Annotated in this window: 49 protein-coding genes and 2 pseudogenes (2 of these 51 running past the window's edge); 26 read left to right on the top strand and 25 right to left on the bottom strand. The window is 70.9% G+C overall.

What is annotated here, in order from left to right:
- Together ACWIHT_RS01845 and ACWIHT_RS01840 are read right to left on the bottom strand one after the other, a co-directional pair.
- Positions 1 to 356: the 5' portion of a L,D-transpeptidase family protein gene (locus tag ACWIHT_RS01845; protein ID WP_456163319.1), read on the bottom strand. It extends 394 nt beyond the left edge of the window; only the first 356 of its 750 coding nucleotides appear in the window; its start codon is at positions 354 to 356; its stop codon lies off the left edge, out of view.
- 41 nt (positions 357 to 397) lie between these two features.
- A complete protein-coding gene (locus ACWIHT_RS01840; RefSeq protein WP_456163317.1) occupies positions 398 to 1,816 on the bottom strand; it encodes a M1 family metallopeptidase in 1,419 nt (472 codons plus the stop codon).
- A gap of 167 nt (positions 1,817 to 1,983) precedes the next feature.
- On the opposite strand from ACWIHT_RS01840, the gene ACWIHT_RS01835 reads away from it, so the two are divergent.
- Positions 1,984 to 2,334 carry a DUF488 domain-containing protein gene (locus ACWIHT_RS01835; RefSeq protein WP_456163315.1) on the top strand — a complete coding sequence of 117 codons (351 nt, stop codon included), beginning with the start codon at positions 1,984 to 1,986 and terminating at the stop codon, positions 2,332 to 2,334.
- 30 nt (positions 2,335 to 2,364) lie between these two features.
- On the opposite strand, the gene ACWIHT_RS01830 is transcribed toward ACWIHT_RS01835, so the two are convergent.
- Positions 2,365 to 4,038, bottom strand: a complete 1,674-nt coding sequence (locus ACWIHT_RS01830; RefSeq protein WP_456163313.1) for an FAD-binding dehydrogenase — start codon at positions 4,036 to 4,038, stop codon at positions 2,365 to 2,367.
- Positions 4,039 to 4,055: 17 nt separating this feature from the next.
- Complete coding sequence (locus ACWIHT_RS01825) at positions 4,056 to 4,682, bottom strand: TetR/AcrR family transcriptional regulator (protein ID WP_456163311.1); 627 nt, start codon at positions 4,680 to 4,682, stop codon at positions 4,056 to 4,058.
- Between the two features lie 126 nt (positions 4,683 to 4,808).
- Here ACWIHT_RS01825 and ACWIHT_RS01820 point away from each other — a divergent pair, with 126 nt between their 5' ends.
- From ACWIHT_RS01820 to ACWIHT_RS01810, 3 genes are all read left to right on the top strand, one after another.
- Entirely contained in the window at positions 4,809 to 5,441 is a 633-nt protein-coding gene (locus ACWIHT_RS01820; RefSeq protein WP_456163309.1) for an alpha-ketoglutarate-dependent dioxygenase AlkB, read from the top strand.
- Between the two features lie 141 nt (positions 5,442 to 5,582).
- Complete coding sequence (locus tag ACWIHT_RS01815; protein WP_456163307.1) at positions 5,583 to 6,332, top strand: MBL fold metallo-hydrolase; 750 nt, start codon at positions 5,583 to 5,585, stop codon at positions 6,330 to 6,332.
- 9 nt (positions 6,333 to 6,341) lie between these two features.
- Positions 6,342 to 7,577, top strand: a complete 1,236-nt coding sequence (locus ACWIHT_RS01810) for a DUF4032 domain-containing protein (RefSeq protein ID WP_456163305.1) — start codon at positions 6,342 to 6,344, stop codon at positions 7,575 to 7,577.
- Positions 7,578 to 7,583: 6 nt separating this feature from the next.
- On the opposite strand, the gene ACWIHT_RS01805 is transcribed toward ACWIHT_RS01810, so the two are convergent.
- On the bottom strand, positions 7,584 to 8,615 hold the full coding sequence (locus ACWIHT_RS01805; RefSeq protein ID WP_456163303.1) for a LacI family DNA-binding transcriptional regulator: 1,032 nt from the start codon (positions 8,613 to 8,615) through the stop codon (positions 7,584 to 7,586).
- A 176-nt stretch (positions 8,616 to 8,791) separates the two neighbouring features.
- Here ACWIHT_RS01805 and ACWIHT_RS01800 point away from each other — a divergent pair, with 176 nt between their 5' ends.
- Positions 8,792 to 9,577 (top strand): TIM barrel protein, encoded by a 786-nt coding sequence (locus ACWIHT_RS01800; RefSeq protein WP_456163301.1) that lies wholly within the window; start codon positions 8,792 to 8,794, stop codon positions 9,575 to 9,577.
- A gap of 13 nt (positions 9,578 to 9,590) precedes the next feature.
- Positions 9,591 to 10,607, top strand: coding sequence for a Gfo/Idh/MocA family oxidoreductase (locus ACWIHT_RS01795; protein WP_456163299.1), 1,017 nt, complete (start codon positions 9,591 to 9,593; stop codon positions 10,605 to 10,607).
- Between the two features lie 2 nt (positions 10,608 to 10,609).
- Here the strand turns inward: ACWIHT_RS01795 and ACWIHT_RS01790 are convergent, their stop codons facing one another.
- Positions 10,610 to 11,482: a universal stress protein gene (locus tag ACWIHT_RS01790; RefSeq protein WP_456163297.1), complete on the bottom strand. Its 873-nt coding sequence runs from the start codon at positions 11,480 to 11,482 to the stop codon at positions 10,610 to 10,612.
- 61 nt (positions 11,483 to 11,543) lie between these two features.
- Between ACWIHT_RS01790 and ACWIHT_RS01785 the strand changes: the two genes are divergently transcribed.
- The 5 genes from ACWIHT_RS01785 to ACWIHT_RS01765 all read left to right on the top strand — a co-directional run bounded on the left by ACWIHT_RS01785 (position 11,544) and on the right by ACWIHT_RS01765 (position 18,730).
- Complete coding sequence (locus tag ACWIHT_RS01785; protein ID WP_456163295.1) at positions 11,544 to 11,897, top strand: VOC family protein; 354 nt, start codon at positions 11,544 to 11,546, stop codon at positions 11,895 to 11,897.
- A gap of 120 nt (positions 11,898 to 12,017) precedes the next feature.
- Positions 12,018 to 13,694 (top strand): FAD-dependent oxidoreductase, encoded by a 1,677-nt coding sequence (locus ACWIHT_RS01780; RefSeq protein ID WP_456163293.1) that lies wholly within the window; start codon positions 12,018 to 12,020, stop codon positions 13,692 to 13,694.
- Positions 13,691 to 15,148: an ATP-binding protein gene (locus ACWIHT_RS01775; RefSeq protein WP_456163291.1), complete on the top strand. Its 1,458-nt coding sequence runs from the start codon at positions 13,691 to 13,693 to the stop codon at positions 15,146 to 15,148. Before ACWIHT_RS01780 ends, ACWIHT_RS01775 begins: the two co-directional genes overlap by 4 nt.
- Positions 15,145 to 15,495: a UBP-type zinc finger domain-containing protein gene (locus ACWIHT_RS01770; protein WP_200709027.1), complete on the top strand. Its 351-nt coding sequence runs from the start codon at positions 15,145 to 15,147 to the stop codon at positions 15,493 to 15,495. Before ACWIHT_RS01775 ends, ACWIHT_RS01770 begins: the two co-directional genes overlap by 4 nt.
- A 262-nt stretch (positions 15,496 to 15,757) precedes the next feature.
- Entirely contained in the window at positions 15,758 to 18,730 is a 2,973-nt protein-coding gene (locus ACWIHT_RS01765; protein ID WP_456163289.1) for a helix-turn-helix transcriptional regulator, read from the top strand.
- Between the two features lie 3 nt (positions 18,731 to 18,733).
- Here the strand turns inward: ACWIHT_RS01765 and ACWIHT_RS01760 are convergent, their stop codons facing one another.
- From ACWIHT_RS01760 to ACWIHT_RS01745, 4 genes are read right to left on the bottom strand one after another with little or no spacing between them, the layout of a single operon-like run.
- Positions 18,734 to 19,921, bottom strand: coding sequence for an SGNH/GDSL hydrolase family protein (locus ACWIHT_RS01760; RefSeq protein WP_456163287.1), 1,188 nt, complete (start codon positions 19,919 to 19,921; stop codon positions 18,734 to 18,736).
- Positions 19,922 to 19,962: 41 nt separating this feature from the next.
- Positions 19,963 to 22,329 carry a glycosyl hydrolase family 95 catalytic domain-containing protein gene (locus ACWIHT_RS01755; protein ID WP_456163285.1) on the bottom strand — a complete coding sequence of 789 codons (2,367 nt, stop codon included), beginning with the start codon at positions 22,327 to 22,329 and terminating at the stop codon, positions 19,963 to 19,965.
- Positions 22,330 to 22,352: 23 nt separating this feature from the next.
- A complete protein-coding gene (locus ACWIHT_RS01750; protein ID WP_456163283.1) occupies positions 22,353 to 24,137 on the bottom strand; it encodes an alpha-galactosidase D in 1,785 nt (594 codons plus the stop codon).
- A gap of 40 nt (positions 24,138 to 24,177) precedes the next feature.
- The gene (locus tag ACWIHT_RS01745) at positions 24,178 to 25,350 is read right to left on the bottom strand and encodes an ROK family transcriptional regulator (protein ID WP_456163281.1); all 1,173 of its coding nucleotides are present in this window, start codon (positions 25,348 to 25,350) and stop codon (positions 24,178 to 24,180) included.
- 135 nt (positions 25,351 to 25,485) lie between these two features.
- On the opposite strand from ACWIHT_RS01745, the gene ACWIHT_RS01740 reads away from it, so the two are divergent.
- Positions 25,486 to 26,229: a hypothetical protein gene (locus ACWIHT_RS01740; RefSeq protein WP_456163279.1), complete on the top strand. Its 744-nt coding sequence runs from the start codon at positions 25,486 to 25,488 to the stop codon at positions 26,227 to 26,229.
- A gap of 51 nt (positions 26,230 to 26,280) precedes the next feature.
- Here ACWIHT_RS01740 and ACWIHT_RS01735 read toward each other — a convergent pair whose 3' ends face one another.
- Entirely contained in the window at positions 26,281 to 28,077 is a 1,797-nt protein-coding gene (locus tag ACWIHT_RS01735; RefSeq protein ID WP_456163277.1) for a M4 family metallopeptidase, read from the bottom strand.
- A 301-nt stretch (positions 28,078 to 28,378) separates the two neighbouring features.
- Here ACWIHT_RS01735 and ACWIHT_RS01730 point away from each other — a divergent pair, with 301 nt between their 5' ends.
- The 5 genes from ACWIHT_RS01730 to ACWIHT_RS01710 all read left to right on the top strand — a co-directional run bounded on the left by ACWIHT_RS01730 (position 28,379) and on the right by ACWIHT_RS01710 (position 34,797).
- Positions 28,379 to 29,644 carry a serine hydrolase domain-containing protein gene (locus ACWIHT_RS01730; protein WP_456163275.1) on the top strand — a complete coding sequence of 422 codons (1,266 nt, stop codon included), beginning with the start codon at positions 28,379 to 28,381 and terminating at the stop codon, positions 29,642 to 29,644.
- Positions 29,645 to 29,785: 141 nt separating this feature from the next.
- Entirely contained in the window at positions 29,786 to 31,105 is a 1,320-nt protein-coding gene (locus ACWIHT_RS01725) for a CAP domain-containing protein (protein WP_456163273.1), read from the top strand.
- 66 nt (positions 31,106 to 31,171) lie between these two features.
- Entirely contained in the window at positions 31,172 to 31,849 is a 678-nt protein-coding gene (locus ACWIHT_RS01720; protein ID WP_456163271.1) for an AIM24 family protein, read from the top strand.
- 108 nt (positions 31,850 to 31,957) lie between these two features.
- Positions 31,958 to 32,917, top strand: a complete 960-nt coding sequence (locus ACWIHT_RS01715; protein ID WP_456163269.1) for a threonine/serine dehydratase — start codon at positions 31,958 to 31,960, stop codon at positions 32,915 to 32,917.
- 182 nt (positions 32,918 to 33,099) lie between these two features.
- Positions 33,100 to 34,797 carry an MFS transporter gene (locus tag ACWIHT_RS01710; RefSeq protein WP_456163267.1) on the top strand — a complete coding sequence of 566 codons (1,698 nt, stop codon included), beginning with the start codon at positions 33,100 to 33,102 and terminating at the stop codon, positions 34,795 to 34,797.
- A 77-nt stretch (positions 34,798 to 34,874) separates the two neighbouring features.
- Here ACWIHT_RS01710 and ACWIHT_RS01705 read toward each other — a convergent pair.
- The 5 genes and pseudogenes from ACWIHT_RS01705 to ACWIHT_RS01685 form a co-directional block, all read right to left on the bottom strand.
- A pseudogene (locus ACWIHT_RS01705) lies at positions 34,875 to 35,591 on the bottom strand (ABC transporter substrate-binding protein); the annotation flags it as partial.
- A pseudogene (locus ACWIHT_RS01700) lies at positions 35,586 to 36,261 on the bottom strand (FecCD family ABC transporter permease); the annotation flags it as partial. The pseudogenes ACWIHT_RS01700 and ACWIHT_RS01705, both read right to left, overlap by 6 nt.
- A 36-nt stretch (positions 36,262 to 36,297) precedes the next feature.
- Positions 36,298 to 36,897 (bottom strand): DinB family protein, encoded by a 600-nt coding sequence (locus ACWIHT_RS01695; protein ID WP_456163265.1) that lies wholly within the window; start codon positions 36,895 to 36,897, stop codon positions 36,298 to 36,300.
- Between the two features lie 153 nt (positions 36,898 to 37,050).
- Positions 37,051 to 38,085, bottom strand: coding sequence for a hypothetical protein (locus ACWIHT_RS01690; RefSeq protein WP_456163263.1), 1,035 nt, complete (start codon positions 38,083 to 38,085; stop codon positions 37,051 to 37,053).
- 42 nt (positions 38,086 to 38,127) lie between these two features.
- Entirely contained in the window at positions 38,128 to 38,964 is an 837-nt protein-coding gene (locus ACWIHT_RS01685; RefSeq protein WP_456163261.1) for an oxidoreductase, read from the bottom strand.
- 170 nt (positions 38,965 to 39,134) lie between these two features.
- Between ACWIHT_RS01685 and ACWIHT_RS01680 the strand changes: the two genes are divergently transcribed.
- From ACWIHT_RS01680 to ACWIHT_RS01665, 4 genes are all read left to right on the top strand, one after another.
- The gene (locus tag ACWIHT_RS01680; protein ID WP_456163259.1) at positions 39,135 to 39,812 is read left to right on the top strand and encodes a TetR family transcriptional regulator; all 678 of its coding nucleotides are present in this window, start codon (positions 39,135 to 39,137) and stop codon (positions 39,810 to 39,812) included.
- Positions 39,813 to 40,101: 289 nt separating this feature from the next.
- Positions 40,102 to 41,748, top strand: a complete 1,647-nt coding sequence (locus ACWIHT_RS01675; protein ID WP_456163257.1) for a protein kinase domain-containing protein — start codon at positions 40,102 to 40,104, stop codon at positions 41,746 to 41,748.
- A 106-nt stretch (positions 41,749 to 41,854) separates the two neighbouring features.
- Positions 41,855 to 42,877 carry a hypothetical protein gene (locus tag ACWIHT_RS01670; protein ID WP_456164558.1) on the top strand — a complete coding sequence of 341 codons (1,023 nt, stop codon included), beginning with the start codon at positions 41,855 to 41,857 and terminating at the stop codon, positions 42,875 to 42,877.
- Positions 42,878 to 42,988: 111 nt separating this feature from the next.
- Positions 42,989 to 43,657: a DUF2238 domain-containing protein gene (locus tag ACWIHT_RS01665; RefSeq protein ID WP_456164556.1), complete on the top strand. Its 669-nt coding sequence runs from the start codon at positions 42,989 to 42,991 to the stop codon at positions 43,655 to 43,657.
- Here the strand turns inward: ACWIHT_RS01665 and ACWIHT_RS01660 are convergent.
- Positions 43,615 to 44,598, bottom strand: coding sequence for an aldo/keto reductase (locus ACWIHT_RS01660; RefSeq protein WP_456163255.1), 984 nt, complete (start codon positions 44,596 to 44,598; stop codon positions 43,615 to 43,617). The two genes, ACWIHT_RS01665 and ACWIHT_RS01660, sit on opposite strands and share 43 nt — an antisense overlap.
- 136 nt (positions 44,599 to 44,734) lie before the next feature.
- Here ACWIHT_RS01660 and ACWIHT_RS01655 point away from each other — a divergent pair, with 136 nt between their 5' ends.
- Both ACWIHT_RS01655 and ACWIHT_RS01650 read left to right on the top strand, forming a co-directional pair.
- Positions 44,735 to 46,456 (top strand): cholesterol oxidase substrate-binding domain-containing protein, encoded by a 1,722-nt coding sequence (locus tag ACWIHT_RS01655; protein WP_456163253.1) that lies wholly within the window; start codon positions 44,735 to 44,737, stop codon positions 46,454 to 46,456.
- A 42-nt stretch (positions 46,457 to 46,498) separates the two neighbouring features.
- The gene (locus ACWIHT_RS01650) at positions 46,499 to 47,422 is read left to right on the top strand and encodes a phytoene/squalene synthase family protein (RefSeq protein ID WP_456163251.1); all 924 of its coding nucleotides are present in this window, start codon (positions 46,499 to 46,501) and stop codon (positions 47,420 to 47,422) included.
- On the opposite strand, the gene ACWIHT_RS01645 is transcribed toward ACWIHT_RS01650, so the two are convergent.
- The 6 genes from ACWIHT_RS01645 to ACWIHT_RS01620 all read right to left on the bottom strand — a co-directional run bounded on the left by ACWIHT_RS01645 (position 47,419) and on the right by ACWIHT_RS01620 (position 52,601).
- Positions 47,419 to 48,003 (bottom strand): TetR/AcrR family transcriptional regulator, encoded by a 585-nt coding sequence (locus ACWIHT_RS01645; protein ID WP_456163249.1) that lies wholly within the window; start codon positions 48,001 to 48,003, stop codon positions 47,419 to 47,421. The two genes, ACWIHT_RS01650 and ACWIHT_RS01645, sit on opposite strands and share 4 nt — an antisense overlap.
- Complete coding sequence (locus ACWIHT_RS01640; RefSeq protein ID WP_456164554.1) at positions 48,000 to 49,490, bottom strand: MFS transporter; 1,491 nt, start codon at positions 49,488 to 49,490, stop codon at positions 48,000 to 48,002. The genes ACWIHT_RS01645 and ACWIHT_RS01640 overlap by 4 nt, the downstream gene beginning before the upstream one ends.
- A gap of 93 nt (positions 49,491 to 49,583) precedes the next feature.
- Positions 49,584 to 50,795, bottom strand: coding sequence for an FAD-dependent monooxygenase (locus tag ACWIHT_RS01635; protein ID WP_456163247.1), 1,212 nt, complete (start codon positions 50,793 to 50,795; stop codon positions 49,584 to 49,586).
- 131 nt (positions 50,796 to 50,926) lie between these two features.
- Positions 50,927 to 51,295 carry a roadblock/LC7 domain-containing protein gene (locus tag ACWIHT_RS01630; RefSeq protein WP_456163245.1) on the bottom strand — a complete coding sequence of 123 codons (369 nt, stop codon included), beginning with the start codon at positions 51,293 to 51,295 and terminating at the stop codon, positions 50,927 to 50,929.
- A 107-nt stretch (positions 51,296 to 51,402) separates the two neighbouring features.
- Positions 51,403 to 52,254, bottom strand: a complete 852-nt coding sequence (locus ACWIHT_RS01625) for a hypothetical protein (protein WP_456163243.1) — start codon at positions 52,252 to 52,254, stop codon at positions 51,403 to 51,405.
- Entirely contained in the window at positions 52,251 to 52,601 is a 351-nt protein-coding gene (locus ACWIHT_RS01620; RefSeq protein WP_456163241.1) for a hypothetical protein, read from the bottom strand. The genes ACWIHT_RS01625 and ACWIHT_RS01620 overlap by 4 nt, the downstream gene beginning before the upstream one ends.
- Before the next feature lie 164 nt (positions 52,602 to 52,765).
- Between ACWIHT_RS01620 and ACWIHT_RS01615 the strand changes: the two genes are divergently transcribed.
- Complete coding sequence (locus ACWIHT_RS01615; RefSeq protein ID WP_200712417.1) at positions 52,766 to 53,131, top strand: hypothetical protein; 366 nt, start codon at positions 52,766 to 52,768, stop codon at positions 53,129 to 53,131.
- A 154-nt stretch (positions 53,132 to 53,285) separates the two neighbouring features.
- Here ACWIHT_RS01615 and ACWIHT_RS01610 read toward each other — a convergent pair whose 3' ends face one another.
- The gene (locus tag ACWIHT_RS01610; RefSeq protein ID WP_456163239.1) at positions 53,286 to 53,984 is read right to left on the bottom strand and encodes a ribonuclease H family protein; all 699 of its coding nucleotides are present in this window, start codon (positions 53,982 to 53,984) and stop codon (positions 53,286 to 53,288) included.
- Positions 53,985 to 54,104: 120 nt separating this feature from the next.
- On the opposite strand from ACWIHT_RS01610, the gene ACWIHT_RS01605 reads away from it, so the two are divergent.
- Complete coding sequence (locus ACWIHT_RS01605; protein ID WP_456163237.1) at positions 54,105 to 55,316, top strand: low temperature requirement protein A; 1,212 nt, start codon at positions 54,105 to 54,107, stop codon at positions 55,314 to 55,316.
- Positions 55,317 to 55,328: 12 nt separating this feature from the next.
- Here ACWIHT_RS01605 and ACWIHT_RS01600 read toward each other — a convergent pair whose 3' ends face one another.
- The gene (locus ACWIHT_RS01600; RefSeq protein WP_456163235.1) at positions 55,329 to 55,796 is read right to left on the bottom strand and encodes a nuclear transport factor 2 family protein; all 468 of its coding nucleotides are present in this window, start codon (positions 55,794 to 55,796) and stop codon (positions 55,329 to 55,331) included.
- Positions 55,797 to 55,853: 57 nt separating this feature from the next.
- Between ACWIHT_RS01600 and ACWIHT_RS01595 the strand changes: the two genes are divergently transcribed.
- Positions 55,854 to 56,190, top strand: partial view of a TetR/AcrR family transcriptional regulator gene (locus tag ACWIHT_RS01595; protein WP_456163233.1) — the 5' portion only. It continues 278 nt past the right edge of the window; 337 of the gene's 615 nt are visible here — the first part of the coding sequence; its start codon is at positions 55,854 to 55,856; the stop codon falls past the right edge of the window.

Below are 56,190 nucleotides of genomic sequence, written 5' to 3'. Positions count from 1 at the left end.
TGGTTCGACCAGCCCCTGAGCGCGTTGTGCGCGGCCCAGCTCACGGTCCGCTGCCAGCCGTCGTCGGTGCGCTCGTAGAGGGCGAGGGCGGAGACGGAGGAGTTCGCGCCGCGGCCGGTCACCAGCACTAGCTGCTCGGTGCCGACGGGTATCCGGGCGAGCATCTTGGGCCCCACGCCCGGGAGTTGGCGGGGTGCGGCCTCGGCGGATATCGCCGAGGAGGGCGAGGCCGGGGGTGTGGAGGCGGGCGCGGGGATGGCGGACGGGCGGTCCGTCGCCGCCACCGCACCGCCGCCGCATCCCGTGAGAAGCAGGGACACGGCGACGAGTGCGACCGGGGACATACGAGTGATCATGAGTCGACGATGACCGACACATGTGAGGAACTCGTCAGCTCCTACGGCTGGGCCGGCTTGCCTTTCGTGTAGAGCCAGGTGTGGAACAGAACGTCCAGCTTCTTCCCCGACTTCTGTTCCGCAAGGCTGATGAACTGTGCGGTCGTGCCGTGCCCGTAGCGGTGTCCGCTCGCCCACGCGCGCAGGATCGCGAGGAAGGTCTTGTCGCCGACGGCCAGGCGCAGTTCGTGCAGTGTCATGGCCCCGCGGGCGTACACGGGGGTGTCGAAGATGTTGGCGCCGCTACCCGGGTCGCCGGGCGGGAACGCCCACAGGCCGTCGGTCGCCTTGCGGGCGTACAGCGCGTCGAAGGTCTGCTGGGCGGTCTTGCCGCCGTGCTGCTCGCTGTAGAGCCACTCCGCGTAGGTGGCGAAGCCCTCGTTGAGCCAGATGTCCTTCCAGGAGGTCAGCGAGACGGAGTCCCCGAACCACTGGTGGGCGTTCTCGTGCACGAGGGTGCTGAGGTCCGGCGCCGAGTCGTAGACGGGCCGCCCCTGCGTCTCCAGGGCGTAGCCGACGTCCGGGGCGTGGTCGACGATCGACCCGGCCGAGCGGAACGGGTAGGGGCCGAACAGCTTGCTCTCCCACTCCAGGACGGAGGGCAGCTTCTTCAGCACGGGCGCGGCGGCGGTGGCCTCGCGGGGGTCGACGGCGTTGTACACCTTGACCCCGTCCCGGGTGGTGTACTGCTCGACCTTGAACTTCCCGACCGTCGCGGTGGCGAGGTAGGCGGCCATCGGCTCGGGCGCGTGCCAGCGGAACGTGGTCTTCCCGTGAGCCGTCTTCCGGCTCTGGAGAACGCCGTTGGCGACCGCGGTGCGCCCCTGCGGGACGGTGATGGTGAAGTCGTACGACGACTTGTCCTTGGGGTGGCTGTTCGCCGGGAACCAGGTCATCGCGCCCTGCGGTTCGCCCGCCACGAAGGCGCCGTCGTCGGTGGCGATCCAGCCGTCCGCCGAGCCGTCCGGGTCGGTGACCTGCTTGGGGACGCCGTTGTAGGTGACGGCGATCTGGAACTCCTGCCCCTTGCGCAGTGCCTTGCGCGGGGTGACGACGAGTTCCTGTCCGTCGCGGCGGAAGCGGGCCTTGACGTGGTCGACCGTCAGACCCGTGATCGTCAGGCCCTTGAAGTCGAGGTCGAAGCGGGTGAGCTTCTCGGTGGCGCGGGCGGTGAGGACCGCCTTGCCGTCGAGATGGCGGCTCGCCGGGTCGTAGCTGAGTGTCAGGCCGTAGTGGGCGACGTGGTAGCCGCCGTTGCCGGAGAGCGGGAAGTACGGGTCGCCCACGCCGGACGAGCCGATCGTGGTGGCTCCGGCCGGTGCCGCGGCGGCGAGCAGGGCCGCGACGGGGACGGTGGCCACGACGGCGCTGCGGCGAAGGACGGCGGTGCGTCTTGTGGACGGCTGCCGGAGGTGCGTCACATGCGCTCCTACAGAGTGAGGGGGGTGATCATTCGTCTCAGGGACTAGGCCGACAGCTCCCTCGGAATCCCTCATGTGCGGGTCAAGTTACGCCGCGTCGCCCCCGCCCCGGGTATGTCCCCGGACGTAGGCTCGCGGGCACCACCGCCACCCGAGGGAGCCCGCCCGTGACCGTCCGCGTGCGCCGTGTCTACGATCCGCCCGAGCCGGAGGACGGTGTCCGCGTCCTGGTCGACCGGCTGTGGCCGCGCGGCCTGTCCAAGGACGCGGCCCGCGTCGACGAGTGGCCCAAGGCCCTCACCCCGTCGAACGAACTGCGCCGCTGGTACCACGCGGCCGAGGGGTCCTACGAGAAGTTCACCGGTCGCTACGAGGCGGAGCTCGCCGAGCCGGAGGCGGCTCAACTCCTGCACACCTTGCGGAACTTGGTCCGTATGGGCCCGGTGACCCTGTTGACGGCGGTGAAGTCGCCGCAGGAGAGTCACGCGGCGGTGCTGGCCCGTCTCCTCGACAGTTGATCGGCTGAGGAGACGGGCCGTGGCGTCCGGTCAGGCCGTCTGCTTGGCCGCCGCGCGGCCCGCCGCGCGCCCGGAGAAGAGGCAGCCGCCGAGGAAGGTGCCTTCGAGGGCGTTGTAGCCGTGCACGCCACCGCCGCCGAAGCCGGCCACCTCGCCCGCCGCGTACAGTCCGCCGATCGGCTTTCCGTCGGCGGCCAGCGCGCGTGAGTCCAGGTCCGTCTGGATGCCGCCGAGGGTCTTGCGGGTCAGGACATGCAGCTTGACGCCGATGAGAGGGCCGGCGGCCGGGTCGAGGATACGGTGCGGGGTGGCGACGCGGCCGAGGCGGTCGCCGATGTAGCGGCGGGCGTTGCGGATGCCCTGGATCTGGGAGTCCTTGCTGTACGGGTTGGCCATCTGGAGGTCGCGGGCTTCGATCTGGCGGCGCACCACGGCCGCGTCGAGGAGCGGTTTGTCGGTCAACTGGTTCATTTTCTCGACCAGTTGCTCAAGGTTTCCGGCGGTCACGAAGTCCGCGCCCTTGCGCAGGAAGGCGTCCACCGGGCCGGGCGCGCCCTTGCCCAGCAGCCGGTCACGCAGGACCGCCTTCTTGTCCTTGGCGGTGATGTCGGGGTTCTGCTCGGAGCCCGAGAGCGCGAACTCCTTCTCGATGATCTTCTGGGTGAGGATGAACCAGGAGTGGTCGTGGTCCGCCAAGTCCGCTGTCGTACGCAGGTACTTGAGGGTGTTGAGGGTGTCGTAGCCCGGCAGGCACGGGTCGGGCAGGCGGCGGCCGAGGGCGTCGAACCACAGGGAGGACGGGCCGGGCAGGATGCGGATGCCGTGGCCGGGCCAGACCGGGTTCCAGTTCTGCAAGCCCTCGGTGTAGTGCCACATGCGGTCGCGGTTGACGAGCCGTACGCCCGCCTCGGCGCTGATGTCGAGCATCCGGCCGTCGACGTAGGCGGGGACGCCGGTGATCATCTCGGCGGGCGGGGTGCCGAGGCGCTCGGGCCAGTAGCGGCGGACGATGTCGTGGTTGGCGCCGATGCCGCCGCTGGTGACGACGATGGCCTGGGCGGTGAGTTCGAACTCGCCGATGGCCTCGCGGCTGGAGGAGACTCCGCGCGGCGAGTCGTCCTCGGCGAGCACGGTGCCGCGTACCCCACGCGCCTCGCCCTCCGCGACGACCAACTCGTCCACCTGGTGGCGGTAGTAGAAGGTGAGGAGCCCGTCGCGGGCGGCCTGCTTCGCGTAGTTCACGAAGGGTTCGACCACTCCGGTGCCGGTGCCCCAGGTGACGTGGAAGCGCGGGACGGAGTTGCCGTGTCCGTGGGCGCGCAGGTCGCCGCGTTCCGCCCAGCCGACGGTGGGCAGCAGCTTGATGCCGTGGCCGTCGAGCCAGGTCCGCTTCTCGCCGGCCGCGAACTCGACGTAGGCGCGCGCCCAGCGCACCGCCCAGGAGTCCTCGTCGTCGACGCGGTCGAAGCCGGCGCTGCCCTGCCAGTCGCTCCAGGCGAGGTCGAAGGAGTCCTTGATGCCGAGGCGGCGCTGTTCCGGGGAGTCCACGAGGAACAGCCCGCCGAAGGACCAGAACGCCTGCCCGCCGAGGTTGGCGGCGTTCTCCTGGTCGACGAGCGCGACCCGGCGTCCCTGGCTGGTGAGTTCATGGGCCGCGACCAGACCGGCCAGACCGGCTCCGACGACGATGACGTCCGCATCCATGGCGACCGTTGCCTTTCTCATTCGGGGGCGCGGCTGCCGTCGGTCAGCAGCGCGGTGAGCAGTTGCTTGAGCCAGACGCGGGCGTGCTCCACGTCCTTGTCCAGCAGGAGTTGGGTGGTGACGCCGTCGTACGCGGCGACCACGGCGTACGCGGCCGCGTCCAAGTCGCCGAGCACGGCGGGGAGTTCGGCGAGGCCCCGGGCGCGGGCGAGCCGGTGCGCGATCGCGCCGCGCAGTCGGGCCCGGTGTCCCAGCAGGGTCCCCGCCACGGCGGGGTCCCGGGCCGCGTGCACCAGGAAGTCGGTCTTGACCAGGAGCCAGTCCAGGTCGAGGAGCAGCACGTCGGTGACGCGGTCGACGGCGGCGGGCACGTCGAGGTCGGGGCCGTCGAGGGCGAGCGCACCGGCCACCTGCTCGGCGATCAGGTCGGCGCGTTCCTGGTAGAGCGCGAAGAACAGGCCGTCCAGGCTGTCGAAGTTCGAGTAGAAGGCGCCCCTGCTGTAGCCGGCGGCCTCGCAGACCTCCTCGATGGAGACCCGCCCAAAGCCCTTCGCGGCGAACACGGCGAACGCGGCGTCCAGCAGATTGGCCCGCGTGCGCACCCGGCGCCTGGTCACCCGCTTGGCCGTCGCCTCCGCCACCATGCCCGGACCTCCGCGTCCCGATGTTCGATACGCGAATGTATCCGATACACCGATGTATCGAAAGAGTCGAACACGAAGCCGAACGCGAATGGGAACAGATATTCGAATAAGGAGTACGCTGGCCCCATGACCGCGCACCACCACCTCCAGGGCTCGCTCTTCGACCAGGCCGACCGACTCCGCCTCGGCCCCCTCCACGGGATCCGTCGCACCACGCTGGGTCTCGGCGCCTGGATCGACGTGCTGCCCGGGTGGCTGACCGGCGCCGACGCCCTGTTCGAGGAACTGGCCGCCGGGGTGCCGTGGCGCGCCGAGCGCCGTCAGATGTACGACCAGGTCGTGGCCGTACCCCGGCTGCTGGCCTACTACGGCGCGGACGACGCGCTGCCGCATCCGGTGCTGGCGGAGGCGCGGGACGCGCTCTCGGCGTACTACGCGCGGGAGTTGGGAGAGCCCTTCACCACGTCCGGGCTGTGCTACTACCGGGACGGCCGGGACAGTGTCGCCTGGCACGGTGACCGGATCGGGCGGGGCGCCCGCGTCGACACGATGGTGGCGATCCTCTCCGTCGGCACGCCCCGCGATCTGCTGCTGCGTCCGCTGCGCGGCGGCGCGGCCGTGCGGCACGCTTTGGGGCACGGCGATCTGATCGTGATGGGCGGCTCCTGTCAGCGGACCTGGGAGCACTGCGTCCCCAAGACCACCCGAGCCGCGGGACCGCGCATCAGCGTGCAGTTCCGCCCGCACGGCGTGCACTGAGGCGGAGAGGCGGCCGCTTCGGAACGCACGCGGGGACCGCCCCCGGCGGACGGCGCCGGGGGCGGCTTCCCCCGCCCGTGCCAGGACCGTACGCGTCTGGTTGGCTGGACCCCGAACTGCACCACCAGGCAAGGAACGATCATGCGGGCAGAAGTACGCCAAGTCGCCGACCACACCTATCTGGTGCACGGCAACAACACCAACTGGGTGATCCTCACCGACGGCGACAGCGCCACCCTGGTGGACACCGGATACCCAGGGGACCGCCAGCTCCTGCTCGACTCCCTTGAGCAGGTGGGGAGTTCTCCCAAAGCGGTCACGGCGGTGCTGATCACCCACGCCCACAACGACCACCTCGGCTCGGCCGCGTACCTGCGCGACGCCCACGGCACGCCCGTGTACACGCACGAGGCCGAAGTGCCGCACGCCCGCCGGCAGTTCCTCCAGCAGGTGACCGTCGGGAACGTCCTCGGGAACATCTGGCGTCCGGGTGTCCTGCCGTGGCTGGTGCACACGATCCGCGTCGGCGGCACCGAGCAGCATCCCGTCGCCGCGGCCGAGGCGTTCCCGGGCGCGGGCGGCCCGCTCGACCTGCCCGGCCGGCCCGTCCCCGTGCACACCCCCGGCCACACCAGCGGGCACTGCGTCTTCCACCTCCCCGACAGCGGGATCGTGATCTCCGGGGACGCCCTGGTGAGCGGCCACCCCACCTCACGGATCAAGGGGCCGCAGCTGCTGCCCGACATGTTCCACCACGAGCGCGACCGTGCCGTGGCCTCCCTCGACATCCTCGAAGGACTGGACGCCGACACCCTGCTCCCGGGCCACGGCCCGCTGCACACCGGTCCGGTCCGTGAGGCGGCACAGCGCGCCCGCGAACACGCGATCTAAGGTCACCCCATGGCACTGCAGATCAACGCGACCAACCCCGAGCATCCGGTGCTCCTGCTGGAGCTGCCCTGGGACGTTCCGCTGGAGGAGTGGCCCGACGAGTACCTGGTGCCGCTGCCGCGCGGCATCTCCCGGCACGTCGTGCGCTACGCCCGCGCCGGCAGCGAGGTCATAGCCGTCAAGGAGTTGGCCGAGCGGCCCGCGCTGCGCGAGTACGAGCTGCTGCGCGACCTGGACCGGCTCGGGATCCCCGCCGTCGACCCCCTCGCCGTGGTCACCGGACGCGCCGACACCGCGGGCGAGCCGCTCGAACCGGTGCTGATCACCCGGCACTTGGGCGGCTCGATGCCGTACCGCTCGATGTTCGAGACGACGCTGCGGCCGGCCACCATGCACCGGCTGATGGACGCGCTCGCGGTGCTGCTGGTGCGGCTGCACCTGGCCGGGTTCGCGTGGGGCGACTGCTCGCTGTCCAACACCCTGTTCCGGCGGGACGCGGGCGCCTACGCCGCGTATCTCGTGGACGCGGAGACCGGCGACCTGCACGCCCGGCTCAGCGACGGGCAGCGGGAGTACGACCTCGATCTCGCCCGCGTCAACATCAGCGGGGAGCTGCTCGACCTGGAGGCGTCCGGGGCGCTGCACCCGTCCGTCGACCCGATCGAGTTCGGCATGGAGATCTGCGCCCGCTACCAGGGTCTGTGGGAGGAGCTGACCCGGGTCTCGGTGTACCCGGCGGGCAAGTACCACTTCATCGAACGCCGGATCCGGCGCCTCAACGAACTCGGCTTCGACGTGGCCGAGATGCAGATCGAGCACTCCTCGAACGGCGACACCGTCACCTTCGTGCCGAAGGTCGTCGACGCGGGCCACCACCAGCGCCAACTGCTGCGCCTGACCGGCCTGGACGCCGAGGAGAACCAGGCGCGGCGGCTGCTCAACGACCTGGAGAGCTGGATGGCCACCCAGGACGACTACGCCCCGGGCGACCCCCTCGCCGCCCGGCCCGAGGTGCTCGCGCACCGGTGGGTGCGGGACGTGTTCCGGCCCACCGTGCGGGCCGTACCGCTGGAGCTGCGCGGGTCGATGGACTCGGCCGAGATCTACCACGAGCTGCTCGAACACCGCTGGTACCTGGCCGAGCGGGCGCAGCACGACATCGATCTGGACACGGTGGTCGAGGACTACGTCACGAACATCCTGCCGAAGGTGCGCGAAAGCCTGGAGCCGGCCGCGCCGGAGTGACTCGGCTCAGTCCGTGGCGGGCGCGGCCGTGGTGCCGCGAACCACGAGACGCGGTGCGACGACCTGCTCGCCGTCCGGTACGGCCTCGCCGTCGAGGCGGGCGATGGCGCGGCCGACGGCGAGTTCCGCGAGGCGGGGGACGTCCTGGGCGACGGTGGTGAGGTCGATGTGGGCGAGCCGCGACAGGCTGGTGTCGTCGAAGCCGACCACGGAGATCTCGCCGGGGACGGCGACACCGGCCCGCAGGAAGGTGTCGAGGACACCGGTGGCACAGCGGTCGTTGAAGGCGAGGACCGCGCTGGGCCGGGGGTGCTCCGCGAGCAGGGTGCGGGCGGCCCGGGCGCCGTCGTCCTCGGTGAGCCCCCCGGGCAGGACCCGGATGCGCTCGTCGAGGCCGTGGCGGTGCATCGCGGTGCGGTAGCCGCGGCGGCGGTCGGCGGCACCCGGCGCCCGGCCGCCGTCGATGTGGGCGACGGCACGGTGTCCGAGTGCGACGAGGTGGTCGACGGCCTGGCGGGCGCCCTCGTCGTCGGCGGTGCGGACGACGTCCACGGCGGGTGGGGCGGGCCGCAGCCGCCGGGCCACCGAGACGACCGGGACCTGCGTGGCGAGGTGCGCGAGGCGGGTGGCCGGAACCTCGGGGCCGAGCAGCACCAGCGCCTCGCAGCGGTCGGCGAGCAGCGCCTCCACGGCCTGCCGCTCACCGCGCGTGGGCGCCACCGCGCTGAGCGCCACCTGATAGCCGGCGGGCTCGGCGGCGGCGTAGATGCCCTCGACCAGGTCGGTGTGGAAGGGATGGCGCAGCCCGAACTGCACGCCGAGCAGGCGTGAGCGGTTGCTGCGCAGCACTCTGGCCCGGGTGTCGGGCCGGTAGCCGATCTCCTCGGCGGCCTTGAGGACCCGCTCGCGGGAGGCGGCGCTCGCGCCGTAGGCCCCGCGCATCACGATCGAGACCAGCGCGACGGAGACGCCCGCCCGGGCCGCGACATGGGCCAGGGTGGGCCGCTTGCCGTCGGGGACCGCGGGGGTGGCCGGCACGGATGTCCTTTCCGGAGGAGCGCGACGGGCTGTTCGTTCCGTGCATCGTAGCTGTTCCGGAGGTTCCTGCAACGTTCTAGAAACATGCCACGCGAACTCTTGACACACGGATCCGGCGGTGGCGTACTACTGAAATCTAGAACGTTCTAGATGCGCGGCTGGAAGGGCGAGCGATCATGTACACGTTGGCGGTCTGTGCCGAGATGGTCTTCCGGGACCTGCCGATCCACGAGCGGGCGCGGCGCATCCACGAAGCCGGTTTCCAGGTCGAGATCTGGGACTGGACCCGGCACGACCTGGACGCGCTCACGCGCACCCCGGCCGAGTTCTCGTCGATGACGGGCTACATCCGGGGCAGCCTCACCGACGAGGCGGGCGCCGCCGAACTCCTGCGCACCGCCGAGGAGTCGGTCAAGGCCGCCGATCAACTGGGCTGCCCGCGCCTCAACTTGCACGGCACGGGCCTGAACTCCGAGGGCCTGCCGGTGGTTCCGGTGCGCGGCGAGCCCACGGGCCCGATGTGGATCGCCGCCCACCGCACCCTGACCCGCCTCGCCGAACTGGGCGAGAGCGCCGGGGTCACCTTCACGCTGGAGAACCTCAACTCCGCGGTGGACCACCCGGGCGTCCCGTTCGCGACGGCCGCCGACACCCTGGCCCTGGTCAAGGCGGTGGACCACCCCGGCCTGCGGATGAACCTGGACCTATACCACGCGCAGATCGGCGAGGGGAACCTCATCGAACTCGTCCGCAAGGCACACCTGTTGGGCCTGATCGGCGAGATCCAGGTGGCGGACGTACCCGGCCGCCAGGAGCCCGGCACCGGCGAGATCAACTACCCGGCGATCGCCCGCGCCCTCGCCGACATCGGCTACGACGGCACGGTCGCGATGGAGGCCTGGGCCTCGGAGGACTACGGCGAACGCGCCCTGGACCGCTTCCGCACCGCGTTCACGATCTGACCGGAGAACCCCTATGAGCACCCAACTCCCCCTCTCCATCGGCCTGGTGGGCGCGGGCCGCATGGGTTCCTTCCATGCCGAGACCCTCGCCCGCCGCCTCCCCGGCGTCCGCCTCGCCGCCGTCGCGGACCCGGCCCCCGGCGCGGCACGCGGCCTCGCCGACCGGCTCGACTGCGTGACGGCGTACACCGAGATCGCCGACCTCTTCGCGGATCCGGCGGTCGACGCGGTGGTGATCGCGACACCGGCCCGCACCCACGCCGACCTGGTCGTGGCGGCGGCGCGTGCGGGCAAGGCCGTCTACTGCGAGAAGCCGATGGCGACCACCCTCGCGGACGCCGACCGCGCCATCGCTGCCGCCGCCGAGGCGGGCGTACCGCTCCAGGTCGGCTTCAACCGCCGCTACGACGCCGGGTTCCGGGCCGCGCACGACAAGGTGGCCGCGGGCGCCATCGGCACCCCGCAACTGCTGCGCTCCCTCACCCGCGACCCGAAACTGGCCGACCCCTCGCCCATCCCGCCGTGGACGATCTTCCTGGAAACCCTCATCCACGACTTCGACACCCTGCGCTACCTCAACCCCGGCTCCGAACCGGTCGAGGTCTTCGCCATGGCCGACGCCCTGGTCCGCCCCGACTTCAAGGACCGCGGCCTCCTCGACACGGCCGTCGTCACGATCCGCTTCGACAACGGCGCCCTCGCCACCGCCGAGGCCAACTTCCAGGCGGTGTACGGCTATGACGTACGCGGCGAGGTCTTCGGCTCGGCGGGCATGCTCACGATGGGCGACATCCGGCGCACCCATCTGACGTCCTACGGCGCCGACGGCATCGCGGCCGAGACGATCGCGTACGACCAGGACCTGTTCCACGAGGCGTACGTCGCCGAACTGGCCGACTTCGCCGACAGCGTCCGAACCGCCCGCACCCCGTCGGCCACCGGCGCGGACGCCCGCGCCGCGCTGACGATCGCGCTGGCGGCCATCAGGTCGGTGGAGAAGGGCGTCCCGGTGCGCGTCGAGGACGTCTGAGGTCAGAGAGCGGGTACGACCGCCACCGGGCACTCCGCGTGATGCAGCACCCCGTGCGCGACCGATCCGATCCGCGCGCCCACCGCCGTACGGTGGGCGCGCCGCCCCACGACCATCAACTGCGCCCGCCCCGCCACCGACAGCAGCACCTGCCCGGCGCTCCCCATCTCGATGTGCTCGACGACGGGCACATCGGGGAACCGCTCCCGCCACGGCTCCAGCGCCTCGGCGAGGGCCTTCTTCTCGTACGGTTCCAGGCCGCCGGCCTCGTCGAGGAGTTTCATGGACCCCGGGCTGTAGGCGAACACGGGCGGCAGGGTCCACGCCCGCACGGCCCGTACGCTGGCGCCACGCGCCGCCGCCGTCCCGAAGGCGAAGCCGAGTGCGGCGGCACTGTCCTCCGGGTCACCGTGCTGCCCCACGACGATCTCCCGCCCGGCGGCCTCCCCGGACGCCTCGTCCCCGGCGCGCACGAGCACGACGGGCCGTACGGCGTCGGCGATCACCTGCTGCCCGACGGACCCGAGCAGAAAGCCGACGACAGGCCCGTGCCCGCGCGACCCGAGGACCAGCAGCTCGGACTCGGCAGCCGCGGCCGTCAGGATGTCGACGGGATCGCCCTCCAGGACGTCCGTGGTCACATCCAGGCCGGGGTGGCGTTCGGCGAGCGCCCGGGCGGCCTCGGCAGCCGCGTCCCGCACCCAGCGGTCCTGGGTGTCCCGGTCCCCGCTGTCGAGGGCGTGGTGCTCCTCGTACCGCCACACATGCGTCACGCGCAGCGCCAGCCCCCGCCGTACGGCCTCCCGGCCCGCCCAGGCGAGTGCGGCGAGACTCTCCGCCGATCCGTCGACCCCTGCCGTGATCGGGCGTGTCATTCCGTGGCCTCCCTGTGGTGCGGTCACCTGTGTCGGGCCCAGTCTTCACTACCCTGCGCGCATGACCTTGGAGTGGGAGCAAGTGGTCGTGGACGCGGCCGAGCCCGTCGCGCTGGGACGCTGGTGGGCGGAGGCGCTCGGCTGGGTGGTGGTGGGCGAGGCACCGGACGAGTTCGAGATCCGCCCGGCGCCGGATCGCCTGCCCGGGCTGCTGTTCGTGCCGGTGCCCGAGCGCAAGACCATCAAGAACCGGCTGCACCTGGACTTCCGGCCCGACGACCAGGAGGCCGAGGTGATCCGGCTGCTGGCCCTGGGGGCGCGGACCGCGGATGTCGGGCAGGGCGAGCAGTCGTGGGTGGTGCTGGCGGATCCGGAGGGGAACGAGTTCTGCGTGTTGCGCTCCCGGAGCCGCTGAGCCCCTCGTCTCGGGCGTAGCGGAGCGCACCGGGGCGATCGACCATACGATGGTGGGGAGCCGGCGCGGTGACAACGGCGCCGCCGTGCCGTGAAGCCGACCACTCGGGGTGGGAGACGTATGGCACAGGCCGCCGAATCCGCGCGGACCGTCATCATGACCGTGGACGACGATCCGGGAGTTTCCCGTGCCGTCGCCCGTGACCTGCGGCGGCGCTACGGCGAGTCGTACCGGATCGTGCGGGCGGAGTCCGGCGAGTCCGCGCTGGACGCGCTGCGTGAGCTGAAGCTGCGCGGGGATCTCGTCGCCGTGATCCTGGCGGACTACCGCATGCCGCAGATGAACGGCATCGAGTTCCTGGAGCAGGCCCTCGACGTCTATCCGGGCGCTCGCCGGGTGCTGCTGACCGCGTACGCGGACACGGACGCGGCGATCGACGCGATCAACGTCGTGGACCTCGACCACTATCTGCTGAAGCCCTGGGACCCGCCCGAGGAGAAGCTGTACCCGGTCCTCGACGACCTCCTGGATGCGTGGCGGAACAGCGACTACCGGCCCGTGCCCGCCACGAAGGTGGTCGGGCACCGCTGGTCGGCGCGCTCCTCGGACGTGCGGGAGTTCCTGGCCCGCAACCAGGTGCCGTACCGCTGGTACTCGGCGGACAGCCCGGAGGGGCTGCGGCTGCTGTCGGCCGCCGGGGAGGACGGGCAGCGGCTGCCGCTCGTCATCACCGCGGACGGGTCGGTGCTGGTCGAGCCGGAGGCGCCCGAGCTGGCCGCGGAGGTGGGACTCGCGACCACGCCGACGGCCGACTTCTACGACCTCGTCGTCATCGGCGGCGGTCCGGCCGGGCTGGGCGCGGCCGTGTACGGGGCCTCCGAAGGGCTGCGGACCGTCCTTGTGGAGCGGTCGGCGACCGGTGGGCAGGCCGGGCAGAGTTCGCGGATCGAGAACTACCTCGGCTTCCCGGACGGGGTGTCCGGGGCTCAACTCACCGACCGGGCAAGGCGGCAGGCCACCAAGTTCGGCGCCGAGATCCTCACCGCGCGCGAGGTCACGGGGCTGGAGGCCAACGGGTCGGCCCGGGTGGTGCACTTCGCGGACGGTTCGGCCGTCGCCGCGCACGCCGTGATCCTCGCGACCGGGGTGTCGTACCGGCAGCTGGAGGCGCCCGGCACGCCCGATCTGACGGGCTGCGGGGTCTACTACGGCTCGGCGCTGACCGAGGCCGCCGCCTGCCAGGGGCACGACGTGTACATCGTCGGCGGCGCCAACTCGGCGGGCCAGGCGGCGATGTACCTCGCCAAGGGCGCCAAGTCGGTGACGCTGCTGGTGCGCGGGCCCTCGCTCGCCGCGTCGATGTCGTACTACCTGATCCAGCAGATCAACGACACGGAGAACATCTCCGTGCGCAGCGGCACCGTCGTCGACGCCGCGCACGGCTCCGACCATCTGGAGCAGCTGACCCTGCGCGACACGGAGAGCGGGGCGACCGAACTCGTCGACGCGCAGTGGATGTTCGTGTTCATCGGCGCGGCTCCGCTGACCGACTGGCTGGACGGCGCGGTGCTGCGGGACGAGCGCGGGTTCATCCTGGCCGGGCCCGACCTCAGCGCGGACGGGAAGCCGCCCGCGGGCTGGGAGTTGGACCGGTCGCCGTACCACCTGGAGACCAACATTCCCGGCGTGTTCGTGGCGGGCGACGCGCGCGCCGAGTCCGCGAAACGCGTCGCGTCCGCCGTCGGAGAGGGAGCCATGGCCGTGATGCTCGTCCACCGCTACCTGGAGCAGTCATGAGCGGGCAGGTGCTGCCGTGCAGCCCGCAGGAGATCGGCACGCTGTTCCTGTTCGAGAAGCTGACGCCGGAGCAGCTCGGCAGGCTGTGCTGCGACGGGCAGGTGGAGCAGTTCGAGGCCGGTCCCGTCTACACCGAGGGTGACCCCGCGACCTGCTTCTACGTGATGATCGAGGGCACTGTCGTGCTCTCGCGCCGGGTCGGCGAGGACGACGTGGAGGTCGCGCGCACTTCCCAACGCGGCGTCTACACGGGCGCGATGCAGGCCTACATCGGGGACCGGGTGCAGCAGGTGTACCTCAACTCGATGCGGGTGACGGAGACCACGCGGTTCTTCGTGCTGCCCGCCGAGACGTTCGCGGCCATCATGAGCGAGTGGTTCCCGATGGCGGTCCATCTGCTGGAGGGGCTCTTCTTCGGCCAGAAGAGCAGCCAGTTGGCGATCAGTCAGCGTGAACGGCTGCTGGCGCTGGGCTCGTTGTCGGCCGGGCTGACGCACGAACTCAACAACCCCGCCGCCGCTGCCGTCCGGGCGACGTCGACGCTGCGGGAGCGGGTGGCGAAGATGCGGCACAAGCTGCGCGTCATCTCCTCCGGCCCGTACTCGCGGGAGGACCTCGCCAACCTCATCGACATTCAGGAGCGCACGGCCGAACGGGTCGCCAAGGCACAGACGTTGAGCCCGCTGGAGGCCTCGGACCGCGAGGACCAGCTCACGGACTGGCTCGACGACCACGGTGTCACGGAGTCCTGGCAGATCGCGCCGACGTTCGTGCAGGCCGGTCTCGACGTCGAGTGGCTGGACCAGGTCGCGGCGGCCGTGGACGAGGAGATCCTGCCGGGAGCGATCGGCTGGCTCAACTACACCGTCGAGACAGAGCTGTTGATGACGGAGATCGAGGATTCCACGACCCGCATCTCCAACCTCGTGGGCGCCGCCAAGCAGTACTCGCAGCTGGACCGCGCGCCCTACCAGGTCGCCGATGTGCACGAACTCCTCGACAGCACACTGCTGATGCTCGGCGGCAAGGTCGGCGACCGCATCAAGGTCGTCAAGGAGTACGACCGTTCGCTCCCGAAGATCCCGGCCTATCCGGCGGAGCTCAACCAGGTGTGGACGAACCTGATCGACAACGCGGTCTCCGCCATGAACAGCGCGGGCGGGGAAGGCACGTTGACCGTACGGACGGCGTTGGTGCGCGATCAGCTGATGGTGGAGTTCCGTGACACGGGGCCCGGTGTGCCGCAGGAGATCAGGAGCCGTATCTTCGATCCGTTCTTCACCACCAAGCCGGTGGGCGAGGGCACGGGTCTCGGTCTGGACATCTCCTGGCGGATCGTCGTCAACAAGCACCACGGCACGCTCCAGGTGGAGTCGGTACCGGGCGACACCCGCTTCCAGGTCCTGCTCCCCCTCACCGCCACGGACAACGAGACGCCCGAGGAGTCCGCATGAACGACATCACCGGAATCGACCCCAGCGTCCCGCCGAGCGGCGCGGGCTGCGTGGAGTGCGACGCGGCCCAGGGCTGGTGGTTCCACCTCCGGCGGTGCGCGCAGTGCGGTCACGTCGGCTGTTGCGACGACTCCCCCGCCAAGCACGCCACGGCCCACTACCAGTCCACGGGACACCCGTTCATCCAGAGCTACGAGCCGCGCGAGGACTGGTTCTGGAACTTCACCACCTCCGAGCTGTACGACTCCGGCCCCGAACTCGCCGCCCCGGTGAGCCACCCCGCGGACCAGCCCGTGCCGGGTCCCGCGGGACGCGTTCCGGCGAACTGGGCCGAGACCCTGCGCTGAACCGGATCGCCGGGCGGGAGCGGCGTCCCGCCCGGCGGCCAGGGCCTGTCGTCTGGATCAGGCCGGCCTGGCTCACGGTGCCTTGTCGGCCAACCCGAGCGGGGCGTGGTGCGTGCAGCTGCAAGGCGGAGGAGGGAGGCGACGCGGAGCGTCGGCGACCGACGACAACGCCGCAGATGCGCGTGCCACGCCCCGCGACGCCGGCATGATCCAGACGACAGGCCCTAGGTGCGTTGTCGGTGGCGCGTGCCAGGATGGGGGCGTGTCGCAATCCGTAGCAGCAGCGCCGCTCATCGGCCGGGACGAGGAGGTCGCCCGCCTCGCCGGTGTGCTGGAGCGTGCCCGCGCGGGCACGGCCGGTGCGGTGCTGATCGCCGGGGACGCGGGGGTCGGCAAGACCCGGGTCCTGGACGAGATCGCCGGGCGGGCCGCCGACGCCGGGATGACCGTCCTCACCGGGCACTGCGTCGACCTCGGTGACGTGGGGCTGCCCTATCTGCCGTTCACCGAGATCCTCGGAGCGCTCGCCGGCGACGACCGTTTCGCCACGGCCTTGGCCGCGCATCCGGCGGTCGACCGGCTGCTCGGCGCGGGCACGGACGCGGCCCGGGACGCGGGCGGGAGGCTGCGCCTCTTCGAGGGCATCGCCGGTCTCCTCGCCGACCTCTCCGACATCGCTCCCCTGCTGCTGGTCCTGGAGGACCTGCACTGGGCCGACCAGTCCTCGCGCGACCTGCTCCGCTTCCTGCTCAGCCGGGGCATCCTCCAGCGCCCGGCGGGCGGGGCGCCCACCCACCGCCTCGCGGTGTTCGCGTCGTACCGCGCGGACGACCTCCACCGCCGCCATCCCCTACGGCCCCTGCTCGCCGAGCTGGTCCGGCTGCCCGCCGTGGAGCGGCTGGAGCTGAGGCCCATGGGGGACGCGGAGGTCGCCCGGTTGGTGCGCGCGCTGCGCACGGGCCCGGTACCGGACGGCACGGTCCGCCGGATCGTCGAGCGCGCCGAGGGAAACGCCTTCTACGCCGAGGAGTTGCTCGCGGCCACCGACATGGAGGCGGGCGGGGTGCCGAGCGGTCTCGCCGACGTCCTGCTGATCCGCTTCGAGCAACTCTCCGACACCGCCCAGCAGGTGCTGCGCACCGCCGCCGTAGCAGGCCGCCGCGTCGAGTACGACCTGCTGCGGGACGCGGTCCAACTCCCGGAGGACGAGCTGGAATTGGCGCTGCGCGAGGCCGTCGAGCGACAGCTCCTGGTCCCGGGGCACGCCGACACGTACTCCTTCCGGCATGCCCTCGCCCGCGAGGCGGTGTACGCGGATCTGCTGCCCGGCGAGCGCTCCCGGCTGCACGGCTCGTTCGCCCGCCTCCTCGCCGGGCGCGGCCACCCCGCCGAGAGCGCGGCCGAGCGCGCCCACCACTACCGCGAGAGCCACGACCTGGCCGAAGCGCTGGCCGCCTCCCTGGAGGCCGCCGACCACGCCCAGCGGGTGGGCGCGCCCGCCGAGGAGCTACGACATCTCGAAACCGCCCTCGATCTGTGGCGGTCGGTCGATCCGGCGGCCCGGCCCGCCGGCGAGGGCATCGACAGCGTGACCCTCACCCTGCGCGCCTCCGCCGCGGCGGCGCACGCCGGGGACGCGCACCGCGCGGTCTCCCTCACCCGGTCCGCGCTCGCCGGGATCGGCCAGGACACGGACGCCGAGCTGGCCGCCCGGGTCCGCTACACGCTGGCCGGCAACCTCATGGGCGTCGACAGTCTCACCGCCGCGTTCGCCTACAGCAGCGAGGCCCTCGCGATGATCCCCGCCGAACCGCCCTCGCGGACCTGGGTGTGGGCGGCGGCCACCCATGTGCTGACGGCACGTCAGGTCGGTGAGGACGAGATCGCGCTCCGGGTCGCCCGGCAGGCCCTGCGCATCGCCGAGGAACTCCAACTGGTCGACGCCCGGGCCGATCTGCTGATCTCGCTGGCCACCCTCGAAAAGGGCGGCCGACGCACGAAGGAGGGCCGCGAGCGGCTCGCCCAGGCCCGTGAACTGGCCCGACAGGCCGGGCACGCGCCCGTGGAGATGCGCGCGCTGTTCCATCTGGCCATCGGCAACTTCGAGTCCGGGCACCTGGAGGAATCCCTGCCCTGGCTCACCGAGGGACTGGACCGGGCCCGTCGCGCCGGACTGCTGTCCTCGCCGTACCCGCTGGAGATGCGCTACCTCCAACTCCTGGTGCTGTACACGCTCGGTCGCTGGGACGAGTGCGAGAAGGCCGCCCTGAGCGACGCGAAGGTGTTGCCGCGCATGGGCGGCTTCACCATGGGACCCGCGCTGTATGTGGCCCTGGCGCGCGGCGACTTGAGGGCCGCCGACCGGGCACGCGCCCTGCTGGACGGGCCGTTCGACTGGATGGCCGCAATGGTGGCGGGCATCGCGCTGACCGACGCCGGTGGCCTGCGGGACGATCCCGAGGCGGCCCTGGAGGCGATGCGCTCGGCGGTCGCGGCGCTCACCGACGACTCCGGCCGACGTCCCGACCTCACGGTCCGGCTCGCCGCCCTCGCCCTCGCTCCGGTCGCCGACCGGGCCGCCGCACTGCGGCTGACGGGCGACGAGGCGGGGGTACGCCGCTGGACGGAGACCGCGACGGAACTCGTCGAGCTGGCGCGGGCCGTGGCCAAGGAGGGCGACGGCCGCAAGCCGCAGGGACCCGAGGGCCTGGCGTGGCTGGCCCGCGCCGAGGCGGAGTGGACGCGGGCGACCACGGGACCGGACGCGGCGGCCTGGGAGAAGGCCGTGACCGCGTTCGACTACGGCGATGTCTATGAGCGGGCGCGCTGCCGATTCCGGTTCGCCGAAGCCCTGTTGGCGGCCGACCGGCGTGAGGAGGCCGCCGCCCAGGCACGTACGGCCCGGGAGACGGCCGCCCTGCTCGGTGCCGCGCCCCTGCTCACGCGGCTGGACGCGCTCGTCCGCCGTGGCCGCCTCGGCGACGCGGCGGCGGACGGCGGGGACGCCGGGGAGCGCCCCTCGCCGCTGACGGCCCGCGAGCAGGACGTGCTGCGACTGCTCGCGCTCGGCCGCAGCAACCGCCAGATCGGCGAGGAGCTGTTCATCACCGGCAAGACGGCGAGCGTCCATGTCTCCAACATCCTCGCGAAGCTGGGCGCCGCGAGCCGTACGGAGGCGGTGGCGATCGCCTACCGGCAGGGACTGATCACCCCGGAGGCGACGGCGTCCGGCTGAGGTTCACCGGTCGCAGTCCAGACCGGCGAGGTCAACCGCGTCGGCCATGGCCTGCATCCCCTTGTCGTTGGGGTGCAGATGGTCGCCGCTGTCGAGGAAGGGCAGCATCCTTTCCTGGTCGTAGGGGCTACGGAGGATGTGGTCGAAGTCGTCGACGGCGTCGAACTCCCCGCTGTCCCTGATGAATTGGTTCACCTCCTGGCGTACCGCCTCGCCCGCCTGGTCCCATTCGGACCAGCCCTCGTACGGTCCGACGGTGGCGCCGACGACGCACTTCCCGGCGGCGTGTGCCCGGCCGATGATCTCGCGGTAGCCGGTGATCATGTCCTGGGCGGTGACGCCGCTGTGGGCCTTGATGTCGTTGACCCCTTCGAACAGGAACACCGTGCGGACACCGGGCTGCGACAGGACGTCCCGTTGCAGCCGTGCGAGGGCGCTCTGCCCTGCGCCGTCCGCGAGCACCTTGTTGCCGGAGATCCCTTCGTTCGCCACTCCCTTGACCGTCGTGTCGGCGCGCTGGAGCCGTCGGGCCAGGTAGTCGGGCCAGCGCCGGTTCTGGTCCGTCGTGGTCACCCAGCCGTCCGTGATGGAGTCGCCGAGGGCGACCACGGCGCTGGTGTCCGCGGCCGTCCGTACGGTGACGGCGTCGAGGTAGTACCAGGCGCCGATGGTGTCGGTCCAGGCGGTGCCGCTCTCCTCGGAGGTGTGGTCGCCCTGGGTCGCGTACGACGTCTGCATGGCGAGTCCGTGACCGGTCGCCGGGCCCGCCGCGTCCGGGCTGTGGATGCTGACCACCAGGTTGGTGGCGGTCGGCAGCGTGCCGGTCAGCGGGTCGCTGTAGGCGGTCGCCCCGGCGGGGACGGTGATCGACCGTCCGCCGCCGAAGGTGAGCCGCCGGTTGGAACGGCGCACCAGCGTGGCGCCGTCCTTCTGCACGCCCGCGTAGACGCTGTCGAAGGTCACCGGCCGGTCGCCGAACGCGTTGGAGAGCCGGATCCGCGGCTCACCGCCCGCGACACTGGTGTGCACGATCAGGCGGTAGCTGCGGCCGGCCGCTCCGTCGCCCATGCGGTCGGCGCTCGCTCCCCAGGTGACGACGGTGTGCGAGTCGCCCGAGGCCGACGCCGAGGTTGGGACGGTGGGCTCCGGCCGTGCCTGTGCGGGCACGGCCTGGAGAGCCACGGCCGTCATCAGGAGAGCCAGCCCACGGCTTAACCGTGCCCGTCCGCCCGTCACCGGGCGAAGTCCCGCAGCGTGACGGACTCGCCCGGTGCGAGCCGCACCGTCCGGGTGGTGGTGCCGAAGGCCACTGTCGTGGTCCGGCCGTTGACGCTGCGGATCTTCACCTCGGTCGGCTTCCCGTTCTTCCAGTGGAGGTCCACGACGAAGCCGCCGCGTGCGCCGACACCGGTGACCGACCCGGACGCGGCCCATGCGTCGGGGAGCGCCGGGAGGAGTTCCAGATGCCCGGGGCGGGAGTAGAGGAGCATCTCGATCATCGCGGCGGGGGTACCGAAGTTGGCCTCGATCTGGAAGATCCCGTTGCCCACGTCGACCTGGTAGATGTCGAAGAGGTTGGAGGCGGTGCCGTTGCTGCCGTTGGTCGACGGGCGGAGGTTGTTCACGACCAACTGGTAGGCCTTGTCGGCGTTCTTGAGCCGCGACCAGCACAGGCTGCGCCAGGCGTTGGCCCAGCCGAAGCTCTCCATGCCGCGGGCGGTGAGCAGGGCGGTGGCGCCCTCGACGATGTCCTTCGGAGTGGAACCGTCCGGGCGGATGCGGTCGCCCGGGAAGAGTCCGATGAGCGGGGACAGGTGCCGGTGGGTGGTTTCGCCGAGGTTGTCCGGGGACATCCACTCCTCCAGCCAGCCCGTCTTGGGGCTGACCACCGGGAGGTACAGCTTCTTGCGGAGCCCGGCGATCGTGCCCGCGTAGCCGGTGTCCTTCTTCAACTCGGCTGCCGCGACGCAGTAGTTGCCGAAGAGCGCCCACACGAGTTCCTGGGCGTAGGTGATGCCCTTCGCGTCGAGCGGTCCCTGCTCGGGCGACCAGTCGCTGTCGGCGATCAGCACCTCCTTCGAGCTGCCGGGCAGGGTCGTGGTGAGCAGCCGTGCCTCCCAGAACTCGACGGCGCCCTTGAGGAGCGGGTAGATCTTCGCGAGGTGGGCGCGTGAGCCCGTGAACTCGTAGTGCTCCCAGAGGGTGTTGCTCAGCCAGGCGTTACCGGCCGGGTGCCACCACCAACCTCCGCCGCCGTAGGGGTTGGTGGAGATGGCGACGGTCCAACCGGCGTTCTTCCCGCTGGAGTTGCGGTAGCGGTTGCGGGGGTCGTTGAAGAGCCTGCGGGTGACGTCGGTCCAGTCCGGGAGCTGGGCGACGCAGTAGTCGGTGAACGCGTCGAAGCACTGGGAGAGTCCGGCGCGGTCGGCCATCCAGTAGTTCATCTGGATGTTGATGTCGGTGTGGTAATCGCCCATCCAGTCCGGGTCGTTGCCGTCGAGCCAGTTCCCCTGGAGGCCCATCGGCAGGCTCCCCCGCGAACCGGCGATCATCAGATAGCGGCCGAACTGGAGGTAGGCGGCTTCGAGTTCGGGGTCGGGCACGCCGTCGCGGGCGCGGGCCTGGAGGCGCTCCCAGGTGTCCAGGGCGCGCTGGTCGGCGGACGAGGTGCCGAGCGAGATGCCCAGCTGCCCGAACAGCACGCCGTGGTCGGCGACATGGGTGTGCAGCAGGGTGGCCGCCGTGTGCTTGGCGGCTGCGGCGACCTTGGTGCGGGCCAGCTGCCGCGGGTCGAGGGACGGATCGCGGTAGCGGGCCTTCGAGTTGGGCGCGTAGTTGGTGCCGCCGCTCAGTACGACGGTGACGTCCTTGCAGCCGGAGAAGGCGACGCGCGAGCCGTTCACCGTGACGCTGCCGCCGCTGCCGTACGCGGTGACGGCGGCGCCGTAGCGCAGGCCGTTGGCCAGGGTGCCGCCGAACGAGCGGGCGTCCGCGGCCGGTTCGCCGTGGGTGCCCGCGAGGTCGACGGTGCCGGTGTAGCGTCCGCCGCCGTCCTGGGTGAAGTGCAGCACGATCACGTCGTCGGGTCGGCTGGCGAACAGCTGCCGCTGGTACGTCACTCCGGAGCGGACGTACGAGGTGGTCGCCACGCCCTGCTCCAGGTCGAGGGTGCGGCGGTAGCCGTTGACCGCGCCCAGGTCGTGGTCGGGGATGTCGACGGTGAGCCGGGCCAGCAGGGTGAGGGAGCCGAAGTCGGCGCGGCCGTAGGGGAATTGGCCGTCCGAGTCGAGGGTGTCATTGAGGCCGCCGGTCCACATGGTGGCGTCGGTGACGAGGAGGACCTCGTGGCCGGGGTCGTTGCCAGCGAGGGCACCGAGGCGGCCGTTGCCGACGGGGAGGCCCTGTTCGATCATCGAGTTGTCGTCGGCGGGGGCCTGCCACCACAGGGTGTTGCGTGAAGTGCCGCCGCTGTACGAGGAGTTGGCGGGTCGCTCCGGTGTGGCGGAGGCGGTGAAGGCGGGCAGGCCGGCGAGGGCGCCGGTGGCCGCGGCGAGGGCGAGGACGTTGCGTCTGGGCAGGTCGAACGGTGCACTGGACATGGGGGGTCTCCGCAAAGGTCGGCTCAGGAGGAGGACTTGGGCACGTCGATCCGGTCGATGTCCGGTGCGTAGCTCGAACCGCTGTCGAAGGTGATGGTGTTGGCGCCCGCCTTCAACGTGACCGGCACGCTGACCGATCCGACGGTCCCCCAGTCGCCGGTGGACGGGAACTTGTGGCTGGTGGCGCCGTTGCCGTTCGCCGAGATGCTCGCCGAGCGGGAGTCGCCGCTGACGTAGGCGATCTTCACCTGGTAGGTGCCGGCCTTGGCGACGACGACGTTGTTGATGGTGAGCTTGCCGCCGAGGTAGAGGTTGCCGACCTTGTGGGCGCCCGAACAGGCCGAGCAGTCCGCGATGTTGGCATTGCCGCTCAGGGTGTTGGTGGTGGCCTCGGCCTCGTAGGCGGTCGAGGTGACGGCGCTGCCGTGCGGGGTGACGGTGAAGAGACGGGAGCCGTGGGCGGGCAGGGCCTGGGTCACCTTGTCGGTGTAGGAGCCGAGGTCCTCGTGGTTCCAGAGGTCACGGACGTCGGCCTTGCCGGTGAAGCCGAGGGTCGTCCAGTTGGCGGAGACGGCGGCGGGGGCACTGGCGAGGTTGAACAGGGCGACCGTATAAGTGCCGTTGGGGTTCTTGGCGGCCCACACCTGTTGGGCGTCGGACGGGGTGACGGGGCGGGCGGGCGGCGCGTCGCTCTGGTCCACGGCGATGACCTCACGGTTGGTGAGGAGGGAGAGGCCGTAGTCGTCGAGTCGGGTGAGGTCGTCGCCGGTGAACAGCGGGGACTTGGCGACGGCCCAGAGGGTGGCGTAGCTCTGGCGTTCCGCCTTGGTCAGGCCGTCCATCGCGCCGTTGCCGACGTCGAGGGAGTCGAGGTCGTTCCAGCCACCCGGGCCTGCCTGGCCGGTCCAGGCCGGGGCGTCGTCCCAGCGGTCGTCGACCGAATTCTCCCAGCTGACAAGGGTGTTGCAGTAGCACTCGACGTCGGTGTCGATGCGCCAGCCGTTGGAGTACTTCTTCCAGTCGGCGGCGTGCCCGTAGTCGAGGGACCAGGAGAGTTCCAGGTGGATCGGGCGTCCGGTGGCGGTGATGGCCTTGTTCCAGGCGGCCACGTCGGCAACGTTGTCGTATTGATCACCGCTCTTGCCCGAACCGGGGCCGACACCGTCGAGCTTGAGGAAGTCGTAGCCCCAGCCTGCGATCAACTGGGCCTGGGAATCGATGTACTTCTGGGCGCAGGGCCGCGAGAAGTCGATCTTGTACGCGCTGTCCCAGCCGTTGGTGGTGCGCAGGTCGCTGTAGACGATGTCGGCGGTGGTGCAGCCGTCGGCGTTCCAGATGGGCGTCTTTCCGTCGCCGTAGGCGCCCTTCTCCAGGCCTGCGGGGAGGTAGATGCCGGCCTTGAGGCCCTTGGAGTGGATGCGGTCGGCGACGGCCTTCATGCCGCTGGGGAAGCGGACCGGGTCGGCCTTCTGGCGGCCGTACTCGTCGAATCCGGACTTCCAGGTCTTGTCCATCCACCAGCCCGCGTCGATGTTGACGTGGTCGTAGCCGTACTTCTTCAACTTGCTGGCCAGCGCGTCCGTCTGCTTGTCGACGTTCGCCTCGGTGAGGTAGCTGTAGTCGCCGTCCGGGTTCAGGCCGGGGTACTTGGACGACTGCATGCTCCAACTCGACCAGCCCATATAGGGCTTGGCCGCGACGGTGGGCGCGGTGTCCGCGTGCGCGGTGGGGAGGTGGGTGGCGAAGCCTGCGGTGAGGGCCAGGACCACCATGGCTCTCAGGGCGCGAACGGGCGTGAGGGAGTACATCGTTGGGCTCCTCGTGCGGGTCTGAGGGTGATCGTGCGGGCTAGTCGGCGGCTCGGATGAAGGACTGGATCGCGGTGGCGGCGGCTCCGCGCGCCCACTCGTCGAAGGGCAGCGGGCGGGTGCGCACGTCGCAGCGGGCGGCGGAGCCGAAGGCGGCCTCGGCGAAGGAGTCGCGGATCTGCTCGGCGAACAGGTCGTAGGCGGCGAGGCCTTCGCCGGAGATGATCACGCGTTCGGGGCCGAGCAGGTTGGCCACGGTCGCGATGCCCCGGCCGATCGCCTCCCCGGCCCGCGCGTAGACCTCGCGCGCTCCGGCGTCGCCCCGGTGGGCGAGGGCCACGGCTTCTAACGTGTCGGCGACCTGAACACCCGTCACCTCGCGGACCCGGGCGACGATCGCCGCGTCCCCGGCGATCGCCTCGACGCAGCCCCGGTTGCCGCAGTGGCAGCGGGGCCCGGCGGGATCGACGACGACATGGCCGATCTCGCCCGCGACCCCGTGGGCGCCCGCGACGACCCGGCCGTGCACGACCAGTCCGCAGCCGATGCCCGCGCCGACGGTCACCACCGCGAAGTCCGTGAGTCCGGCTCCGGCGCCGAACCACTGCTCGGCGACGGTCAGCGCGCGCACGTCGTTGTCGACGGTGACCGGCAACCCCGTTGTCATGGCGGCCAGTTCGGCGAGCGGTACGTCCCGCCACTCCAGGAACGGCGAGTAGCGGACGACCCCTTCGCCGCGGTCCACGTCGCCGGAGACCGCGAGGCCGAGGCCGACCACCTGGATGCCCAACTCGTCGGCCTCGGTGCGGAGTTCCTGGGCCAGGTCCGCGATCGAGGCCAGCACCGCCCTGGGGTCGCGGTCGGTCAGCGGCACATGGCGGGCGACCCGGATACGACAGCACAGATCGGTGAGGACGCCGATGATCTCGTCGCCGGTCACCTTGACCCCGATGAACAGCGCGCGCCCGCCGTCGACCCGGACGAGGTTCGCGGGCCGTCCCAGCGCCGGAGGCGCGTCCTCGTCCGCGCCCTCCGTCAGATACCCCGCCTCGATCAGCGGCCGCACCGCCTTGGTCACGGCCGCCGCCGACAGCCCCGCCCGGCGGGCCACCTCAAGCCGGGTGAGGGGGCCGTGGGACAGCACGGTCGTGAAGACCTGTGAGGCGGCCGGCGTGTGGACCGGGAACGACTCGGTGTGGGGGATCGAGCGCATGGCCGGAACCTAGATGCCTTCTTTTCCGTCGTCAATGAAAGAAGCAGGATTCGTCCGGTCCAAGTCGACGACCGGTCCGACGGAGCCGCCCGTGGCCGGAGTCGCGTTGTCAGTGCCGGGCGGCACAATCGCCGTATGACGACGATCGACTGGTCCGAGCTGACCCACGCCTACGGCAGCGCCGAGGACATCCCCGGCCTGTTCGCGCGACTCGGCGGCTCCGAGGACGACGCGGTGTGGCAGGAGTTGTGGGGTTCCCTGTGTCACCAGGGGTCGGTGTACGAGGCGAGTTGGGCGGCGATGCCCGTGCTCGTCGACATCGCGCTGGAGCGGGCACCGGGCGGGCCGATACAGGCGGTCACCATGGCCGGTCTGATCACCACGGACCCGGACGAGGACTGCCAGCAGCGCTATGGGCGCGAGATAGGCCAACTGCTCGACGTCGCGCGCCGGTTGCGCGCCGACCCGACGCAGGACGCGCACACCTTCGTCTACTTGCAGATGGCCGTGCTCGCCTTCGAGGGCGGCGGGGTGTGGGCCGAGGCTCTGGAGGGTGTGAACAGCGAGGAGTACGACCTCGAATGCCCCGAGTGCGAGGAGGGCCTGTACGTCGCGTTCGGTTCCTACGGCGTCTTCACGTCGGCCGGCGACTACGTGACCGGCACGGGCGAGGAGGAGAACACGGAGGGGCGGACGGAGTTGATACCGGCCGTGCCCGAGGCGCTCGACGGCATCGGTGCGCGACTGCACGGCGAGGCGGTCGAGTTCGGGCAGCCGGAGGTCGCGACCGCGCTGACCTATGTGTTCGGGAAGGCGAGCTGCCCTTCCTGCGAGGCCGTGTTCACGGTGTCCGAGGAGATCGAGAAGCAGTGGATCTGAGGCGGCCGGACCTCCGGGTGCCCCGCTCGTGGCGGGACACCCGGACGGTCGTCAGTGCCTGGCCGCGGGGGTGTTGGCGACCGTGACGTTCACGGCGGCCCAGGCCTCGTCGACGGTCTGGTACGCCGTGCTGTTCGCGCCGTAGAGGTCCGTTGCCGCCTTCAGCGTGGCGAGGCGCGCGTCGTGGAAGTCGGTGGTGGACACCATGTAGCGGGTGAGCGCGCGGTAGAAGATCGCGGTGGCCTTGGCGCGTCCGATGCCGGTGACCGTGGACCCGTCGTAGGTGGGCGAGTCGTAGGTGAAGCCGCCGATCGTCTTGCGTCCGCTGCCCTCGGCGAGCAGGTAGTACGCGTGCGAGGAGACACCGGAACCGGCGTGCACCTCGGCGTCGTACGTCTGGGGCGACCAGTAGTCGATGGTGCCTTCGAGCTTGTCGAGGGAGGGGTGGTCGAGGCGGCGCAGGAACTTCTGGGCGAGGCCGAGTTTCTCGCCGATGAGGTAGTTCGGCGGGTTCTTCGCGTTGTTGGCGCTGAACTCGACGTTGGAGCCGAAGATGTCCGCGAGGGACTCGTTCAGGGAGCCCGCCTCGCCGTACTGGTTGCCGTCCGCGTCGACGCGGGTCGGCTCCAGCTCGGCGGTGGCGTCCACGACGCCGTGGGTCAGCTCGTGGCCCGTGACGTCGAGGACGACGAGCGGCTTCTTGAACATGTCGCCGTCACCGTCGCCGTAGAGCATGCAGTCGCAGGTCGAGTCCCAGAAGGCGTTGGCGACCTTCTTGCCGAAGTGGACCATGCCGCGGGCGGCCTTGCCGTCGTTGGCTATGCCCTTGCGGCCGAAGGTCTTCTTGTAGAAGTCCAGGGTCTTGGTGATGCCGTACTGGGCGTCGACGGCGGCGCTGTCGCGGTGCGAGACGGTGCCGTTGCCCCACTTGTCGGTGGTGCTGGTGAACGCCTTGCCGCGCGCGAAGCTCTCCAGTTCCTGCCCCTTGGCGTCGCGCGTCTCGGTGCCCCAGCGGGTGGGGTCCTTGAGGAGGTAACTGGTGCGTGCCGTACGGGTGGTGGTCAGCGGCACCTTGCCGACGAAGAGGGAGGTGCCGGTGCCCGTGGCGGTGACGGGGTAGTGGACCGCGCGCGCCGCGGTGGCCGCGGTGAGCGCGGTCGGCTGTGCGGCGGTGCCGGTGGTCGGGTTCAGGGTCTCGCCGCGCTCGCGCAGGGTGTCGAGCAGTTCGGGTGAGAGGAACTCGTCGCTGTCGGGGGTGTTGCTGCGGACCTTGCCGGTGACGGCGTCGATGACGACGGTGCGGGTGCCGGTGGCCTCGGCGGTGTCGCTGTCGCTGACGGGGACCTGGTAGGCGAGGGCGGCCCGGCCGTCGCGGGCGTCGACCACGAGGCTGGCGGTGCCCGCGTCGCCCTTGGCGACGGCGGCGGCCTTGGTCTCGGCCTCCGCCGCCGTCAACTCGGGCCGCGTGGTGGCGGGTTCGACGCTGTGGTCGGCCGCCCTGGTGACCCCGGTGTAGGCCAGTTGGCGGGAGAGGTGGACGACGAGGTCGCCGCCGAGGACCGGCATGCCCCGGTGCGTACGGATGAACCGGACATGGCGTGCGCCCTCGGGGTCGATCATCACGTCCTTGGCCCGGAGTCCGTCGCCCTGGACGACGCCGGTCGCCGCCGCGTGCGCGAAGGCGGCGGCACGCGCGGCCGTGACGACGGACGCGGCGGTGGTGCCGTCGGCCGCCACCGCGTGGTCATTCCCCGTGGCCGGTCCCGCGAAGGCCGTTCCGGCCAGTCCCGTGGCGGCCGTCGTCACGGCGACGGCGACCGCCAGGCCGCGTATGTGGGATCCACGCATGGGTGAGGGCTCCTCGCTTCGAGACGGCCGGGATCGCCGACCGCCTTGAGACCGGGCGCGGTTGACAGCGCCCGGGGGGCTGGTCGGGCCCCGAGGCGAAACCCTTACGGATCAGTCATGTGCATGTAAAGCCGAAATGAACGGTATTCGTGGCTTTCATGGCAATACTTTACAAATCCGCGTCGCCCAGTGATCAGTGAGTGACCAACTGTGCGACACCTGTGGAGATGTGACGGGCTGCGAGAAGGTTCCCTCGCGCGACTGTGACAGATCTCGCATACAGAGAACGGGAGAGAACCGGATGGTCTCAAGAACGCTGCGCGGAGCCACGGTGTCCGCAGCCGCGCTGGTGACGCTCACGGCGGTACCCGCGCATGCCGCGACCCACGAGCCGGACACGGCGGACACCACGGCCGGCCGAGCGGTCGCGCTTCCGGCGCCCGACATGGCGGGTCTCCGCGCCGTGCTGCGCACCCTCACGGCACAGGGCGCACCCGGAGCGATCGCCCGCGTCGACGACCGCGGAACCGTCCGCACGGCCGCCGCCGGCATCGCGGACCGTACGACACACCGAGCCATCGACAACGGCGACCGCTTCCGGATCGGCAGCGTCACCAAGTCGTTCTCCGCCGTCGTCCTGCTCCAACTCGTCGACGCGCACAAGCTCGACCTGGACGCCTCGGTCAACCGCTACCTGCCCGGCCTGCTGCCGGACAAGCGGATCACCGTACGGCACCTGCTCAGCCACCGCAGCGGCCTGTACGACTACACGAACTCGATGTTCGCCAACTCGGTCTCCGGTTTCGAGGCCGTACGCGACAAGGTCTTCACCTACCGGCAGCTGGTACGGCTGTCCCTGAAGCACCCGCGCACCAACGCGCCGGGCGCCGTCTACTCGTACTCGAACACCAACTTCGTGGTCGCCGGGATGCTCATCGAGAAACTGACCGGCCACTCCGTGGGAACTGCGTACCGCGACCGCATCATCAAGCCGCTCAAGCTCCGCGACACCTTCTACGTCCACCCGGACACGAAGATCCCGGGCCGCCACGCCCACGGCTACCTCACCCAGGACCGCGCGGGCGCGAGACCGGTCGACGCGACCGACCAGACGGCGTCCTGGGCCCAGAGCGCGGGCGCGCTCATCTCCACCACCCACGACCTGAACACCTTCTTCTCCGCCCTGCTCTCCGGCAGGCTCACCTCCGCCTCCGCCCTCGCACAGATGGAGCGGTGGACTCCGGTCAACAGCACGACGCGCTACGGCCTCGGACTGCGCCGACGCGACCTGTCCTGCGGCGTCTCCGTGTACGGCCACACGGGCGCGGTCCAGGGTTTCTACACCTACTCCTTCACCTCGAAGGACGGCCGCCGCAGCCTGACCGCGCTGGCCAACACCTCCAACAACGGCACGGTGCTGAACACGATGGCGGGCGCCCTGGAGTCGGCGTTCTGCGGCAAGCGCACCAGGGCGGTCCAGGGTTCACCGCTCACCGGCCGAGGCTCCTACGTCACCGAACGGCACGTGGCCTACGAGGACATCGCGCCGGCGATCGCCCGGGACTGAGGGCGCTTCACGGCACGAGGGTTCCCGCGCCACGGCACCCACCGCGTCGCGCGGGAACCCTCGTGCCATGACGGAGCGTTGAACGGAGGACGAACTCCCCCACCGGGCACTCCCCCGGGCACGAACAGCGAGGGCGGTGCCATGAACGAGCTGGTGCCGGGCGGCAATCTGCCTCTCCCGGGCGGTGCCATGACCCTGCGGGTGCCCGGCCCGTTCGACGTGTCGGCGTTGATCACGGACGAGAGCGGCAAGGTCGGCGGTGACGCGGACTTCGTGTTCTACAACCAGCCGACCGTGACCGGAGCCCGCCTCCAGGGCGACACCCTGACCGTCGACCCAGCCCGTCTCCGCGCCGGTGCCGCCAGGGTCACCGTCGTCGTCAGCCCCGCCGACCCCGGCACACCGCTGGGGCGGCTGCCCGCACCCACCCTGCATGTCGCCGACGCGGGCAGCCGTCCGCTCGCCCGTTTCACCCCGGCCCGCCCCCAGCGGGAGACCGTACTGCTCCTCGCCGAGCTCTACCGGCGCGGCACGGGCTGGAAGCTGCGCGCGCTGGGGCAGGGGTACGCCGACGGACTCGCGGGCATCGCGCGGGACTTCGGCGTGGACGTCGTCGAGGACACGGCTCCCGGTCCCACCCCTGTCGGTGTGGCACGAGGCGGGGGCTCCCCCAACTCCCCGGCGCCCGACCCGACCGGCTTCCTCGCCCTGGTCAACTCGGCCCGCGCCAAAGCCGGTTCACCACCCGTCGCGCTCGATTCCCGGCTCGCGTCGGCCGCGCAGGCCCACGTCTCCGACATGGCCGCCGCAGGGCACCTCAGCACCGAGGGCCGCGACGGCACCTCCGTGTACCAGCGGGTGATCCACGCCGGATACGCCTATCTCACCGTCGGCGAACACCTGGTCTCCGGTCCGCGCACCCCCGCGGAGTTCGTCGACTACTGTCTCCGCACCGAGCAGGCCCGCCGCACACTGCTCGAACGGGACGTCACGCACGCGGGTCTCGCCCAGGCGGTCGCCCGCTCCGGCGACGTCTACTGGACGGCGTTGTGGGCGAAGCCGCTCAGCGCCGCCGACCTGGACCAAACGGCGCGTGGCGTCGTCGAGTTGACCAACAGGGAGCGGACGAGGGCCGGACTGTCCCCCCTCTCCGTGGACCCGCTGCTCGCCGCCGCCGCGCAGGCGCACAGCACGGACATGGTGACCCGGGCCTTCTACTCGCACACCTCCCCCGACGGCTCCCAGCCCTGGGACCGGGCCGCCGCCGCGGGCTCACGCAGGCGCACGATCGGCGAGAACATCGCCTGCGGTCAGCGCTCCCCCGCCGAGGTCGTGGAGGGCTGGATGAACAGCCCAGGCCATCGCGCCAACATCCTGAAGCCGGACTTCACCCACATAGGCATCGGCTTCGCGGGCGGCGGACAGATGGGGACGTACTGGACGCAACTTTTCGGCGCCTGACCATCCGGCGAGGTCGAGCCGTCCACGATCTTGGCGGAATGAGATCTTCCGGGTCAGGATGCCCGCATGAAGGGTGATCTGTTTTCCAGTGAGCACATGGTGCAGCCGGCCACCGCGCCGGGCATGACCGTAGAGAACGCGAAGTGCATCAGGTACGCGGTGAACGGCGAGATGCTCGCCCGCCAGGGGGCGATGATCGCCTACCGCGGCAACCTCCAGTTCGAGCGCAAGGGCCAGGGCGTGGGCGGCATGCTCAAGCGCGCGGTCACCGGTGAGGGCCTGCCGTTGATGGCGGTGCGCGGCCAGGGCGAGGCGTGGTTCGCGCACGAGGCGCAGAACTGCTTCGTGGTCGAGATCGATCCCGGTGACGAGTTCACCGTCAACGGCCGCAACGTCCTGTGTTTCGACGCCTCGTTGTCGTACGCGATCAAGACGGTGAAGGGGTCCGGGATCGCGGGTGGCGGCCTGTTCAACAGTGTCTTCACCGGGCAGGGCAAGCTGGGTCTGGTCTGCGAGGGCAATCCGCTGGTCATACCCGTCTCGCCGCAGTACCCGGTGTTCGTCGACACGGACGCAGTGGTCGGCTGGTCGGCCAACCTCCAGACCTCGCTGCACCGTTCGCAGTCCATCGGGTCGATGCTGCGCGGCGGTTCCGGCGAGGCCGTCCAACTCATGCTCCAGGGACAGGGGTTCGTCGTCGTACGGCCCAGCGAGGTGACTCCGCAGAAGGCGCAGCAGCACTGAGGTTCCGATCCGGCACCGACCCTGAAACGTGTTGACCTGCGGGTCCCTTCCGAGTCAGGGTCGGAGGCGGCACGGACCACCTTGCCCCGTGCCGGGAGGATGACTGCCTTGATCGGCATCTCGGACATCGAAGCCGCCGCCGAGCGGATCGCCGGACACGTCGTACGCACCCCGACCGTGGAGAGCCCCGGGCTCTCGGAGCTGCTCGGTGTCCCGGTCACGACGAAGCTGGAGCTGTTGCAGCGCACGGGTTCCTTCAAGGCGCGCGGTGCCACGGCGAAGCTGCTGTCGCTCGGCGAGGCCGAGTTGGCGGCCGGGGTGGTGGCCGTCAGCGGCGGCAATCACGGGATCGCGCTCGCGGTCATGGCGGCTGCGCTGGATGTGAAGGCCACGGTGGTGATGCCGCGTTCGGCACCGGCGCGGTCCGTCGCGCTGGTGGAGGCGGCGGGCGCGTCGCTGCGGCTGACCGAGGACATGCCGAGCGCGTTCGCGCTGGTGAACCGGTTGCGGGACGAGGGGCTGACCCTGGTCCATCCGTTCGACGACCCGGTGGTGATCGCCGGACAGGGCACCGTGGGGCTGGAGTTCGCGGACGACGCCGGTGAACTCACCGACGTCCTGGTCAGCATCGGCGGCGGTGGGCTGATCGCCGGGGTCGCCGCCGCGCTGCACGCCCGGCGGCCCGGGATCCGTGTCTGGGGTGTGGAGACCGAGGGTGCCGAGGCGATGTCCGCGGCGCTCGCGGCCGGTGGCCCGGTGCCGGTCACCCCGTCCTCGATCGTGACCACGCTCAGCGCGCCGGCCGTGTCGCAGCTGACGTACGACCATGTGTCGGCCCTGGTCACCGGGGTGTTGACCGTCCCGGACCGGGACGCCGTGCGGGGCTGTCTCGACCTCGCCGAGCACGGCAAGGTGTGGACGGAGCCCGCCGCGGGCTGTCTGCTGCCCGCCGCCCGGCAGGTCCTTGAGCGGGTCGGCGACGGCGCGCGGCTCGGCCTCGTGGTGTGCGGGGGCAACGCGACGGCCGGGGAGATCGCGGACTGGTCGGAGCGCTTCGGGCTGCGCTGACCTGCCGTTGACGGCATGGGTGAGGCAGTCTTCCCGCATGACGGGTCCCGTTCTCGACCCCGTGCGCGAAGGCTTGTCGCACATCTAGCCATACCGACTAGTCGGTACTACGCTCCGCCGAACGGAAGGACCCCCACCCTCCCGCCGCTCACCCTGTCCCCGGCAGCTTCAAAGGGAGTCGTATGTCTTCCGCTTCCGCACCGCTTGACACGAGTAACCCGGGTACCGACGCACCCGGCGCCGACTCCCGCGGCTCGCTCACCGGGCTGTACCGCCGCGACCTGGCGGCATATCCGGCCACCGGGCGGCGCATGTCGTATCTGGCGATCGTGGTGGTCACGACCGTCGTGCTCTACTACATGCTCTACATCCAGTACGCGGTGGCGACGTCGATCATCACGCACTTCGACATGACCTACCGCTACTTCGTGTGGGTCTCGGTCATCGGCAACGCCTTCGGGGCCTTCGCCTCCCTCGTGGCCGGCCTCGCGGACCGCTGGGGACGGGCGAACCTCGTGGTCTACGGACTGCTGGTCGCCGCGCTCCTGGTCTTCTTCGGACTCCCCAACGCGGGCGACAAGACGACGTACTTGGTGCTGTTCGCCGTCGTGAGCGTCATCGAGGGCATCGTGCTGGTCGCGACCCCGGCGCTGATACGGGACTTCTCACCGCAGCTCGGCCGCGCCACCGCGATGGGCTACTGGACGATGGGCCCGGTCATCGGCAGCCTGGTCGTCACCTCGGTGACCAGCAGCACCCTCGACTCCGCCAGCTGGCAGGACGAGCTGCGCTACTCCGGGGCGGCCGGGCTGATCGTGTTCGTCGTCGCCCTGTTCGCCCTGCGCGAGCTGTCGCCGGGGCTGCGCGACCAGATCATGGTGAGCCTGCGGGACCGCGCCCTGGTCGAAGCGCGCGCCAAGGGACTGGACACCGAGGCGGTACGACGCGGCGAGTGGCGGCAGATGCTGCGTCTGGACATCCTCGGCTCGGCCTTCGCGATCGCGGTCTTCCTGCTCCTCTACTACGCGGCCGTCGGCAACTTCGTCGTCTACTTCTCGACCACCTTCGGCTACAGCGAGCAGCGCACCAACGGGCTGGCCAACTGGTACTGGGCCGCGAACGCCCTCGCGCTGATCGTGGCCGGTCTGCTCTCGGACCGGCTGCTGGTGCGCAAGCCGTTCATGATCGTCGGCGGGATCGGCGCCGTAGTGGCGACCGCGGTGTTCGCCTCCCGGGCCACCCACCCGACGACCGACTACTACACGTTCGCCTGGCTGTTCGTCGCGATCGGCGTGTTCAGCGGCATCGCCTACGCCCCCTGGATGGCGAGCTTCACCGAGACCGTGGAGAAGCGCAATCCGGCCGCGACCGCGGCGGGCCTCGCGGTCTGGGGCTGGACGGTACGGATCGTGGTCGCCGTGTCGGCGGCGTTCATCCCCGTGCTGGTCACCTCGGTCACCCCGCTCGTCGAACACGGCGCCGAGGTCGCGGCGGCGCAGAAACAGGCCGCCCCGGCGCTGGCCGTCGTCAACGCGCACCCCCAACTGTTCGCCGAACTGGGCAAGTACACGCCGACCACCACACCCGCCGACCTCGCCGCCCGCGCGGTGAAGGAGGTCGGCCCCGCCGACCTGGCCGTCGTACAGAAGGCTCAGCCGCAGTTGAAGGTGCTCAAGGAGTACGGGCCGAAGGTACAGAAGGCCGCGAAGGACGGCCCCGGCGAGTGGCGCACCTGGTGGTGGATCTGTGTCGGCGGCCAAGTCCTTTTCCTGCCCTTCGTGTTCGTGATGGCAGGCCGCTGGAGCCCGAAGAAGGCCCGCGAGGACGCGCAGGCCCACCGGGATGCCGTCGACCGCGAACTGGCGGCGCTCGAAGCCTGACCGGAACACCGACCGGCGCTGCGGCGTGAGCGTGACAGCTCCGCCGCGGCGACGGTCGGTGACCGCGCGGCCCCTGTCTACTTCAGTGCCGCCGCGAACAGCGGGACGACGTGGTCCACCGCGTACCCCACCGACAGGACCGAGTTCATGGCGAAGGCCTGGCCGAGGTTCGGGTCGTCGAAGACGACCGAGTGGCCCGCCTTCACCGCGGGCAGCGACTTGTCCAGCGGATCGGAGGTGATCTTGGTGGCCTTGACGCCGATCGGTGCCAGCACGATCAGGTCGGCGTCGAGCAGCTCCAGGTTCTCCTCGGAGACCGGGACGGAGAACGCGGACCCGGCCTTGGCGTCGGCCTTCGGGTTGTCGCGGAAGCCGAGTGCCTGCACGAAGTCGATGCGGGCCGTGCCCTTGACGCAGGCGCCCCAGCCGCTGGAGGTGCGGGAACCGACCGTGATGGTCCTGTCCTTGAACTCGGGATGCGCCTTCGCGGCCACCGCGGACTTCGCCTCCGTGTCGGCGATCAGCTTCTTGCCCTGGTCCGCGAGGCCGAGCGCCTGCGCGACCATCGTGGTCTGCCGCTGCCACGAGATCTTGTACTGGTCACCGCCCTTCGGCACCCCGACGGTCGGCGCGATCTTGCTCAGGGTGTCGTAACGGGTCTGGTCGCCACTGGACTTGACGTCCAGGATGAGGTCGGGCCTGAGCGCCGCGATCTTCTCGTACTCGGGCTCCAGCGTGCCGATCTTCTCGGGGCTCCTGTCGTACCGTCCCTTCGCCCAGGGGCCCACGCCGTCCCGTTGGCCCAGTCCCCGGGCGACGTCGTCACCGAGGGCGAGGCCGTTGAGCCGGGGTCCCATGACAGAACCGCAACTGGTCGAAGGTCTGGCCGTCGGTGAGCAGCATGGCGCTGGTGACGGAGGAGAGCGCGGCCGTCGTGGCGGCCCCGGCAAGCGCCAGGTTCACCTGCGTCGCGCCCTCGCGGCCGAGGCTGCCGATGCCGTGGACGAGCACGGCGGCGAGGGTGGCGCCGAGGAAGCCGAACCAGATGTACTGGCCGGGCTCGGTCAGCGACAGGACGCTGATGGCGAAGACCACGAACGCGGCGGCGCCCGCGTTGACGCCGAGCAGGCCCGGATCGGCCAGTGGATTGCGGGTCAGCCCCTGGATCACCGCGCCCGCGAGTCCCAGGGCCACGCCGGCGAGGAGCCCGGCCAGGGTGCGCGGGAGCCGCACTTCCCGGATCACGAGTTGCCCTCGCACGGACCGGTCCGGGGTGAACACTCCGTCGATGACGTCGTGCGGGGGCACATGACCGGAGCCCACCAGCAGGCTGAGCGCCGTCGCGGCGAGCAGCAACAGGGCGAGGAGGGCGAGTCCCCCACCGAGTACGCCCGTGCCTCGACGCCGCCCGGCCCGCTTCCCGGATGTCAGCTCTCGCGGTGCAGGTCCCGTCGTGACGCTCACGGGTGACCCGACGGGCAGGACGCGGGGAGGGCGAGATCAGCCGCCGACCTCCCGCGCCACCCGCTCCAGTCGGCTCCGGTACTCCTCCCACCACGCCTGATCCTCCGGTGGCAGGTTGTCCTTGCCCCGCAGATGTCCGACCGATCCGTCGATGAACTCCCGCAGGATGTCGGCGTGACCGGCGTGCCGTTGAGTATCGGAGATCACGCGCACGACGATGTGATGCAGCGTCACCTCCCGGCGCTCCTCCGGCCACCACGGAACATGGCCGACCGCGTCGAGCGGCAGCGTCGCGATCGTGCTGTCGGAGTGCTCCCACGCCCGGCGGTACAGCCCGACGATCAGTTCCCGTGACTCGTCCGCCGTGGCCCACATGTCCGAGTTGGCCTCCGACTCCTCGGTGTACCACCAGGACGGCGACTCCTCCCCGTCGAAGAACGGCCGCCCGAACGTGTCGCCGAGGTAGCCCAGTTCCACACCGGCGACATGCTTGACCAGCCCCAACAGATTGGTGCCCGTGGGAGTCAGGGGACGGCGGATGTCGTACTCCGAGAGGCCGTCGAGCTTCCAGACCAGGGCGTCACGCGCCTCTTGCAAGTACCGAAGAAGGTCCGCTTTCGGGTTCGGTTCCATCATGCCGGGCAGTTTCGCACCCGGCACTGACATCGCTTGTCGCCGTAGTCCGGCGAGGTGACGCCGACCGTCTTGAGCTGGGTGTACTCGTAGAGGGCCCAAGTGGTCGCGGAGCAGACCTGCCCGGACGGTGGCGCGCATGATGGACGGGAACAACTAGCGCGCGATGGAAAGGGAGTCGTGTGCCCGCCCGCGCACGATCTCGGCCAGCCGGGCAGCCTGTTCGTCCACGGCCTGGGGTCCGTTGCCGGTCAGCAAGGAGTGCTCGGCGTCCCACATCACCTTGGCGGCCGAGGGGTTGAGGGTGAGGCTGACGTCGTAACCGGCCTCCTTGAGGGCCACGTCGACGTAGTAGGTCAGGCGCGTGCGCTCGCCGGGCACCTTCGGATATCCGGACGCGAGCATCACCTTCTCGCCGTACTTGGGGACGGTGGTGATCCGTGCGCCCTTGAAGGCGTGCTCGGGATCGGTCGTGACCTTCCCGTCGGCGTCGACCCGGTAGCGCGCCGAGGTCAGGGCCACCGGGGCGTGGCAGATGAGGGAGATCGGGACGTCGACCTCGCGGAGTGTGTTGAGCAACTCGCCCATCCACGGGTTGTCGTTGAAGTCGACCATCGGGGCGTGTCCGCCGGGCATGTGCACGAAGCCCAGGTCCGCGAGCGAGAAGCCGGAGGCGGGGTCGCGGTGCCGTTCGACGAGTTGCTGGACGGACAGGTACTCGCGCCGCGGCGATGCCTCGAAGCCGGCGACGACATCGCTCCGGACGGAGACAGCTTCCACGTCCGTCCTCGGGAGCGGCTCGGAGACCGGGATGCGGCCCAGGAGCCGGTGGGCGAGGGCGAGTTCGCTCTCGCGGCGCTTGAGGAGGTCCGGGTTCTTCTCGCGCAGCTTCTCGGGGCCGAACCGCTCGACTCCGGTCTGGATGGCGGTGCGGGCGGTGGCGGGGCCGAGGCCTGCGGCGGCGTGGAAGTTGAGGGCCAGTCCGTTGGCGTCAAGCTGCGGCGGCTCGCCGTCCGGCGTGGCCAGGACGAAGTCGTAGTCCTTCTCGAACTCCGCCATCACGGCGGCAAGTTCGACGAGGAAGAACCCGGTCGGTATCCCGGGGTGACCGGCGGGCTCGCGCAGCGGGAGCCGACGTGCCGACGACAGGACGATCAGGGCCTTGGGGCGGGGGGTGGTGGATTCGGGCATGGTCTTTCCTTGTCTTCGGAGTTGGTTTCAGGTCTGGGGTCTTCAGGCCGGCACCCCGGACGAGCGTTTGATGAGCGCGTCGAAGGTGCGGTCCGGCAGCAGCCTGTTGAGGAGGATGAGGGGGCGCGCTCCGAATCCGACGCGGTAGCGGGTGCGCGGACGCCGGGCGGTGGCCGCCGCGGTCACGGCCTTGCCGATGACGTCGGCGGGTGAGGTCATGCGGGCGCCGGGTCGTGAGCTGCGCTCCAGGGACTCGGCCATCGCGTCGGCCTGCTCGGCGTACGGCCCGTGGCCGGAGGTGGCACGCAGCCTGTCGGCCGCGATCGCGCCCCACTCGGTCCGGATGGAGCCCGGCTCGATGAGCACGACGTCGATGCCGAACCGTTTGACCTCCAGGCGCAGCGCGTCGCTGAGGCCTTCGACCGCGTACTTGCTGGCGTGGTACCAGGCCCCCATGGGCGTGGCGAACCGGCCGCCCATGGAGCTGATGTTGACGATGGTGCCGCCGCGCTGGGCACGCATGTACGGAAGGACCAGTTGGGTCAGCCGCGCCAGGCCGAACACGTTCACCTCGATCTGTGCGCGGGCCTCCTCCATGGGTACGTCCTCCAGGGCGCCGTACGAGCCGTAGCCGGCGTTGTTGACGAGAACGTCGATGCGGCCCTCGGCCGCGATGATCTCGGCGACCGCCTTGTCGGCCGAGGCCTCGCTGGTGACGTCGAGCGCGAGGATGCGCACGCCCGACGCCGCGAGGCCGCTCATCCGGTCGGTGCGCCGGGCCGCGCCGTAGACGACGAAGCCCGCCTTCTTCAGTTGTCGGGCGGCGGCCTCGCCAATGCCGGAGGAGGCACCGGTGACCAGGGCTACTTTCTTCGTCATGACTGCTTCCCGCTCTCAGAACTCGTGGGGCCTGACGTCGGACCGGCGCGCGGCCAGGACCGGAGAGGCCGGGTCGCCGACACCGCCCGACCTAACAGACCGGTGGGCTCTTCGAGCATAAGAGACCTCCGGTCTCTACACAAGGGACCGGAGGTCTGTAATCTGTGTCCATGAATACGTTCCAGCGCGCCAGAACCGAGGAGCAGCGCGAAGTCCGCCGCCGAACCATCCTGGAGACAGCGGCCACCATGCTCAGCGAGATGCCGGTGTCGGCCCTGAGCCTCAATGAGCTCAGCCGTCGCGTGGGACTGGCGAAGTCCAACGTCATGCGCTACTTCGAGTCGCGGGAGGCCGTCCTCCTGGAACTCCTGGAGAGCCTGACCCGGGACTTCCTCACCGAGGTGGTCGACCAGCTGCCGTCCTGCATCGACCGCACGGCTTCCGCGACCTCGCGGGCCGAGTCGGTGGCACAGGGCCTGGGCTCGTCGTTCGCGTCCCGGCGGATGCTCTGCGAACTGCTCAGCGCCCAGGCCGGCATCCTTGAGCACAACGTCTCCGCCGAGGTGGCCGCGAGGTACAAGCGAGGGGCCCACGAAGGACTCACCGGTCTGGCGGCCATGCTGCGCGAGACCCTGCCCGAGCTCGGCGACCGCGAGGCCGCCGAAGCGGCCAGCATGACGATCGTCCTCGTCGGAGCACTGTGGACGCACACCCATCCGGCGACGGCCGTGCGCGACGCCTACGCCAACGACCCGAGTCTCGTATTCCTCCGCACACCCTTCGCCGCGGGCCTTGAGCGTTCGATCGCGGTCTACCTGATCGGCCTGCTGACCGCTTCCGGCCGGTGATCTGAACTTCCGGGAACAGTCAGGTAGCCGCGGGAAGTCCCCGGACGCGTGGATCCGCCCCAGCGGGCCAGGACGACCAGGTCAGGGCACCAACGGCAGGGAAAGCAGCTCGTTACCGATGGTTACCGCCAGGTCGGGGCAGGCGTATTCCCGTCGGCATTTCCCCGCCCGCCCGCCGCTGCGATTGAATAAAAGGCAAGAACCACCGGGGAATTGGGATTCCTTTGAACCAGCCCATCACAACCGCCGTACTTCTGGGAAAGGTGAGAGCCCGGGGTTTCAGCGAGGGATGGCCATGGTCGAGACACACGTCTCCGTACACGAGTCAGTCGCCGGCAGATACCGACCCATGGAGGTCGCGCATCGCGAGACGAACCGACTCACCTGGTACGGCGAGGACATGGCCGTCGAACGCCCGTGCCTGCTCACGCAGGTGACCCTGCCCGCCGCGCTGGACGAGGAGAGCGCCCGCCGGACCACCGCGGCCATCATGCGCACCTCCGAGATCATGGTGCTGCTCGCTCCCACCCGGGTCGCCCAGGTCATGGACGCCGTCGAGGAAGCCGGCACCCTGTGGACCGTCACCGACTGGATCGACGGCACACCACTCGGCCAACTCCTCGCCCAGCAGGGCACGTTCCACTATGTACGGGCCGCCCGCATCGGCCTCGAACTGCTCGACATCCTGGAGGCCGCGCACAACGAGGGCATCACCCACGGCGAACTCAGCCCCGGCCAGGTGTTCGTGCGGGACCGGGGCACCGTCGTCCTGACCGGCTTCGGACTCGCCGGCGCCACCCTCGTCCCCCGGCTCACCGCCCCCTCGTACGCCTCCCCCGAGCAGGCCCGCGACGAGCGCATCGGACCGGCCGCCGACCTGTGGGCGCTGGGCGCGATCCTCTACACGCTGGTCGAGGGACACCCGCCGTTCCGGGACCGGGGCCGCCCCGAGGCGACCCTGAAGGGCGTGGACCGGCTCCCGATGCGCGGCCCGTCCCGCGCCGGACCGCTGGCACAGGTCATCCAGGGGCTGCTGCGCAAGAACTCCCGCGAGCGGATGACCCGCCCGGTGGTCCGCGAGGCCCTCACCCGCATCCTGCACGACGACCCGTACGCGGACCGCGAGCCCGTCCCGCTGCCCCGGCTGCGCCGGGCCTACGACACGTTCCGCGGCGCGGGCACCACCTGGAGCGGACGCGGAATGGCCGTCGGGACCGCCCTGGCCGTCGGCACCGTCACGGTCGCCGTCCTCGCCGCCACCCACCAACTCCCCGGCACCCAGACCTCGTCGGCCACCTCGCCCTCCTCGCCCCTCCCGTCCGCCTCCGCCGCGGCCACCACCCCCGGCGAGAACGTCGACGGCCACGCCTACAGCCCCTCCGCCACACCTTCACCGACGCCACCCACCTCCCCCGCCGCCTCCGCCTCGCCCTCTGCCAGCGCGTCCCCGTCCCCCACCGCCTCCGTGCTGCCCGCCGGTTTCCGGGTGTTCAAGGCGCCGGAGGGCTTCTCCGTCGCGCTCCCCAAGGGCTGGAAGGTGCTGGACACCCAGAAGGACGGCGATGTCGCCTATCGCGTCACCTTCGGCGCCTCGGGCGACCCGCGCACGCTGGCCGTGACCTACAGCACACAGGCGGGCCCGGACCCGGTCGCCGTCTGGCGTGACGACGTCCTGCCGGGGCTGAAGCAGACCGCGGGATTCCAGCAGATCGGCGACATCAGGGCCACGACGTACCAGGGCGACAAGGCGGCCGACCTGGAGTGGTTCTCCGGCACCGGCGACGACAGGGTGCGTACGCTCGGGCGCGGTTTCCTGATCGGCGGCGGGCGCAGTTTCTCGCTACGGTGGACGACGCCCGCCGACGAGTGGAACGACGCGGCCAACCGTCAGGCACTGGCGACCTTCTTCAAGACCTTCAAGCGGTCGGCGAACTGACGGCGACGCGAGGGCCGGGCGCTCAAACCAGCGGCAATGGGTGGATATAGGCTGCCTGTTCGCACCATGCCTCATCTCAAGCCCAGGAGAGTCCGCCTTGACCGTAGTGATCGACCAGGCCGAGACGTCCTTCACCGCCCTCGACGACGCCGGCCTCGTCGCCCGGGACGCGCACGAGTTCGGAGCCTACGCCCGCACCGGCGGCTGGGCCTTCGGCCTGAAGGTGGCGCGCAGCGTACGGCCCGGCGGGCAGAGCGCGGACGAGACGCCGAAGGTGTCCGCGAAGGAGTTCGCCGAACTCGCCGACTGCTCCCCCGAGCGCGTCATGCGCTACTACAAGGCCTGGGACCGGGCCGCGGACGACGGTCTCGTCCCGCACTTCGAGGAGCTGGCCCCCGGCCAGGAGGTCGAACTCCCGGACGCCGACGTGTGGTTGAACTACTACGTCTCCCGCTCCAGCGCCACCTCCGAGCGCGGCACCGCCATCTCCGAGGCCGCCGAGGCGGAGGGCATCCGCCCCACCAAGGCGCTTGAGGTCGCGGAGAACCCGACCGCGCTGCGCGCCGCGATCCTCGCCGACCCGTCCACCGCGCGGGCGGCCCGGCAGGCGCTGCTCGACCGGGTGCGCGAAGACCCCGAACTCCAGGCCGAGTTGGCCCGTGACGTGGTCCGCACCGACGACCTGAAGAAGGCCGTCGCGACGGAGAGCCGCTCGGCGGACCGGATCGGCTACGTCCGCCAGATCGCCGAGTCGGGCCAGATCAAGACCCCCGCAGGACAGACCGTGGACGCGCCCCTCGACGTGCGCCAGGAGGCGGAGCGGCACCTGTCGCTGCTCGACGAGCTGGAGGAGGGCGAGGACACCGGCGAGTGGGCCACCGAGGCCTACGACACCATGAAGAACCTGGTCGTCGAGACGGTGGAGGCCGACCCCGAACTCCGCGTCCAGGAGCGGCGGACGAAGTTCTACAGCAGCCTCCAGAAGGCCACGAAGGCGTTCGAGGAGCTGACCTTCGACGACGCCCAGGACTTCTACGAGGACGACATGGTCCAGCGTCTTGAGGAACTCCAGCAGGCCATCGACAGCTGTCTGAACGCGCTGCGCAAGACCACCGCACCGGCTGAGTAGCCGTACTCATGTAGCGGCTTCGCCCTTCGGACACGATGGGGCTCCCCACGACAAGGGAGTCCCCTCGTGTCCGTTCTCGCTTCCGCGCCGCGGCGCCGGCTGCCCGCCGCCATGGTCGCGCTGGTGATCGTCGGCATGGCCCTCTCCGCCTGGCATCCGCACGACCGCACGACCTGGTTCCTGGAGACGGTGTGGGTCTTCGTGGGACTGCCGGTGATCGTCCTGACCTGGCGGCGCTTCCCCCTCACCGGCCTGCTGTGCTGCCTGCTCGCCGCGCACGCGCTGGTCCTCGCCGTGGGCGGCCACTACACCTACGCGCAGGTGCCGGTCGGCGACTGGGTCCGTGACACGTTCGGACTGAGCCGGAATCCCTACGACCGTTTCGGGCACCTCATGCAGGGCTTCGTACCGGCGCTCCTGGTACGGGAGTTGCTCGTCCGCACCTCGCCCCTGCGCGGCAGCCGCTGGCTGGCGCCGCTCACCGTGTGCGCGTGCCTCGCCTTCAGCGCCCTCTTCGAGCTGTTCGAGTGGGCGGCGGCCGTGATCGGCGGGCACAGCGCGGACGCGTTCCTGGCCACGCAGGGGGATGTGTGGGACACGCAGTGGGACATGTTCTGCGCGCTGATCGGCGCCACGCTCTCAGTACTGCTGCTCAGCCGGGTCCACGACCGGCAGCTGGCGCGGCTCGAACAAGCGCGGGCACCCTTTGAAGAGGATCCTTCGAACGGGCCCCTGGCCTACCAGCGGCCCTCCACCTGGTCCTTGATCCGGTGGTCGTAGAGGTCGCGGATCGCGGCCAGCGTGTCCTCGGACAGGGCGGGCAGTCCGGCCGCCGCCGCGTTGGCGCGGGCCTGTTCGGGTGAGCGGGCGCCGGGGATCACCGACGTGACACCGGGCTGGTCGATGATCCAGCGCAGGGCGAGCTGGGCCGGGGTGTATCCCTCCGGGGCGAGGGCGGAGAACTCGGCGGCGGCCTCCACGCCCGTCGCGTAGTCGACGCCGGAGAAGGTCTCGCCCTGGTCGAAGGCCTCGCCGTGGCGGTTGTAGGTGCGGTGGTCGTTCTCCGGGAAGACCGTGTCCTTGGTGTACTTGCCGGACAGCAGGCCGGAGGCGAGGGGCACGCGCGCGATGATGCCGACGCCCGCCTCCCGCGCGGCCGGGAGCACCTGGAGCAGGGGCTTCATGCGGAACGCGTTGAGGATGATCTGCACGCTGGTCACGTTCGGCCGGGCGATCGCGGTGAGGGCTTCCGCGCAGGTCTCGACGCTGACGCCGTACCGCGCGATGCGCTCCTCCGCGACCAGGGTGTCGAGGGCGTCGAACACCTCGTCCGTCGAGTAGACGGCGGTCGGCGGGCAGTGCAGCTGCACCAGGTCGATGCGGTCGACGCCGAGGTTGCGGCGCGAACGGTCGTTCCACGCGCGGAAGTTGTCGAGGACGTAGTTCTCGGGGATCTGGTCGACGCGGCGGCCCATCTTCGTCGCGACCAGCACATGCGGATCGGGCCGGCCGGCGAGGAAGGTGGCGATGGTCTGCTCACTGCGGCCGTCGCCGTACACGTCGGCCGTGTCGAAGAAGGTCACCCCCGACTCGGCCGCCGCCTCCAGCACGGCGAGGGCCTCCTTGTCGTCGACGTCTCCCCAGTCGGCGCCCAGCTGCCAGGTGCCGAGCCCGACGACGGATGCCTGCTGCCGCGACCTGCCGATTACACGTTCGTCCATGTCATCAGTCTGTCATCCGGCACCGACATCCGCGGAACGGGCTCCTCCGGGCCGCCGACCGTGAATCCTTCACTCACACGGGTGAACCGGTTCGACAGGCTGCCTACTCGTGTCAACTCCCGCCTAGCGTGTGCGCGTGACCGATCATGTGGCGAACAACCTCCAATCAGGGAACGGCAGTTCCGCTCCCTGGACCCGTCGTGGCTTCCTCCTCTCGGCGGCCGCGCTGGCCGCCGTACCCGTCCTCCTGACGGCCGATCCGGCTCTCGCCGCGGCCGAACTGCCCGACTTCCCGGCCGAGGTCGACCTCTACCGCTCGGCGTACCGCAACTGGGTCGGCGAGATCACCGCCGACGGGCTGTGGGCCTGCGCGCCGACCGACGCCGACCAGGTGGTGTCCGTCGTCAACTGGGCCTGGCAGCACGGATGGAGGGTCCGCGCCCGCGGCTCCTCGCACGGCTGGTCACCGCTCACGATCGAGTCCGGTACGGCGTCCGACGCGCCGGTGCTGCTGGTCGACACCGCCCCGCACCTCACCGGCCTGACCCTGGACTCCGCCTCGGCCGTCCGGGCGGGCACCGGTGTCACCCTGGAGGCGCTGCTCACGTTCCTGGAAGGGCACGGCCTGGGTCTCACCGCCTCGCCCGCGCCCGGCGATCTGACGCTCGGCGGCGCCCTGGCCATCGACGCGCACGGCACGGCCGTACCGGCCGACGGCGAGCAGCGGACGGCCGGGCACACGTTCGGATCGCTCAGCAATCTGGTGCTGTCGCTGACGGCGGTGGTGTGGGACTCGGACACCGGCGCGTACGTCCTGCGGACCTACACGCGCGACGAGGCGGACTGCGCGGCGCTGCTCACCCATCTGGGGCGTTCGCTGGTCACCGAGGTCGTGCTGCGGGTGGGGGCGAACGCGAATCTGCGCTGCCTGAGCCGTACGGACATTCCGGCCACCGAGCTCTTCGCGGCGCCCGGGTCCGACGGCCGTACCTTCGCGAGTTTCCTGGACGAGGCGGGGCGGGCCGAGGCGATCTGGTTCGCGTTCACCGAGTTCCCCTGGCTGAAGGTGTGGAGCGTCGCGCCGGCCAAGCCGTTGACCTCGCGGCGCGTCTCGTCGCCGTACAACTATCCGTTCTCCGACAATGTGCCGACGCTGGTCGCGGATCTGGTCGGGCGGATCCTGTCCGACGGCGCGTGGTATCTGGCACCCGTCCTTGGCAACGCCCAACTCGACGTTGCCGCACTGGGGTTGACGGCGACGCTGTCGGCGGACATCTGGGGGCCGTCGAAGAACACGCTGCTCTACGTCAGGCCGACGACACTGCGGGAGACCGCCAACGGTTACGCGGTGCTCACCGCGCGGTCCCAAGTGCAGCACGTGGTGCACGAGTTCACGGAGTTCTACCGGGAGCGGCTCGCCGCGTACGCCGCGCTCGGCCGGTTCCCCGTCAACGGCACCGTCGAGATCCGGGTGACCGGCCTCGACCACCCCGCCGACGCCGAACTCACGGGCGCCCGCACCCCGTTGCTGTCCGCGCTGCGGCCGAGCGCCGAGCACCCGGAGTGGGACACGGCCGTCTGGCTGGACGTCCTGACGCTGCCCGGGACGCCGTACGCGGAGGAGTTCCTGCGGGAGTTGGAGCAGTTCCTGTTCCGTTCGTTCGACGGCACCCGGGTCGAGTGGTCGAAGGGCTGGGCCTACACCGACCGGGCCGCGTGGAGCGACGAGGAGGTGCTGGCGACGGCCGTCCCAGGTTCGTTCGGGGAGTCGGTGTGGGGGCAGGCGGCCGGGACCTTCGACCGCCTCGACCCGCACGGGGTGTTCGGGAACGCCTTCCTGGACCGGCTGTTCGGTTAGCACTCAGTAGGCTGTGTCCGTGATCTTGACACAGGGAGAGCCGTGACCGGCTGGCCGACCGCACTGACGAAGGCGGGCATCACCGACCCGCGACTGCGGCGCGCCTACGACGCCCAGCGCGGGATCGTCCGCAGATACGCGCCGCACGAGTACGTGGCGGTACGGCTGTTGCTGCCGGCGGAGCTGCATCCGTCGGTCGTCGCCGCGGTGTCCTTCATGCACGCGACCGACGAACTGATCGACACGGGTGGAGTGGACGCGCGTGCGGCGGCCCTCGTCGCCTGGGACGCCGAGACCACGGCGGCCATGGAGAGCGGCGAACCACCCGCGCAGGACGGCCTGTTGGCGCTCTGGGACACCGTTCGGCGGCACCCGGACATGACGGCCCGGGTGCGGGCCTTCCTCGACGGCGCTCCCGTCGAGGCGAGTTGGACCGGCTTCGAGACGGAGGCCGACTTCCAGGCGTACGTGGACAGTTACTCGCTGCCCGCCCTGATGCTGACCGCGTCGCTGCTCGCGCCGGCCGACCCCGAAACGTACGCGTCGTACGTCAAGGGGTGCCGGGATCTGATCGAGGGCTGGCAGCGCAGCGACTTCCTCGCCGACCTCCGCGAGGACGCCGAGAACGACCGCATCGGCATCCCGCGGGACGAACTCGCCCGGCACGGGCTGACGTTCGAGGATCTGCGGAGCAGGTCGGAGGCGTGCGTGCCCGCGCTGGACCAGGTGGTCCGGGCGCAGGCCGACCTCGCCGAGACCACGCTCGCGGACTGCCGTGCGCTTCCCGGGCTGGTCGCGGCGGAACACCGGCCGTTCCTCGACGCCTTGCTCGCCGTCCAGGAACTACGGCTCGGCGCGGTGCGACGCGCGGGGGGCGGGGTCCTGCTGCGTGACACGGGACCGTCGGCGTTCGCCACGCTGCGGGTCCTGGCCCGGCAGTACCGCAGGGCTCGCCGGTACGCCTAGGACTCCAAGTGGGCCTGCACAGTGGGCCCGTAGCGGTCCACGATGACGTCCGTCGCGGTCTCGCGCAGCCGGGTGCCGCGTGCGATGCCGTACATCACACCGAGGCCGAGGACGGTGGAGACGGCCAGTTCGGCGCGCAGGGCGGCGTCGGTGCCGGGGAGCCGTCCGGCGAGGCGGTCGACCACCTGGGCGCGGAAGTTGACGCGCAGGATGTCGCCGTGGTCGCCCTGGAGGGGCGCGAACGCGATGCGCAGCAGCGGGTCGGCGCCCCGCTCGCGCTGGCTGACCAGGACGTGCCGAACCATGTGGCGGCCGAGTTCGTCGAGCGGGGCGTCGAGCAGGGCGTCCGCGTCCGTCTCGAAGGACATCACGCGGGCGAAGAGGGCCTCCTTGTTGCCGAAGTACTTGAGGATCAACGGGGCGCTGACACCCGCGCGTTCGGCCACGGCCTTGAGGGTGATGTCGGCGTGCGCGTTCCGGGCGAGGAGGTAGCGGGCCGCCCTGAGGATGGCGGCCTTGGTCGCCTCGGCGTCCCGGCGTGCGGGCGGGGACGCGGTGGGTGGGGTGGTCACGGCCCTCATGCTCCCTCCAGCGCCTCGTCCCGCGCGCCCCGGGTACGGCCTTCCGTGCCCCGCGCCTTGTCGGGCGTGGCGTCGCCGGGGATGGTGAGCGCCGTCGCGCAGGCGATCAGGGCGACCACGGCGGCGATCCCGAACGCCATCAGGTATCCGTGCAGGGTGGGCAGCGGGTGTCCGCCGATCAGGCTGGTGTGGTGCACCAGTACGGCGGCCACCACGGCGCTGGAGCCGGCCTGGCCGATGGTGCGCATCAGGACGTTGACGCCGTTGGCGGACGCGGTCTGGCCGGCCGGGACGGCGCGCAGGATGAGCGTGGGCAGCGCCGAGTAGGCGAAGGTGGTGCCGGTGGCCACGACCGCCGCGCCCAGGATGATCGTCCACAGGTCGTGGCTGTCGACGATGCGCAGCACATAGCCGAGCGCGATGATCGCGGCTCCGATGGCGAGCGTGATGCGCGGGCCGCGGGCTGCGGATATCCGGGCCGAGAGGGGCGAGAGCAACAGCATGATGACTCCGCCGGGCAGCAGGCACAGGCCGGTATCGACGATCGACAGTCCGAGCCCGTACCCGGTGGCCTCGGGCGCCTGCACCAGCTGGGCGGTGACCAGGGAGTTGGCGTAGAACGCGAAGCCGGTCAGCAGGGCCGCCACATGGGACAGCCCCACCCGGGGCCGCGACACCAACCGCAGGTCCACCAGCGGGAGTTCGGTGCGCAGCTGCTGCCACCACCACAGGGCGAGCACGACGACCGCGCCGAGGAACAGCGCCAGGATCCGCGCGCTGCCCCATCCCCACTGGCCGCCCTGGGACACGCCGAGGAGCAGGCACACCAGGCCGACGGCGAGGCCGAGCGCGCCGAGCACGTCGAAGCGGCCGGGTTCCCGGACGGGCGACTCGCGGACCGCCCACCAGACCCCCGAGACGCCGATCGCGCCGAGGGCGCCGGTCGCCCAGAACATGATGTGCCAGTTGGCGTACTGGACGATCAGCGCGGCGAGGGGCAGCCCGAGCGCGGCGCCGATGCCGAGCGTGGAACTCATCAGCGCGACCGCGCTGCCCCTGCGTTCGGGGGGCAGTTCGTCGCGCAGGATGCTGATCGACAGGGGTACGACGGCGGAGGCGGCGCCCTGGAGGGCGCGGGCCGTGATGAGCACGCGGATGTCGGAGGACAGGGCGCACATGACCGAGCCGACGGTCATCAGGCTCAGGGCGCCGGTCAGGACCCGCCGTTTGCCGTACATGTCGCCGGCCCGGCCGAGCACGGGGGTGAGGACGGCGCCGGAGAGGAGGGTCGCCGTGACCATCCAGGAGACGGCGCCCGCGGAGGAGTGGGTCAGCCTGGGCAGGGACGGCAACAGGGGGATGACCACGGTCTGCATGACCGCCATCAGGATCCCGCCGAAGGCCAGCACCGGAACGGTGAGCCGGTCCCGCAAGGGGGTCCGCCCGGTGGTGCCGGGCGGGTCGGGTATCGGTACGGGCTGGCCCATGGGCACTCCAGCGGACACGTAAAGAAGGTGAATGGCTATTCACCCTATCCGGTGAATAGCCATTCACCCAATGCCCTCGGAGGATCCGTGCCCCTACTTGCGGGAGGCGAGCGCCCGCGCGTGCACGGTCCGCGCCACCCTGGGGCCGAGCCAGCGCTTGAACCGGCGCAGCGCCTCCAGCCGCCCGGCCGCCTTGTCCATGCCGTAGTAGACCTGCGGCGGGACGTACGGCAGCAGCGGTGAGTGGCGCTGGCCGAGCAGGGCGAACATGCGGTGCGGGGGCAGGTGGATGTAGCGCTGGAGGTTCTCGTACCACTGGGCGCTGTAGCGGGCCGCGCTCTGAATGGACAACAGGGCGGATTTACGGCGCTGTTCGTAGGCGGCGAGGGCCTGCGGCAGTTCGGTGTGGTCGCGCAGGGCGTCGGCGAGCGCGATGGCGTCCTCCAGGGCGAGGGTGGTGCCGGCGCCGATCGAGTAGTGGGTGGTGTGGGCGGCGTCGCCGAGCAGGACGAGGTTGCCGCGGTGCCAGGTGCGGTTGGTGAGGGTGCGGAAGTTGAGCCACTGGGCGCTGCCGTCGGCGGAGGCGCGGCCGATGAGTGAGTGGCCGTCGAGGAGGTCGGCGAAGAGCTTCTCCAGGAGGGCGAGTCCGTCGGCCTCGGCGGCGGTGTCGAGGCCGAGGCCGGTCCAGGTCTCGGGGGCGCACTCGATGACGCAGGTGCTGCCCTCGGGGCCGAACGCGTAGCCGTAGCACCAGATCCAGCCGTGGTCGGTCTCCACGAAGGCGAAGGTGAAGGAGCCGAAGACCTTGCTGGTGCCGAGCCAGATGTACTGGTTGCGGCCGGGCTTGAGTTCGGCGCCGAAGTGGTCGGCGTGGCGGGTGCGCAGCGCGCTGTTGACGCCGTCGGCGGCCACGATCAGATCCGCGTCGGGCAGGTCGTCGGCGGTGATGTCGTGATCGAACTCCAGCCGTACGCCCAGGGATCTGGCCCGTTCGGCGAGGATCTTGAGGAGGCGGTGGCGGCCGATGCCGTGGCCCTCGTCGCCGGGCTGGGTGGTCGTGAGGTCCCGGATGCGGGCGACGCCGTCGCTCCAGCGCACCGAGTGCTCGTCGACGGCCTGCGCGGACTCGGGGTCGTACTCCCGGAGTTGGTCGAGCAGTCCGCGCCAGTACGTGACGCCCCAGCCGTAGGTCGAGCCCTCGGGGTTGCGCTCGTAGACGGTGATGTCGTGGGACGGGTCCTGCCGCTTCAGCAGGATCGAGAGATACAGACCGGCGGGCCCGCCTCCGACACAGGCGACCTTCACGCGCACACCCCTGGGTTTTACTCAAAGTGGTCAAGTGGATCCGCAGAGTAGCAGGATGGGGCGGCACGGAATTCGCGTCACCCCGCACAGGACCGATGAGAGAACCGGGACGGCTCAGGCGTTCCTGTCGATCAGACGTCCTTGTCGAGGTGACGGCGGAGTTCCGCGGTGAGTGCCGGGATCTCGCGGCGGAAGGCCGCTTCGTCGAGGCCGTCGTCGGCCACCACGGCGAGCAGCGCGCGGTCCCCTACGGCGGTCACGATGACGTGGCCCGTGCTGCCCCTCGCGCTGATCTCGCGGAGGTGGCCCGCGCCGCCGTGATCGGCCAGGCGGTTGCCGAGCGCGAGGCCCGCCGCCGCGAGCGCGGCCATGGACTCGGGGTGGGTCTTGTTCGCGTCGCTGGCCACGACGAGTCCGTCGCTGGTGGCCAGGGTGGATTCGGTGACTCCCATTACGTTGTCCCGCAGGGCGATGAGGAGGTCGGTCACGGGGTCGCTCATGGCGTCTTCTTCCTGTTGCGTGCAGGCGGGTGGGACAACGAGGCAGGAGGGGCCCGGTCGCGGTTTCAGCCGGAATCGGCACGAACGGGCGGGGCGGGACGGGTCGTTCAGTCGTGGGGCCGAAGCTCCGGTGCGGAGTTCCGACCGGGTTCGCGGCGCGGGAGCGGCACGGAGCGGGACGCGGCGGACGACCCGGCGAGGGGCGCGGAGGGCGCGCCGCGGGCCGCCGTGCTGGGCCTGATGTCCGCCGAGGACGTGTGCGGTTGGACAAGACCGCGGTCGAGCAGATGCCGTAGGTCCATCATCACGGCGAAGAGACCCCGGCCGAGGGCGAAGGCGATGTCCCTCGCCGTGCCGCGGCCGTCCGCGTGGGCCAGGACCTCCTGGTGCCGGGCGGGCAGTCTGGTGGCGGTCCCGGGGAGACCCGCGGCGGGCACCGAGCGGACGCGGGTGCGGGCGAGGGCGGCGACCGAACCGGGTTCCCCGGCAAGGAGGTTGATCCGCCGGGACACCTCGTCGAGGAGTCGCTCGGGGGTGACGCCGGTGTTGCGGTGGAGCGCCGGAACGGGATCGGCCACCTCCCAGGTGTCGGGTACGGCGAGGGACAGCGCGAAGGCGGCGTCGAACAGCGCGCCCAGGCTGATGACTTCGAGCTCGCCCGCGCCGACGAGTCCGCGCGCCACGAGTTCGGCGGCGAGGTGTTCGTGGGTGGTGTCGGAGGCCCTGACCTCCGACCACGTCTCCTCGTCGATCCGGCCCGATCTGAGCAACAGGCCCTCGATGCCCGGGGCGCCGGGCGTCTCCATGGCCACCACGAGTCCGTCGCGCACATGGATGGAGCCGCCCGGGGTGCCGGTGACGAGCACGGTGCAGGAACGCGCCCGGTCCCGGAGGGCCGACAACAGAGCCGGAACATTGCGGGAGTCGGCGAGCGGTTCCTCGGTGCCGGGCTGGGTCATGCCAGCAACTCGTCGGCGTGCCGGTGCAGTTCGCGCAGCGCCCAGGTGAGGTTGGTGCGTTCGCGGTCGACGGTGGCGCACAGCAGCAAGGGATCGCCTCGCCGCGAGAGTTGGAGCGTCACGAGATGCCGGGTGGAGGTGGTCACGACGACGCTCTCCAACTCCCCCGACGCACCGGCCCGGATGAGGCGGGTACGAGCGATCTCCGCTATTTCACAGGAATCCTGACTGCCACTCACATCACCCGACTCCGCATAGGAGAGGCCGGTGACGGCATCGAGCAGCATGGCTCCGCTGATACCGGGCGCGGTCAGAGCACGGCCCAGTGCGGTGTCGAGCGATGACAAAGGCCCCCCCTTCAGTCACTCTGGCGAGCAGACTACTTTATTTGCCAACTATCGCAACACTGACCAAAGATGGTGTTGTCTGTTACCCGAACGGTTCGCATTGAGACCGTTTTCATGGCGAGATCAGTTGTCTTGCCGGGTCGTGAGGGGAAACGAGGCACCACGTGAACATTGAGGCGACACTCAAGGAAGCGATGACCATCGACGGGGCCCTGGGGGTGTCCCTGGTCGACTACGAGAGCGGCATGACGCTGGGGGCGTTGGGCGGCGGTCCGCATCTGGACCTGGAGGTCGCGGGGGCGGGCAACACCGAGGTCGTACGGGCGAAGCAGCGCACGCTGAAGTCCATCAACCTGGATGACCGCATCGAGGACATCCTGATCACCCTCGGTCGGCAGTACCACCTGATCCGACCGCTGGCGAGCGTGCACGGCTCGCTCTTCCTGTATCTGGCGCTGGACCGGGAGCGCAGCAATCTGGCGCTGGCGAGGCACAACCTCAAGCGCCTTGAGGCGAGTTTGGAGATATGAACACGTCGCGGCATATGACAGTTGAGTAGTCGTGACCCCGGGCGGTCTCGGCGCGGCCATATCAGCCGAGACCGGTCCGGCTATTAAGTCCGACCTTTGCGAGGCCGAATTCCCGGACCGCGTACGGCCGTTAAAGCGGAGGGACGGTAATTGTCTAGTCCACTTTCTCGGTACGGCACTCCGGGTGACCCCACCCCTGGCCGTTCTTGCTGATCGGTTCACCGGCCGCATAGGCGCGCCCGCACAGACAGCGGCCGGGGAACTTCGCCTTGATGGTGCGGGAGGACGAACTCGCCCCCTTCCGGGCCGACTTGGCACCGGCCGGACGGGCGGACTTCTTCGGGGTGTCGGGCGAAGCGGGCGGTTCCGGGGAACCCAGCTCGCTGCCCGCGGGCTCCTGGACGATGGCGGCCTGGCTCGCGGCGCGGTCGGCGAAGTCGTTCAGCGGGTCGCCGTCGACCTGGTGCGCGGGGACGTAGCGGAACTCGACCGAGCGGCCGTCGAGCAGTTCGTCGATGCGGACGACCAGTTCCTGGTTGGCGACCGGCTTGCCGCCGGACGTCTTCCAGCCGTTGCGCTTCCAGCCCGGCAGCCAGGTGGTGACCGCCTTCATGGCGTACTGCGAGTCCATCCGGATCTCCAGCGGTACGTCCGGTGCGGTCGCCGTCAACAGCCGCTCCAGCGCGGTCAGTTCGGCGACGTTGTTGGTGGCCCTGCCGAGCGGTCCCGCCTCCCAGCGGGCCGGGCTCTCCTCGTCGTCCGACACGACCCACGCCCAGGCCGCGGGCCCGGGATTTCCTTTCGAAGCCCCGTCGCAGGCGGCCACCACACGTTCACGCATGCGCCCGATCATGCCATGACCGTGACCCCGGGTCCGCGCCGCCCCGTACCGCCGAAGGACCCGCCGGCCGCCCCGAGAACACGCGCGGCCCCTGTCCGAGGATCTCGCCCGTCCCCCCTCTACGCTGCGCGCATGACCTCGCGACAAGAGCAATGGGCCCGGGTGCGCCGCCAGTTGTGGCGACCCCCGCGAGCGCACGGTGAGCAGCCGCGCGAGCGGGTGGTCGGTCCGCTGGAGCTCTTCTACGACCTGGTCGTGGTCGTGCTGGTCGCACAGGCCGCCCACCATCTGTCCGGGGAGCTGGACCGGCACGGCCTCGGCCTGTTCGCCGCGGTGTTCGCCCTGGTCTGGATCGCCTGGCTCAACGGCAGCCTGCACCACGAACTGCACGGGCACGAGGACGCACGCGGCCGCAGCATGTTCCTGTTGCAGATCCTGGTGCTCGTGCCGCTGGGCGCGTTCATCCCGGAGGCGGGCGACGCGCGCGGTGCCGCGTTCGCCGTGGACGCGGGGGTGCTGTTCGCGGTCCTGGCGCTGCTGTGGCTGCTCGCGTCCCGCAGCGACACGGCCGAATTCCGGCGCCCCAGCATGCTGTACGTGACGGGGACGGCGGCCTGCGCCGTCGTGCTGGCGGCGAGCGCGGCCCTGTCCGCGGACGCCCGCGTGCTCACGTGGGGTGTGCTGGCCGTCGGCTATCTGCTCGGCTTCGTGCTGATCATCGGGAGGGCGATCCCGGAACGGGTGGTCGCGCTCAGCGTGACCGACGCGCTCACCGAGCGGTTCGGGCTGTTCATCATCATCGTGCTCGGCGAGAACGTGACCGGGGTGGTCGACGGACTGGCCCACGAGCCGACCAACGCGCTCACCCTGGCGGTCGGACTGGTCGCCGTGGTCGTCGGATTCGGCGCGTGGTGGACGTACTTCGACTTCGCGGGGCACCGGCTGCCGAGGGACACGCGGACGAGCGCCCTGCTGTGGATGGTGGTCCATCTGCCGATCACGGCCGCGGTGGCCGCCATGGGCGCCGCGATGGTCGGCCTCGTCGAGCACGCCCACGACGGCCGGACGCCCGCCGCCACCGCCTGGGTGCTCTGCGGGGGCGCGGCCGTCGTGCTCTGCGCGACGATGGCGCTCGCGGCGACCCTGCGCGCCTGGAGCGAGAACCCCGGGCTCTACCGGCCCCTGGCCCGCACCTGTGTCGCCATGGCCGTCCTAGCGGTGGGGGTCGGCGCCCTGCGCCCGGCTCCGCTCGTCCTCGGCCTGGCGCTCGTCGTGCTGCTCGGCACCCCCTGGGTACTCGCCGTGGCCAACCGCGTGTCCCACTACGAGGAACCCGCCACGTGACCCGCGCCGAGGTCAGGGCGTCGAGGGCCGCGTCTCGGTCCAGTCGACCATCAGCCGGCGCTCGGCGAAGTACCAGTCGCCGTCCTGCCTGGTGAACTCGTCGAGGTAGCGGATGGACGCGATCATGAGCGTGCGCTGCCCGGACTCGTCGACCGAGACGTGGTGCGCCAGGCAGTAGCTCTCGCCGCTCGCCCGGTCGCCGTCCAGGGTGATGGTGCTCTGGCCGTTGAAGTGCGTGGTGGCCCGGTAGACGTTGAGGTTGTCGAAGACCGGGGCCAGCGACTCGCGGCCGTGCAGTTCCTGCGTCGGCTCCGCCGCGGTGGCGTCCATGAAGACCAGGAAACGGGTGTCCTCGGTAAAGAGGGCCATCTGTCCCTTGGCGTCCCGCCGGTCCGCGCAGTGCGCGTAGGCGTCGATCAGCTCGCGAACGGCCAGCCGGTCGGCGGCCTCCTGGGGTGAGATCGCGGTGTGCGAGGCCATGACCGTTCCTTTCGCCGCACTATTTGACATGTGTATAAAATCACTCGTCATGGCAGAGTGCAACGTGAACCCGAGGAGGGCGGAGCGCTGAACCAGCGGATCGATCCACGCGTCACCCGCACGACGCGGGCCTTCGAGGAGGCCGTCGTGGAACTCGCCGCGCAGCGGCCCGTCTCCCGGATCTCCGTCGCGGAACTGGCCGACCGCGCCGGGGTCACCCGCGCCACGTTCTACAACCGCTACAGCTCCCCGCTCGACCTGCTCATCCAGGTGCTCCAGGCCGATCTGGACCGCGGCCACCGCCGCGAGGCCGAGGCCCGCGCACAGGGCGGGCACTCGGCCGCCGAACTGCTCCGGCTGGCCACGGCGGAGGTCGCCGACCACGTCGAACGGC

The sequence above is a fragment of the Streptomyces sp. NPDC002276 genome (assembly GCF_053891435.1).
This window is presented reverse-complemented; position numbering and strand designations above follow the sequence as displayed.

Bases quoted from the DNA above. Each gene is read 5' to 3' on its own strand.
- ACWIHT_RS01820 (WP_456163309.1), top strand. From the start codon at position 4,809: ATGACCGCGCACCACCACCTCCAGGGCTCGCTCTTCGACCAGGCCGAC.
- ACWIHT_RS01775 (WP_456163291.1), top strand. From the start codon at position 13,691: ATGAGCGGGCAGGTGCTGCCGTGCAGCCCGCAGGAGATCGGCACGCTG.
- ACWIHT_RS01665 (WP_456164556.1), top strand. From the start codon at position 42,989: ATGGTCGCGCTGGTGATCGTCGGCATGGCCCTCTCCGCCTGGCATCCG.
- ACWIHT_RS01825 (WP_456163311.1), bottom strand. From the start codon at position 4,682: ATGGTGGCGGAGGCGACGGCCAAGCGGGTGACCAGGCGCCGGGTGCGC.
- ACWIHT_RS01735 (WP_456163277.1), bottom strand. From the start codon at position 28,077: ATGCGTGGATCCCACATACGCGGCCTGGCGGTCGCCGTCGCCGTGACG.
- ACWIHT_RS01810 (WP_456163305.1), top strand. From the start codon at position 6,342: ATGGCACTGCAGATCAACGCGACCAACCCCGAGCATCCGGTGCTCCTG.
- ACWIHT_RS01605 (WP_456163237.1), top strand. From the start codon at position 54,105: ATGACCTCGCGACAAGAGCAATGGGCCCGGGTGCGCCGCCAGTTGTGG.
- ACWIHT_RS01745 (WP_456163281.1), bottom strand. From the start codon at position 25,350: ATGCGCTCGATCCCCCACACCGAGTCGTTCCCGGTCCACACGCCGGCC.
- ACWIHT_RS01770 (WP_200709027.1), top strand. From the start codon at position 15,145: ATGAACGACATCACCGGAATCGACCCCAGCGTCCCGCCGAGCGGCGCG.
- ACWIHT_RS01780 (WP_456163293.1), top strand. From the start codon at position 12,018: ATGGCACAGGCCGCCGAATCCGCGCGGACCGTCATCATGACCGTGGAC.
- ACWIHT_RS01740 (WP_456163279.1), top strand. From the start codon at position 25,486: ATGACGACGATCGACTGGTCCGAGCTGACCCACGCCTACGGCAGCGCC.
- ACWIHT_RS01600 (WP_456163235.1), bottom strand. From the start codon at position 55,796: ATGGCCTCGCACACCGCGATCTCACCCCAGGAGGCCGCCGACCGGCTG.
- ACWIHT_RS01640 (WP_456164554.1), bottom strand. From the start codon at position 49,490: ATGGGCCAGCCCGTACCGATACCCGACCCGCCCGGCACCACCGGGCGG.
- ACWIHT_RS01695 (WP_456163265.1), bottom strand. From the start codon at position 36,897: ATGATGGAACCGAACCCGAAAGCGGACCTTCTTCGGTACTTGCAAGAG.
- ACWIHT_RS01795 (WP_456163299.1), top strand. From the start codon at position 9,591: ATGAGCACCCAACTCCCCCTCTCCATCGGCCTGGTGGGCGCGGGCCGC.
- ACWIHT_RS01720 (WP_456163271.1), top strand. From the start codon at position 31,172: ATGAAGGGTGATCTGTTTTCCAGTGAGCACATGGTGCAGCCGGCCACC.
- ACWIHT_RS01790 (WP_456163297.1), bottom strand. From the start codon at position 11,482: ATGACACGCCCGATCACGGCAGGGGTCGACGGATCGGCGGAGAGTCTC.
- ACWIHT_RS01730 (WP_456163275.1), top strand. From the start codon at position 28,379: ATGGTCTCAAGAACGCTGCGCGGAGCCACGGTGTCCGCAGCCGCGCTG.
- ACWIHT_RS01610 (WP_456163239.1), bottom strand. From the start codon at position 53,984: ATGATCGGGCGCATGCGTGAACGTGTGGTGGCCGCCTGCGACGGGGCT.
- ACWIHT_RS01690 (WP_456163263.1), bottom strand. From the start codon at position 38,085: ATGCCCGAATCCACCACCCCCCGCCCCAAGGCCCTGATCGTCCTGTCG.
- ACWIHT_RS01680 (WP_456163259.1), top strand. From the start codon at position 39,135: ATGAATACGTTCCAGCGCGCCAGAACCGAGGAGCAGCGCGAAGTCCGC.
- ACWIHT_RS01625 (WP_456163243.1), bottom strand. From the start codon at position 52,254: ATGACCCAGCCCGGCACCGAGGAACCGCTCGCCGACTCCCGCAATGTT.
- ACWIHT_RS01685 (WP_456163261.1), bottom strand. From the start codon at position 38,964: ATGACGAAGAAAGTAGCCCTGGTCACCGGTGCCTCCTCCGGCATTGGC.
- ACWIHT_RS01710 (WP_456163267.1), top strand. From the start codon at position 33,100: ATGTCTTCCGCTTCCGCACCGCTTGACACGAGTAACCCGGGTACCGAC.
- ACWIHT_RS01760 (WP_456163287.1), bottom strand. From the start codon at position 19,921: ATGACGGCCGTGGCTCTCCAGGCCGTGCCCGCACAGGCACGGCCGGAG.
- ACWIHT_RS01785 (WP_456163295.1), top strand. From the start codon at position 11,544: ATGACCTTGGAGTGGGAGCAAGTGGTCGTGGACGCGGCCGAGCCCGTC.
- ACWIHT_RS01750 (WP_456163283.1), bottom strand. From the start codon at position 24,137: ATGTACTCCCTCACGCCCGTTCGCGCCCTGAGAGCCATGGTGGTCCTG.
- ACWIHT_RS01830 (WP_456163313.1), bottom strand. From the start codon at position 4,038: ATGGATGCGGACGTCATCGTCGTCGGAGCCGGTCTGGCCGGTCTGGTC.
- ACWIHT_RS01725 (WP_456163273.1), top strand. From the start codon at position 29,786: ATGAACGAGCTGGTGCCGGGCGGCAATCTGCCTCTCCCGGGCGGTGCC.
- ACWIHT_RS01645 (WP_456163249.1), bottom strand. From the start codon at position 48,003: ATGAGGGCCGTGACCACCCCACCCACCGCGTCCCCGCCCGCACGCCGG.
- ACWIHT_RS01755 (WP_456163285.1), bottom strand. From the start codon at position 22,329: ATGTCCAGTGCACCGTTCGACCTGCCCAGACGCAACGTCCTCGCCCTC.
- ACWIHT_RS01800 (WP_456163301.1), top strand. From the start codon at position 8,792: ATGTACACGTTGGCGGTCTGTGCCGAGATGGTCTTCCGGGACCTGCCG.
- ACWIHT_RS01630 (WP_456163245.1), bottom strand. From the start codon at position 51,295: ATGAGCGACCCCGTGACCGACCTCCTCATCGCCCTGCGGGACAACGTA.
- ACWIHT_RS01660 (WP_456163255.1), bottom strand. From the start codon at position 44,598: ATGGACGAACGTGTAATCGGCAGGTCGCGGCAGCAGGCATCCGTCGTC.
- ACWIHT_RS01675 (WP_456163257.1), top strand. From the start codon at position 40,102: ATGGCCATGGTCGAGACACACGTCTCCGTACACGAGTCAGTCGCCGGC.
- ACWIHT_RS01815 (WP_456163307.1), top strand. From the start codon at position 5,583: ATGCGGGCAGAAGTACGCCAAGTCGCCGACCACACCTATCTGGTGCAC.